This is a genomic window from Neotamlana sargassicola, assembly GCF_020523965.1.
Classification (GTDB): domain Bacteria; phylum Bacteroidota; class Bacteroidia; order Flavobacteriales; family Flavobacteriaceae; genus Neotamlana; species Neotamlana sargassicola.
Genome location: NZ_JAJAPX010000001.1, coordinates 749730 through 807400, shown reverse-complemented (window position 1 = coordinate 807400; position 57671 = coordinate 749730). Strand labels below are relative to the sequence as shown.

At 33.4% G+C, this 57671-nt stretch carries 47 protein-coding genes and 1 tRNA gene (2 of these 48 cut by a window edge); 9 read left to right on the top strand and 39 right to left on the bottom strand.

Features of this window, described 5'->3' with window-relative positions; all coding sequences use genetic code 11:
• From LG651_RS03470 to LG651_RS03415, 12 genes are all read right to left on the bottom strand, one after another.
• Positions 1-349, bottom strand: partial view of a DUF2061 domain-containing protein gene (locus LG651_RS03470; RefSeq protein ID WP_226694759.1) — the 5' portion only. Its footprint begins 110 nt before the window's first position; the window shows 349 of its 459 coding nt (coding positions 1-349); it begins with the start codon at positions 347-349; the stop codon falls past the left edge of the window.
• Positions 342-1145, bottom strand: a complete 804-nt coding sequence (gene cysQ / locus LG651_RS03465; protein WP_226694758.1) for a 3'(2'),5'-bisphosphate nucleotidase CysQ — start codon at positions 1143-1145, stop codon at positions 342-344. The genes LG651_RS03470 and cysQ overlap by 8 nt, the downstream gene beginning before the upstream one ends.
• Before the next feature lie 104 nt (positions 1146-1249).
• A complete protein-coding gene (locus LG651_RS03460; protein ID WP_226694757.1) occupies positions 1250-2233 on the bottom strand; it encodes an SDR family oxidoreductase in 984 nt (327 codons plus the stop codon).
• A gap of 2 nt (positions 2234-2235) precedes the next feature.
• Complete coding sequence (locus LG651_RS03455; RefSeq protein WP_394371649.1) at positions 2236-3507, bottom strand: nucleotide sugar dehydrogenase; 1272 nt, start codon at positions 3505-3507, stop codon at positions 2236-2238.
• A complete protein-coding gene (gene rfbD, locus LG651_RS03450) occupies positions 3508-4359 on the bottom strand; it encodes a dTDP-4-dehydrorhamnose reductase (RefSeq protein WP_226694756.1) in 852 nt (283 codons plus the stop codon).
• Positions 4356-4901 (bottom strand): dTDP-4-dehydrorhamnose 3,5-epimerase, encoded by a 546-nt coding sequence (gene rfbC, locus LG651_RS03445; protein ID WP_226694755.1) that lies wholly within the window; start codon positions 4899-4901, stop codon positions 4356-4358. Before rfbC ends, rfbD begins: the two co-directional genes overlap by 4 nt.
• On the bottom strand, positions 4898-5767 hold the full coding sequence (rfbA, locus tag LG651_RS03440) for a glucose-1-phosphate thymidylyltransferase RfbA (protein WP_226694754.1): 870 nt from the start codon (positions 5765-5767) through the stop codon (positions 4898-4900). Before rfbA ends, rfbC begins: the two co-directional genes overlap by 4 nt.
• A gap of 6 nt (positions 5768-5773) precedes the next feature.
• A complete protein-coding gene (rfbB, locus tag LG651_RS03435) occupies positions 5774-6817 on the bottom strand; it encodes a dTDP-glucose 4,6-dehydratase (protein ID WP_226694753.1) in 1044 nt (347 codons plus the stop codon).
• A gap of 1 nt (position 6818) precedes the next feature.
• The gene (locus LG651_RS03430; RefSeq protein ID WP_226694752.1) at positions 6819-7901 is read right to left on the bottom strand and encodes a hypothetical protein; all 1083 of its coding nucleotides are present in this window, start codon (positions 7899-7901) and stop codon (positions 6819-6821) included.
• Between the two features lie 12 nt (positions 7902-7913).
• Complete coding sequence (locus LG651_RS03425; RefSeq protein WP_226694751.1) at positions 7914-9602, bottom strand: DUF6909 family protein; 1689 nt, start codon at positions 9600-9602, stop codon at positions 7914-7916.
• A gap of 39 nt (positions 9603-9641) precedes the next feature.
• Complete coding sequence (locus LG651_RS03420) at positions 9642-11135, bottom strand: GH3 auxin-responsive promoter family protein (RefSeq protein ID WP_226694750.1); 1494 nt, start codon at positions 11133-11135, stop codon at positions 9642-9644.
• Positions 11136-12005: a M23 family metallopeptidase gene (locus tag LG651_RS03415; protein ID WP_226694749.1), complete on the bottom strand. Its 870-nt coding sequence runs from the start codon at positions 12003-12005 to the stop codon at positions 11136-11138.
• A gap of 158 nt (positions 12006-12163) precedes the next feature.
• Between LG651_RS03415 and tatA the strand changes: the two genes are divergently transcribed.
• Complete coding sequence (tatA, locus tag LG651_RS03410) at positions 12164-12346, top strand: twin-arginine translocase TatA/TatE family subunit (RefSeq protein ID WP_226694748.1); 183 nt, start codon at positions 12164-12166, stop codon at positions 12344-12346.
• Positions 12347-12414: 68 nt separating this feature from the next.
• Here the strand turns inward: tatA and LG651_RS03405 are convergent, their stop codons facing one another.
• The 4 genes from LG651_RS03405 to LG651_RS03390 all read right to left on the bottom strand — a co-directional run bounded on the left by LG651_RS03405 (position 12415) and on the right by LG651_RS03390 (position 17121).
• On the bottom strand, positions 12415-13401 hold the full coding sequence (locus LG651_RS03405; RefSeq protein ID WP_226694747.1) for a DUF4837 family protein: 987 nt from the start codon (positions 13399-13401) through the stop codon (positions 12415-12417).
• A gap of 23 nt (positions 13402-13424) precedes the next feature.
• Positions 13425-14951: a lytic transglycosylase domain-containing protein gene (locus tag LG651_RS03400; protein WP_226695005.1), complete on the bottom strand. Its 1527-nt coding sequence runs from the start codon at positions 14949-14951 to the stop codon at positions 13425-13427.
• A 161-nt stretch (positions 14952-15112) separates the two neighbouring features.
• Positions 15113-16300: a phosphoglycerate kinase gene (locus LG651_RS03395; protein ID WP_226694746.1), complete on the bottom strand. Its 1188-nt coding sequence runs from the start codon at positions 16298-16300 to the stop codon at positions 15113-15115.
• A gap of 110 nt (positions 16301-16410) precedes the next feature.
• Positions 16411-17121 (bottom strand): hypothetical protein, encoded by a 711-nt coding sequence (locus tag LG651_RS03390; RefSeq protein WP_226694745.1) that lies wholly within the window; start codon positions 17119-17121, stop codon positions 16411-16413.
• Between the two features lie 269 nt (positions 17122-17390).
• Here LG651_RS03390 and LG651_RS03385 point away from each other — a divergent pair, with 269 nt between their 5' ends.
• Complete coding sequence (locus LG651_RS03385; protein WP_226694744.1) at positions 17391-18545, top strand: DNA polymerase III subunit; 1155 nt, start codon at positions 17391-17393, stop codon at positions 18543-18545.
• Between the two features lie 257 nt (positions 18546-18802).
• Here LG651_RS03385 and LG651_RS03380 read toward each other — a convergent pair whose 3' ends face one another.
• From LG651_RS03380 to LG651_RS03350, 7 genes are all read right to left on the bottom strand, one after another.
• Positions 18803-19642, bottom strand: coding sequence for a DUF4249 domain-containing protein (locus tag LG651_RS03380; protein ID WP_226694743.1), 840 nt, complete (start codon positions 19640-19642; stop codon positions 18803-18805).
• A gap of 12 nt (positions 19643-19654) precedes the next feature.
• Complete coding sequence (locus tag LG651_RS03375; protein ID WP_226694742.1) at positions 19655-22030, bottom strand: TonB-dependent receptor; 2376 nt, start codon at positions 22028-22030, stop codon at positions 19655-19657.
• 229 nt (positions 22031-22259) lie between these two features.
• On the bottom strand, positions 22260-22781 hold the full coding sequence (locus LG651_RS03370; RefSeq protein ID WP_226694741.1) for an OmpH family outer membrane protein: 522 nt from the start codon (positions 22779-22781) through the stop codon (positions 22260-22262).
• Positions 22782-23147: 366 nt separating this feature from the next.
• A complete protein-coding gene (locus tag LG651_RS03365) occupies positions 23148-24005 on the bottom strand; it encodes a class I SAM-dependent methyltransferase (RefSeq protein WP_226694740.1) in 858 nt (285 codons plus the stop codon).
• A gap of 84 nt (positions 24006-24089) precedes the next feature.
• The gene (mnmG, locus tag LG651_RS03360; RefSeq protein WP_226694739.1) at positions 24090-25961 is read right to left on the bottom strand and encodes a tRNA uridine-5-carboxymethylaminomethyl(34) synthesis enzyme MnmG; all 1872 of its coding nucleotides are present in this window, start codon (positions 25959-25961) and stop codon (positions 24090-24092) included.
• A gap of 56 nt (positions 25962-26017) precedes the next feature.
• Positions 26018-26440 (bottom strand): rRNA maturation RNase YbeY, encoded by a 423-nt coding sequence (ybeY, locus tag LG651_RS03355; RefSeq protein WP_226694738.1) that lies wholly within the window; start codon positions 26438-26440, stop codon positions 26018-26020.
• Positions 26433-29864: a DUF4175 family protein gene (locus tag LG651_RS03350; protein WP_226694737.1), complete on the bottom strand. Its 3432-nt coding sequence runs from the start codon at positions 29862-29864 to the stop codon at positions 26433-26435. Before LG651_RS03350 ends, ybeY begins: the two co-directional genes overlap by 8 nt.
• Before the next feature lie 112 nt (positions 29865-29976).
• Between LG651_RS03350 and gltX the strand changes: the two genes are divergently transcribed.
• Together gltX and LG651_RS03340 are read left to right on the top strand one after the other, a co-directional pair.
• Positions 29977-31485, top strand: a complete 1509-nt coding sequence (gltX, locus tag LG651_RS03345) for a glutamate--tRNA ligase (RefSeq protein ID WP_226694736.1) — start codon at positions 29977-29979, stop codon at positions 31483-31485.
• A 52-nt stretch (positions 31486-31537) separates the two neighbouring features.
• Positions 31538-32539, top strand: coding sequence for an alpha/beta fold hydrolase (locus tag LG651_RS03340; protein WP_226694735.1), 1002 nt, complete (start codon positions 31538-31540; stop codon positions 32537-32539).
• Positions 32540-32565: 26 nt separating this feature from the next.
• On the opposite strand, the gene LG651_RS03335 is transcribed toward LG651_RS03340, so the two are convergent.
• Positions 32566-33681, bottom strand: a complete 1116-nt coding sequence (locus LG651_RS03335) for a glycoside hydrolase family protein (protein WP_226694734.1) — start codon at positions 33679-33681, stop codon at positions 32566-32568.
• A gap of 9 nt (positions 33682-33690) precedes the next feature.
• The gene (locus tag LG651_RS03330; protein ID WP_226694733.1) at positions 33691-34374 is read right to left on the bottom strand and encodes a hypothetical protein; all 684 of its coding nucleotides are present in this window, start codon (positions 34372-34374) and stop codon (positions 33691-33693) included.
• A gap of 79 nt (positions 34375-34453) precedes the next feature.
• Between LG651_RS03330 and LG651_RS03325 the strand changes: the two genes are divergently transcribed.
• Positions 34454-35386 carry an SPFH domain-containing protein gene (locus LG651_RS03325; protein WP_226694732.1) on the top strand — a complete coding sequence of 311 codons (933 nt, stop codon included), beginning with the start codon at positions 34454-34456 and terminating at the stop codon, positions 35384-35386.
• A 26-nt stretch (positions 35387-35412) separates the two neighbouring features.
• Here LG651_RS03325 and LG651_RS03320 read toward each other — a convergent pair whose 3' ends face one another.
• The 6 genes from LG651_RS03320 to LG651_RS03295 all read right to left on the bottom strand — a co-directional run bounded on the left by LG651_RS03320 (position 35413) and on the right by LG651_RS03295 (position 41841).
• Positions 35413-35640, bottom strand: a complete 228-nt coding sequence (locus LG651_RS03320; protein ID WP_226694731.1) for a hypothetical protein — start codon at positions 35638-35640, stop codon at positions 35413-35415.
• A 72-nt stretch (positions 35641-35712) separates the two neighbouring features.
• Entirely contained in the window at positions 35713-36030 is a 318-nt protein-coding gene (locus LG651_RS03315; protein WP_226694730.1) for a hypothetical protein, read from the bottom strand.
• A 175-nt stretch (positions 36031-36205) separates the two neighbouring features.
• On the bottom strand, positions 36206-36838 hold the full coding sequence (locus LG651_RS03310; RefSeq protein WP_226694729.1) for a response regulator: 633 nt from the start codon (positions 36836-36838) through the stop codon (positions 36206-36208).
• Positions 36825-38483: a sensor histidine kinase gene (locus LG651_RS03305; protein WP_226694728.1), complete on the bottom strand. Its 1659-nt coding sequence runs from the start codon at positions 38481-38483 to the stop codon at positions 36825-36827. The genes LG651_RS03310 and LG651_RS03305 overlap by 14 nt, the downstream gene beginning before the upstream one ends.
• Before the next feature lie 122 nt (positions 38484-38605).
• The gene (locus tag LG651_RS03300; protein WP_226694727.1) at positions 38606-39760 is read right to left on the bottom strand and encodes a GNAT family N-acetyltransferase; all 1155 of its coding nucleotides are present in this window, start codon (positions 39758-39760) and stop codon (positions 38606-38608) included.
• A 71-nt stretch (positions 39761-39831) separates the two neighbouring features.
• Positions 39832-41841, bottom strand: a complete 2010-nt coding sequence (locus tag LG651_RS03295) for a glutamine--tRNA ligase/YqeY domain fusion protein (protein WP_226694726.1) — start codon at positions 41839-41841, stop codon at positions 39832-39834.
• 104 nt (positions 41842-41945) lie between these two features.
• Here LG651_RS03295 and LG651_RS03290 point away from each other — a divergent pair, with 104 nt between their 5' ends.
• From LG651_RS03290 to LG651_RS03275, 4 genes are all read left to right on the top strand, one after another.
• Complete coding sequence (locus tag LG651_RS03290; protein WP_226694725.1) at positions 41946-42146, top strand: zinc ribbon domain-containing protein; 201 nt, start codon at positions 41946-41948, stop codon at positions 42144-42146.
• A 44-nt stretch (positions 42147-42190) separates the two neighbouring features.
• Positions 42191-42553 carry a dihydroneopterin aldolase gene (gene folB, locus LG651_RS03285; protein WP_226694724.1) on the top strand — a complete coding sequence of 121 codons (363 nt, stop codon included), beginning with the start codon at positions 42191-42193 and terminating at the stop codon, positions 42551-42553.
• Between the two features lie 51 nt (positions 42554-42604).
• Positions 42605-42675: transfer RNA gene (locus tag LG651_RS03280), tRNA-Cys, on the top strand.
• Positions 42676-42823: 148 nt separating this feature from the next.
• On the top strand, positions 42824-43198 hold the full coding sequence (locus tag LG651_RS03275; protein WP_226694723.1) for a cupin domain-containing protein: 375 nt from the start codon (positions 42824-42826) through the stop codon (positions 43196-43198).
• A gap of 66 nt (positions 43199-43264) precedes the next feature.
• On the opposite strand, the gene LG651_RS03270 is transcribed toward LG651_RS03275, so the two are convergent.
• The 8 genes from LG651_RS03270 to LG651_RS03235 all read right to left on the bottom strand — a co-directional run.
• Complete coding sequence (locus tag LG651_RS03270; RefSeq protein ID WP_226694722.1) at positions 43265-43948, bottom strand: LysE family translocator; 684 nt, start codon at positions 43946-43948, stop codon at positions 43265-43267.
• Between the two features lie 168 nt (positions 43949-44116).
• Positions 44117-44887, bottom strand: a complete 771-nt coding sequence (locus tag LG651_RS03265; RefSeq protein ID WP_226694721.1) for a glycoside hydrolase family 16 protein — start codon at positions 44885-44887, stop codon at positions 44117-44119.
• Between the two features lie 3 nt (positions 44888-44890).
• Entirely contained in the window at positions 44891-47173 is a 2283-nt protein-coding gene (gene bglX / locus LG651_RS03260; RefSeq protein WP_226694720.1) for a beta-glucosidase BglX, read from the bottom strand.
• A gap of 3 nt (positions 47174-47176) precedes the next feature.
• Positions 47177-48835, bottom strand: coding sequence for a family 16 glycosylhydrolase (locus LG651_RS03255; protein WP_226694719.1), 1659 nt, complete (start codon positions 48833-48835; stop codon positions 47177-47179).
• Positions 48836-48847: 12 nt separating this feature from the next.
• Positions 48848-50953, bottom strand: coding sequence for a PKD domain-containing protein (locus LG651_RS03250; protein WP_226694718.1), 2106 nt, complete (start codon positions 50951-50953; stop codon positions 48848-48850).
• A 12-nt stretch (positions 50954-50965) separates the two neighbouring features.
• A complete protein-coding gene (locus LG651_RS03245; RefSeq protein ID WP_226694717.1) occupies positions 50966-52444 on the bottom strand; it encodes a RagB/SusD family nutrient uptake outer membrane protein in 1479 nt (492 codons plus the stop codon).
• Positions 52445-52454: 10 nt separating this feature from the next.
• Positions 52455-55466, bottom strand: a complete 3012-nt coding sequence (locus tag LG651_RS03240; protein WP_226694716.1) for a SusC/RagA family TonB-linked outer membrane protein — start codon at positions 55464-55466, stop codon at positions 52455-52457.
• A 227-nt stretch (positions 55467-55693) separates the two neighbouring features.
• On the bottom strand, positions 55694-57671 hold the 3' portion of the coding sequence (locus LG651_RS03235; RefSeq protein ID WP_226694715.1) for a helix-turn-helix and ligand-binding sensor domain-containing protein. The gene runs 830 nt beyond the window's last position; 1978 of the gene's 2808 nt are visible here — the last part of the coding sequence; the start codon falls outside the window, past its right edge; the stop codon is at positions 55694-55696.

Below are 57671 nucleotides of genomic sequence, written 5' to 3'. Positions count from 1 at the left end.
AATACAGTCCCATTTTTGTTAAAACCTCGGCTAAACCAATACTTAATCCAGTTAACGGATTGCCAGAAACTATCCAAGCTATCGTCATCGTATCAATGGTTCCTATAACACGCCAAGTTATTGTTTTAAACAGATGGCGCTTTTTACTTTCCTCAATTTTTATTTTAAACCAAACTTGCTCGTGGCAGTAATACAAAATCATTTTTGTTACTACTTCAAACGCTCCTATTTTTAAACCTGTAAGTGGGTTTCCAGAAATAATCCAAGAAAGTACTATAGTATCTATAGTGCCAACTAAACGCCAGGTAATAGCCTTTGCAATATGCCTTTTGTAAACACTTTTAGCCATTGCTTGTAACTAAAAAGTAATTGTTTAATAAATTTTCTCGGTTGTAAACCATGGACTTTTTGGTCTCTTGGTCTATTACCGTTAAACCAACGGCTTCGCAAATGGCTTGTCCTGCGGCAGTGTCCCATTCCATTGTAGGTGCAAATCTTGGATACACATGAGCTTTACCTTCAGCCACCAAACAAAATTTTAACGAACTCCCTTTCGACACTATTTCTACGTCTTTTCCGTTTGTTTTTAAGCTTTCTACAAATTGTAAAGTATCGTCATTCATATGCGAGCGACTACCAACCACTTTTATTTCTGACGTATTTGATTCTGCTTTATTAATTTCATCTTCTGCTTTAAAAAGTAAAGATTCAATAGCCGAATCTTGGGCTGAAATTATGGTTTTATAGGCTTTTGTTTGATCTACATTTGTGTAATACAATTCCTGTGAAACTGGCACATAAATAACACCTAGCTTAGTACTTCCATTTTCAACTAAAGCAATATTTACTGTAAACTCTCCATTTTTTTTAATGAATTCTTTCGTACCGTCAATAGGATCGACAATCCAGCATTGCGACCAGGTTTTTCTGGTTTCGAAATCGATGGTTTTATTCTCTTCGCTAATTATTGGAATATTAGTTTCCTGAAGCTTTTTTACTATTATTTCGTTTGAAGCTAAATCGGCTTCTGTTAATGGCGACTTATCATCTTTAATTTCTATACTAAAATCTTTATTGTAAATTTTTAAGATTTCTTCTCCTGCTAATAAAGCAGCTTCAATGGCTAGAACTAAATTTTGTAACATAAAAATTTGCTTTAATATGTAATTTCTATTTTTCCTACCAATTTAATAGGGTTTAATTTTTTACAAAAATAGAATAATTGCGGTTTATTCCAATTTTTTCTAGATTAATTATTTGCTAAATACCATTTTAAGGCTTGTTGTAGGCCTTCTTGTAAGTTAAATAAAGGATTGTATTGCAATTGATTTTTTGCCTTTTCGATATTAGCTAAAGAGTTTTTTACATCACCTACTCTAGTTGGTCCATACTCTGTACTAGCTTGCGAATTAGTAAACGCTTTAATAGTTTCCCATAGCTTGTTTATGCTTATTCTTTCACCAAAAGCTACATTATAAACTTCGTGTTTATCTACTTCGGCAAAAAGTGCTTTTATATTGGCCTGAACTACATTTTCGATATAAGTAAAATCTCTGGTTTGCTCGCCATCACCATTTATTTTTACTTCGGAATTATTTATTGCCCCTTTAAAAAATAAGGGAATTACAGCCGCATAAGCACCATTGGGCTGTTGTTTTGGCCCAAAAACATTAAAATAGCGCAAACCTGCAATTTGTAGGTCGTAGGTTTTATTAAAAACGTCGGCATACAACTCGTTAACGTATTTTGTAACAGCATAAGGCGATAAAGGGTTACCAATTTTATCTTCTACTTTAGGTAAATCTGGATGATCGCCATAAGTACTAGAAGAGGCCGCATAAACCATTTTAATTAATGTAGGCGATGCTATTGCCGCCATTAACATATTTAGAAAACCTGTTACGTTTACATCATTTGTTTTTATGGGGTTTTTTATTGAACGTGGCACCGAACCTAATGCCGCTTGATGTAAAATAAAATCGACACCTTCTACAGCTTTTTGGCAGGTTTCTAAATCACAAATATCGCCTTCAATAAACGTACAATTATCCTGTTTAATAAAATGCTGAATATTACTTAGTAATCCTGTTTCAAGATTATCTAAAATAACCACTTGTTTTGCATTATACTTTAACAAATATTCTACAAGATTAGAACCAATAAACCCGGCACCACCTGTTACCAAAAAGGAATATTGACTTAAATCTTGGTCGTGATATTTGTTTTCGTACATGCTTAAAGTCGTTTATCAATTAAATTAACATCTAAAGTGCCTTTTACGTCGTAAAACACCGAATTTTCGGTTCTTATTTCTGAAAAATTCAGATTTAAAAAATCACTATGCGATACGCAATGCACAATAACATCGTATGTTTTATTGATAGTATTTATTAAATCAATTCCGTATTCTGCCTTAACTTCCTCGAATGATGCTCTTGGGTCGTAAACATCTACATTCATATTAAAATCGCTTAATGCGCGATACACATCAATAGCTTTAGTGTTTCTAATATCTGGGCAATTCTCTTTAAATGTTATGCCCAACATAAGCACTTTAGCTGTATTTATTTCAATATTACGCTTTACGGCTAGCTTTAATACTTCTGTGGCTACAAATTCGCCCATACTATCGTTTAATCGGCGACCAGCCAAAATAATTTCTGGGTGATAACCTACTTCAAGTGCTTTTTGTGCCAAATAAAACGGATCGACGCCAATGCAATGGCCGCCTACCAAACCAGGTTTGTAATGTAAAAAGTTCCATTTTGTAGCAGCAGCATCTAAAACCGCATGGGTATCAATATTTAAAAGATTAAATATTTTGGCCAGCTCGTTAACAAAGGCTATGTTAATATCGCGCTGTGCATTTTCTATAACTTTAGCAGCTTCGGCAACTTTTATACTTGGAGCCAAATGTGTACCAGCTTCTATAATTGACTTATAAAGTGCATCAACCGTTTTACCAATTTCGGGCGTAGACCCAGACGTTACTTTAGTAATTTTCGTAACCGTTCGTGTTTTATCTCCCGGATTAATGCGCTCTGGAGAATAACCACAGAAAAAATCTTTATTAAAGGTTAATCCGCTTACTTTTTCTAACACAGGAACACAAACCTCCTCTGTTGCTCCAGGATAAACCGTAGATTCGTAAATTACAATGTCGTCGTGTTTTAAAACGCTTCCAACAAGTTCCGACGATTTTAATAAAGGCGCAAAATCTGGTTTATTATTTTTATCGACCGGCGTTGGTACCGTTACAATATAAATATTGCAATCGGCAATGTCTGCAGCTGTTGTTGTTAGGGTTAATCCGTTTTCCTGAGTGTTTAAAACTTGCTTTAAACTACTTTCTTCAACCTCTAAAGTGCTATCATTAGCATTTTTAAGTTCGTTTATTCGGTTTTCGCTAATATCAAAGCCAATAACCTTGTATTTTTTAGCAAATTCAACTGCCAGTGGTAACCCCACATATCCTAAACCTATAATTGCTATGTTATAATTCATCATTTAAACGTTTTGTAAACACTTTTCTAAACTTGTTCTCCAATGCGGAATAGAAACGTTAAAGGTATGCTTTACTTTTTGCTTATCAAAAACACTAAAACTTGGTCGTTTTGCTGGCGTTGGATATTGTATTGAGCGAATTGGCAACACTTTTGTGTTTAAATTTTTTAAATTAAAAATTGCCACTGCAAAATCGTACCAACTTGCCACACCTTCGTTACTGTAATGATACACACCAAAAGCATCGTTATCTTTTTGAATAATTGAAATAATTAATGCTGCTAAATCTACAGCATAAGTTGGTGTTCCAACCTGATCGAAAACCACACCAATTTCTGGTCTTGTTTCTGCCAAACGTAACATGGTTTTTAAAAAATTGTTTCCAAACTCCGAGTACAACCACGATGTACGCAAAATATAATGCGCTTTAAGGGTATTTTGTATCGCTTTTTCACCTAATAATTTGGAGTTTCCGTAAACGCCTAAAGGGTTTGTTTTATCGGTTTCTTGATACGGTAAAGATTGATTGCCGTCGAATACAAAATCGGTTGAAACATGTATTAATTTTACATTGTTTTGTGTACACGCAACAGCTAAATTATAAACCGCTTTATGATTTATTAAATCTGATGTTTCTTTATTGGATTCGCTAGTGTCAACATTTGTAAAAGCGGCGCAATTTATACAAAATGAAAAGTTTTTGGTTTTAAATATAGCCTCAACTTTAGCTTTATCTGAAATATCGAAATCGTTACGAGAATAAAAATAAAATTGATACCCTTCAAGGTTTGTAGTCAACGTTTTTAAGCATTGGGCTAACTGCCCATTGGCGCCAGTAACCAAAATTTGTATCATATCTTAGCCATTTCGAGCGTTGGAAGCACCAAATCTTTCTCTGAAATTATAAATTCAGATTCGTTTAGTTTCCAATCGATATTTAAGTTTTTATCGTTGTAAATAATACCTCCTTCAGAAGCTTTATTATAAAAATTATCGCATTTATATGAAAACAAAGCTGTTTCGCTTAATACCACAAATCCATGAGCGAAACCACGAGGTACAAATAATTGTTTTTTATTTTCTTCGGATAATTCTACTGCAACATGTTCACCAAAAGTTAAGGAATCTTTTCTTATATCTACCACTATATCTAAAACACTTCCTTTAACAGCTCTTACTAATTTTGCTTGAGCAAAATCTCCCTTTTGAAAATGCAAGCCGCGTAATACGCCTCTTGAAGAAAGCGATTCGTTATCTTGAACGAAATTTATAGTAACACCTGTTTTTTCTTTAAACGTTTTTTGATTAAAACTTTCAAGAAAATAACCTCTACTATCGTTAAAAACTTTAGGCTCTAAAATAAAACAACCTTTTAGTTTGGTTTCTGATACTATCATTTTTTACTATTAAGTAATCCTAATAAATTTTTACCGTAGCCACTTTTAAGTAGTGGATTTGCTAATGCAATAAAGTCGTCTTCATTTATAAAACCCATTTCGAAAGCTGCTGCTTCTGGAGAGCCAATTTTTAAACCTTGACGCTCCTCAATAACTTCGACAAACTGTGAGGCTTGCATAAGTGATTGAAATGTACCCGTATCTAACCAAGCGGTTCCTCTATCGAGTACACTTACGTTAAGTTTTCCTTGTTTTAAATAAGTTTTATTTACATCGGTTATTTCAAGTTCACCTCGTTTACTTGGTTTTATGTTTTTTGCAATTTCTACCACCGAGTTATCGTAAAAATAAATACCTGGTACAGCATAATTGGATTTTGGGTTTTCTGGCTTTTCTTCAATAGAAACCGCTTGTCCTTCGTTATTAAACTCAACAACGCCATAACGCTCGGGATCATGAACACGATAGGCGTAAATAATACCACCATCTGGATTATTATTAGCTTGTAACAAATTGCTTAAACCCGAACCGTAAAAAATATTATCGCCCAAAATAAGAGCAACTTTATTGTTACCAATAAAATCAGCCCCAATTATAAAAGCTTCAGCTAATCCGTTTGGTGCCTCTTGAACAGCATATTCAAAACGACATCCGTATTTTTTGCCATCGCCTAATAAATCTTTAAACAAAGGTAAATCTTTAGGTGTTGAAATAATTAAAATTTCATTTATACCAGAATAAATTAACGTTGAAAGCGGATAATAAATCATAGGTTTATCGTATACCGGCATAAGCTGCTTACTAACACTAAGTGTTAATGGATGCAACCTAGTTCCCGATCCGCCTGCTAGAATAATCCCTTTCATAAATGATTAGCTATACTGTTTTTCGTAATAATTTTGATAAGCACCAGAGGTAACACTTTTTAACCAATTGGCATTCGACAAATACCAATCGATTGTAATTTTTAAACCTTCTTGAAACGTAACCGAAGGACTCCAACCTAATTCTTTATTAATTTTTGATGCATCAATAGCGTAACGTAAATCGTGCCCTGGACGATCTTTTACAAACGTAATTAATTGCTCTGATGTGCCTTCTGGGTTCCCCAATTTAGCATCCATTTGTTTACATAATTCTTTAACCAAATCGATATTTTTCCATTCGTTAAATCCACCAATATTATAAGTTTCGGCGTTCTTTCCTTTATGAAAAACCAAATCTATAGCTATGGCATGATCTACAACGTACAGCCAATCTCTAGTATAATTTCCATCACCATAAACAGGCAATGGTGTTTTATTTATAATGTTATTTATAAATAACGGAATTAATTTTTCTGGAAACTGATTTTGCCCGTAATTATTGGAACAATTGGATATTACAAAAGGTAATCCATAAGTTTCGCCATAAGCACGAACAAAATGGTCGGAACTTGCTTTTGAAGCAGAATACGGCGAATTTGGATCGTAAGATGTCGTTTCAGTAAACAAACCCGTTTCTCCGAGAGTTCCATAAACCTCATCTGTACTTATATGATAAAAGCGCTTGCCTTCAAAATCACCTTTCCAGAGCTCCTTAAACGCATTAAGTAAATTTAAAGTACCTATTACATTCGTTTTTACAAATGACAGCGGATCTGTGATGGAGCGATCTACATGTGATTCTGCCGCAAGATGAATTACGTTATCAAATTTATAAGTTTTAAAAAGCTCACTAATGGCATGTTCATCTGTTATATCAACTTTTATAAACGCATAATTTGGTTCTTTTTCAATGTCTTTTAAGTTTTCTAAATTTCCAGCGTAGGTTAAGGCATCAAGGTTATAAATTTGGTAATCAGGGTATTTTTTCACAAATAACCTAACCACATGCGAACCTATAAAACCTGCACCGCCAGTTATTAGAATTTTCATGTTAATTTAATTGTAAATTTTTGCTTTCTGAATCTAGATATTTTTTTAAACCGAAAAGTAAGAAAAATATAAATGTTGCTCCAAAAAATATTATTGGTAGTGTAAATTTCTTCTTCTGATTCCAAACACTAATATCGTAACCAGATTTTGGAAAACCAGCAAGAATATTAACAACCTTTTGTTGTTCTACCTTATTTCGCATGATGTCTCTTTTTCTACTTTCAAGTAAAAGCCTCTTTTCTAATAATTTAGACTCATCAACGATTAAACTTGTTGACTCCTGATTGCCCATATATAAATTTGTACCAGAACCTGGGATAGGTTCTTTTCTAGATTCAGAAATCCTAATTTTTAAATATTCAGCCGCTAGAGAATCTGTTTTATTTATTTGCTCGTTTAAAGTTTCATATTCGGTATTAAAATTATCAATATTTACGTCTAAAATATCTTCTAAATACTGATTTTCAGCTAGTTCATCTCCAAAAGCTTTTTCTATTTTTTTGTACAAATATTTATCAGTAGAGGCAACCCCTATTCTATGAATGGAAAAATTATATGGTGTTAAAGACTCTTTGTACAATTGATAATTCATTTCAACTTTCGAAATAGAATCTAACTTCGTGTAAAACTCTGAATACATTTGGGCCATATTATTTTCATCCAAATCTGGTTCAATATAAAATCCTTTTAATTTGGCAGCTTCAGTTACAGAAATATTGAGAGCTTTTGCTAATTCTAAAGAATCCTTATCTACATTTGCTAGCTGATGAAATTGCTTTATGTTTTCGTAAACCTGTCTAGCAGATTGAAAATTTGTCTCAATATACATATTAGCACCATATAAATTATCTGATTTTGAATCAATTACAAAACCTAAAATTAACCCTAAAACTATTGCTCCAGCATACCAAACAAAACGTTTATATATATGAATTAATAATAAAAGTATAACCTTATATATACCTTTAAAAATACCAGCAATAAAATTTAAAAATTTATTGAAAGCATTGCCTATAATTTTAAACAACTGACCTAAATCTACTTCTTCAGATTTTTGCGATGATGGTTGTAAATCTTTACTCATTTTTGTTTTATATTAATTCAATATTTGTTTTAAAATTGTTCTTGTTATTAAATAAGTTGGTCTTACTCCAGAGGTTCCTAAACCTCCCGACGCTAATGTTGCTCCTGTTTCTAACGGATTATCGCTAGCATAATAAGCATAACGTACTTTAACATCTGGACCAATACTACCACGTACTTTTGCAGCGGCTTGAATCGCTTTTTGATAGTGTGCCCCTTCCATTTCTAGCCCAATAACTTGCCAAGTGGAGTTATAAAAAAACTTTAAAATATCTTTGTTTTGTAACGAGGTTCCTAAAACGGTAATCATAGAGCCTTCGTAAACATCGACGCCTTGACCTTCTAAATCTTCTTTTTTAAGTTCGTTTTCAAAAGGATAATTATCTGCTGTTCCTTCAAAAATATGTGCAAAAGGAATCATAATATCACCTTTACCACCTTCTAAAATACCTGCTTTTCCCATAATTGAAACGGAATCAACATTTAAATGTACCTTTTTCCCTTTGGCCTGGTATGGTTTTAAAAGCTCATCGATAGTTTCATAAGCCTGCTCACCAAACGCATAATCCATTACTAAAATTACAGGTTTGGTTTCTTTCAATACCTTTTCTGAAATATCTAAATCTATTTTTGAGGCATCGAGTTTTTCTGTGTCAAAAATTTGAACATCAATATTTGCTCCCGATTTATCATCAATATAAATCATGCCTTTTTGCAAGGCTTCTTTTGTTATTTTATTGCGTAAAGTGGCATTTTCACCTTTACTTAAAGCTTCATAAACTTGAAACGCATCTTTTTTATTAAACTCTGTTTTTAAAGCGCTGAATGCGAAAAGTGTATTCATTACGCTATGCATATTTGCACTAATTATATGTATTGGCCTATTTAATAACCCGTTTTTATAAAGTGTTTCTTTTACTGTATCTGCCCAAATTTCTCCATGAATATGATGCCCAATACGTTCTCTAAGCACTGGAGTAAAAGTAACGGTGCGCTTTTTATTATTTACTTGTTCTTCAATAGCTAATTTACCCAGCCAATAAACAATATGTAATAATCTTTCTGGTTGTTTTTGTGTAGCAAAACTATTATAAACTGTTGTAATCTCTCTAAAAGTTCTACCTAAAATATTAGCCGTGTGTGTTATTGCTATTTCTCGCTCTTCTTGACTTAATTTCTTTTTACTTAAAACAGCATTTTCAAGCTTTTCCCAATCTCTTGTGGTTAATCCTTCTTCGTTAATTAAAACGCGATTACTTATTTTATGAGATTCAATAAATAAAAAAGTAAGGTGCGTTAAAATGTCATAAATTTCTGAACGCCCTCGAGTAATCTCAATATTCATTTGCTCATTATCGATGCGATAACAATTTCGGCGTCGTTTTTCGGGAATTATAGCTTTAAAATGTGAGTTCGAGTAACCCTCATCGCTAGTTAGATTTATAAACGAACATTCTTCAATGCCAGAGGGAAGCCTATCAATTACATATAGCAATCCTTCTAATTCGGCTTTTTCATCTGCTACAGACCCATAAATTTCTGGGCGTAAAGACAATAATGCTTGCCTTAAAGTTTCACCAGAAATGCCCATTGGTTTATAAAAACCGCGATTAAACAGGTGACGCATGGTAATATACATACGTTCTATAGCGTTAGAGCTTTCCTGTGCTCTTGTTCTTCCTTGATGCTTTTTACTATCCATATTAAGATTTAGTAGGATACAAATATAGTACTATTTAACTTAATTGATTTGAGTAAATTGGTCTACAATTTTTCTGTCGTTTGCCAGTCGTGGTATCTTGTTTTGCCCACCTAATTTGCCTATAGATTTCATATACTCTTGAAAACCGTTCTTTTTTACCGTAGTAATTTTTAATGTTTGTAATACTTTACCTTGAATTAAATCGAAATAATAAGTATTTTGTTTTTGCAGCGATTCGTCTATTTTTTTTGCTAACTCTATTAAATTATCGGGTCCATTCTCAAACTCTACAAACCATTCGTGGTAAGGCAAGCCTTGATCGGGATTAATTTGAGGAGCTACGGTAAACTCTGAAACTTGAATGCTTGTTCCGGCAATAGCATCTTGCATAGCTTGCTCTACTTCTTTGCCAATAACATGCTCGCCAAAGGCCGAAATAAAATGTTTTATTCTACCTGAAACAATTACACGATATGGTTTTATAGAAGTAAATTGTACTGTATCTCCAATATTATAGGCCCACAAACCTGCATTGGTTGAAATTAACATAACATAATTTACACCAATAACTACGTCTTTAATTGTAATTCGTTTTGGGCTTTCTGTAAAAAATTCATCGGCTTTAATAAACTCGTAAAATATGCCCGAATTTAATTGAAGCAACATGCCTTTTTCGTTTTGTTTATCTTGAAAAGCAAAAAAGCCTTCGCTTGCGGGATACAGCTCAATACTATCAACTTTTCTGCCTATAAGCTTTTCGAATTTGGCTCGATACGGTTCGTAATTTACACCACCAAAAATAAACAGGTTAAAGTTTTTAAACACATCACCAACTGGTTTACCTGTTTTGGCTTTAATTTTTTCGAAATACATTTGTACCCACGACGGAATTCCAGAAATTACAGTCATGTTTTCTGGTAACGTTTCTTCAACAATAGCATCTACCTTTGTTTCCCAATCGTCTATACAATTTGTTTCCCACGATGGCAATCTGTTTTTTTGCAGATATTTAGGCACATAATGCGCTACAATACCAGATAAACGCCCTAACTGAATGCCGTTTTGTTCTTTTAAAATGGGACTACCTTGTAAAAAAATCATTTTACCATTTACAAACTTGGTATTACCCGTTTCTTTAATATACATTAAAATAGCATTTCTCGCTGCTTCAACATGTGTTGGCATGCTTTCTTTGGTAATTGGAATAAACTTCGATCCTGAGGTAGTTCCTGAAGTTTTTGCAAAATAAATAGGTTTTCCTTCCCACAAAACATTGGGTTCGCCAGCTACCATGCGTTCTACATAAGATTTTAACCCTTCGTAGTCTCGAACTGGAACACGCTTTACAAAATCGGCATGATTATTTATGCTTACAAAATCGTGATCTTGCCCAAATACAGTTTTAGTTGCCGTGGCAATAAGTTCTTGAAACACTTTTTCTTGTGTTTCAATGGGTTTATTTGCCCATTTTTGAATGTTTTTATATACACGTTTTGCAAAAGGTTTTGCTAACGCCGATTTTAATGAAATCATTTATTTAAAATCTATAAAGTTTGTTGGGTTAATTGGGTAGCCATCGTTCCATAACTCGAAATGCAAATGCGGACCAGTGCTTAATTCGCCAGTATTTCCTGCGGTTGCTATTACTTCTCCTGCTTTTACTAAATCGCCTTGAGATTTCGTTAAAGAACCATTGTGTTTATAAATTGATATTAAACCATGGCTATGCTCTAAAATTATAACGTGCCCCGTATTGGCTGTCCATTCTGCAAAAATTACAATGCCATCGGCAGTGGCTTTTACAGGTGTGTCTTTTGCAACTACAATATCTACGGCATAATGTTTTTCTTTAGCATTGTAGGCTGAACTAATTGTGCCATTTACCGGTGGAAATAATACAAAGTTTGTTGCTGATATAGCTGATTCGAACAAGTTATACTTATCTTCTTTATCTACTTTTTCGCGTAATAAGGAATCTTCGGCATTTGGGTTTAAATCCACTTCGCTTGCTTCAATTTTTATGGCTTCAACAATGGAATCTTTATTAAAATCTTCGGCACTTATATCGCCTTTTAATACTTTTTTTATTGATGCATAATACGTTTCGTTCATAGCAATAACTTGCTGTAACGAATCTGTTTTATAGTTTAATTCTGTAGCTTTCTTTTTTAAAGCCGTAGAAGAATACCCAGGAATATATTCGCGCAATGGCGTAAAGGCAATTATTAAATACGTTAATGAAATTAAAAAAAATGCAATTAACGACCCCAAAACAAACACATTTAAGCGCGTAATTTTAAATGATAAACGTTCTTCGAAAGTTACTTCGTTAAGTATTAGCAAGCGATACTTATCGACTAATTTCTTTTTAATTTTTTTTGGTTTCTTTTTTTTAGTTGCCATAATCAAACAAAAATAAATAGAATTTATTTAATCTGTTACTCTTTTTGCTAAACTATAACGTTAGAAAATGGTTTTGAATATAACGTAATGCTAAAATTAGGTTTAAACCAACTTTATTAAAGTTTAATTAGTAACTTTGTGGTTTAAAATTTAATATTATGAGCTTATATATTTTACCCTTAGCAATTGGTCCTTGGCAAATTGCTTTAATTGTGGTAGTTGTTTTATTATTATTTGGAGGTAAAAAAATACCTGAATTAATGCGAGGACTTGGTAGCGGCATAAAGGAATTTAAAGATGCTAGCAAAGAAGATGAAGCTGATACTTCGAAAAAAGAATAAATTTATTTTATACCAATAACAAAAAACCAGCAAATTTGCTGGTTTTTTTGTTTGTGTTTTTTAGAAACTTATCGTTTTATTTTAACCGATTTAATAATAGATTCGAGTTCTAAAACGTAATTTCGTTTTTCTACCGATGGAGCGAAGGCAAAACCTTCAATAACCACCCAACGATTATTTACTTTATCTTCTATAGCATAATTAATAAATGGTCCTCCCATAAACGCATTTTTTACATCCCAAATACCTTTGGTTTCTAAAGTTGGTTTATTGTCTAGAATAGTTTCTCCGTGAAATGGTGTGTATGCATCTTCTGTGGCTAAATACGAACCTTCTACGGGACCTTCTATATATTGCTTTCCAATAGAATCTCTAATGGCAATTATTTGGTTAACTACACTATCGGTTTGTTTAATCGCATCGTATGGCAACTCGTAAAGCAACAAATTTGTTGTTCCTGTAGTGATATCTTTTCTAATCCAGAAAAAATTATCAGCTTCTTTTGCAATTCTATAAATAGACGAAAACTCTAAAGTTAAACCTAATTTTTCCTCAATCGACTTATAACTATGTGGCGATTTTGCCATTTGTCTGGCGCGTTCGGCAAGCTCCATATTATGAAAAACATCAACAATTTTCACTTCATTTTCTAAAATTAAATCAATAATTTCTTGTTTTGTTTTTCCAGATACAACAATTACTTTTTGTGGTTTAGCATATACATCTTCTAAAACTTTTAGGCCAGCATCTTTACCTGTTTCTATTTTTAAAACTGTTCTGTTTTTGGTTACGAATCCCGAAAAAACAGCGGGTGGAATTTGGCTAATAGTAAACGTTGGTTCGTCTTGTGGCAAACCGTAAATTGGTTTTGTAAGCACGCTTTTTATGGCTTCACCAACGCTTCCAGCCCACAAATCGTTTTCTATAACCACCGAAACATTATTAATAGCTCCCGTGGCATCGGCGATATAAATATCATTATCTGATTTCTTTTTATTTCCGCATGACACTAAAAAAAGTAATGTAAATGCTGATAAAATAATGTAACGTATCATTGTTTTTTAATTTTTAAAAGAAGTTAGCTCTTAGCAATTTTAAGCTTCATTCCTGGTTTTAGTTTACTACCACTAATACCGTTCCAATCTTTTATATTTTGAATAGAAACTCCAGGAAATTTTTGTGAAATACTCCAAAGCGAATCACCAGATTGCACGGTATAAATGGTTACTTCACCCGAAATAGGTTTTGGTTTTATAGTTTGTGTTGTATTTGAAGCTGTTTTTTGCTGCGTTGAAACATGTGGTTTTCTAGGATAAATAGTTAAACGCTGCCCAATACTTAAATCGTTATTTCGTAAACCATTCCAGCGCTTAATATCGCTTACACGAACACCATACATTCTTGATATTTTACCTAAATAATCGCCTGATTTTACACGATACCTAATTTTCTCATCGGCATTAAAAAATTGAGGTAAAGGCTTTTCGCGTTTATTAAACTCGGCTCTAGCAAATGCATAAATAGAATCTTCGTTGTTTACAAAAGCACCAACAACATCGCGAGGTAATCGTAAGGTATAGTTTTCCTCTTTAATAAATGGAATAATATCTAATTTATAAGACGGATTTAAAAATTGAAGTTCTTCGATTGGAGTTCCAGTGACTTCTGAAACCTGATCGAGCGTTATCATTTCTTTTACTCGAACGGTATCGGTTTCAAAATAGGCTAATTCTGGTTTTATTTTTTTAAAACCGTGCTCTTCGGCATATTCAAAAATATACATATTAGCTAAAAATGCTGGTAAATAACCTGCTGTTTCTCTTGGTAAATTATGCCTAATATTCCAATAATTTTGATAACCTCCAGAACGGCGAATGGCTTTCGATACATTTCCTGGTCCAGAATTATAAGCTGCCAATGCCAAATCCCAATCGCCAAAAATACCGTACAATTTTGCTAAATATTTTGCTGCTGCTTCGGTAGATTTTATGGGATCGCTACGCTCATCGACATAACTGCTTACGTCGAGTCCGTACATTTTACCAGTGCTAAACATAAACTGCCATAAACCAGTTGCTCCTACTCTAGATCTTGCTCTTGGTTTTAAAGCAGACTCTACTATTGCTAGATATTTAACCTCTAACGGAATGTCGTACAAATCAAGCTCGCGCTCGAACATTGGGAAATAATACGCGCTTAAACTAATAAGTTTTTGAATGGAGTTTCTTCGATATTTTAAATAAGATTTAATTACACTTTCTAACGATGGGTTGTACTCCACATTAAACGGTGTTCTAGCATCGAGTTTTTTTAATCGTGCTTTTAAAGTATCGGTAGATAACTCTGGGAAATCAATCCCTTTAAAATCCAGTTCGGTAACCGATTTGTAAATGGTATCGAACAAGGCATTACTATACAATTCTTCGAGCCACTTTTCGTCTATTTGTGCTGCAAATTCATTATCAACAAACCCTTTTAATTGAGTGGAATCGGGTTGCACTTCTATCGTTTTTATGGTGTTATTACTTCCATCAATAATAGAATCGGTAGTTTGAGAAAACCCTAAACCACACACAAACAACGCAATATAAAAACGAATAGCCATAAAATCGAGTAACATGTTAATCAACGACATTATGGCTAAATTCGTATTTTTTAAGGGAATTAAAAAACTAAAGTTTAGTTTTTTGTGTTTGATTGGTAACTAATTGAATTATAACGTTTCTAAAAACACTTATACCCTTTATGCTTTTTTTGAATGGAATTTTATTCTAAAATTGCTGCAATTCCTGGTAATGTTTTTCCTTCTAAGCTTTCAAGCATAGCGCCACCACCGGTACTTACATAACTCACTTTATCATCGAAACCAAATTGCTTAACCGCAGCCACAGAATCGCCACCGCCAACAAGTGAGAACGCCCCATTTTTAGTGGCTTCGGCAATAGAATTTCCTAACTCGATGGTACCACCTGCAAAACTTTCCATTTCAAAAACACCAAGAGGGCCATTCCATAAAATTGTTTTACATTGCATAACTACATCGTGGAAAATCTCTCTCGATTTTGGTCCAGCATCAACACCTTCCCATCCATCTGGAATAGCATTAATATCAACCGTTTGTGTATTCGCGTCGTTGCTAAAATCGTCGGCAGCAATAGTATCAACAGGAATGTGTACTTTTACGTTCTTAGCTTCTGCTTGCTTTAAAATTTCTAAAGCCAACTCCATTTTATCGTCTTCACAAATAGAATTTCCTATTTTTCCTCCTTGAGCTTTAACAAAAGTAAAGGCCATACCACCACCAATTATTAAATGATCTACGGCATCTAAAATATTCTCGATAATGGTGATTTTAGACGATACTTTGGCACCTCCTAAAATACCTAAAACTGGTTTTTCGCCTGTTTCTAATACTTTTTTAATACTTTCAATTTCTTGAGCTAATAAACTACCGAAACATTTTTTATTTTCAAAAAACTGAGCCACAATAGTGGTTGATGCATGAGCACGGTGCGCGGTACCGAAAGCATCATTTACATAAATGTCTCCTAACTTAGCTAGTTGTTCTGCAAATGCTTTATCTCCAGCGGTTTCTTCTGCATGAAAACGTAAATTTTCTAACAATAAAATTTGTCCTGGTTGTAATTTTGCAGCAGCTTCTTCGGCAGTTTCACCAACACAAGCGTTAACAAAAGTAACTTCTACTCCTATAATATCTTTAACCGTATCGACTATGTGGCCTAACGAAAACTCATCTTGAACACCTTTTGGTCTTCCTAAATGCGACATTAAAATACAGCTACCACCATCTTCTAAAATTTTAATAATTGTAGGTTTTGCCGAAACAATTCTTGTAGAATCTGTTACCTCAAATTTATCGTTTAGTGGCACGTTAAAATCTACACGAATAAGTGCTTTTTTATTTTCGAAATTAAAATCGTTAATCGTTTTCATTGTTATGTATTTACTTTTTAGTCCTACAAATGTAACTAATAAATACCCTAATTAAAATGCGATTTTGTACGAAAACGATATAGCTAATAATTTAATTTGGTTTTTTTAAATTAAGAAGCCTTTTTTAATGTAACCTTAGCCGCTTTTTTTCTTTTTGACTTTGGTTGCTTTTTAGATATGGGTTGCTTTGGCTTTGATGCTTTTTTAATCAGTCTTTTTGATTTCTTTTTTATTGTTTTTTTCTTTTTAACATTTGATTTTGCAGTTTGCTTTTGTTTTTTAGCTAATGTTTTAGCCTTTTTGGCTTTTAACTTAGCCTTCTCTTTTTGCTTTTTTACCTTTAGCTTTGCCAGTTTCTTGGCTTTCTCCTTTGCCGCTTGTTTTTGCTTTTTAGCTAATGCTTTAGCCTTTTTGGCTTTTAACTTAGCCTTCTCTTTTTGCTTTTTTGCCTTTAGCTTGGCTAGTTTCTTGGCTTTCTCCTTTGCCGCTTGCTTTTGCTTTTTAGCTAATGCTTTAGCTTTTTTGGCTTTTAACTTGGCCTTCTCTTTTTGCTTTTTTGCCTTTAGCTTGGCTAGTTTCTTAGCTTTCTCCTTTGCCGCTTGTTTCTGTTTTTTAGCTAATGCTTTAGCCTTTTTGGCTTTTAACTTGGCCTGTTCTTTCTGCTTTTTTGCCTTTAGCTTGGCTAGTTTCTTGGCTTTCTCCTTTGCCGCTTGCTTTTGCTTTTTAGTTAATGCTTTAGCTTTTTTAACCTTTAATTTAGTTAGTTTCTTTTCTTCATCTTTTTTTAATTTCTTTTTTGAAACTTTAATTTTTATAGCCATGTCTTATTGTTTTTGTTTGTTAATTTAATGTAAAATTAATGTTAATAAAATTAAGTAAAATTTCATATTAAAAAGGCTAAGGAACTAAATCTAGCGATAAATTATTAACAATACACATATAAAACCCTTATTACTAGTGAAATAACAATGTTAATAAATTGTTACCAAAAATTAAACAAAAACTATTGACACTGAACTAATTAGGCTTTTTAACTAAAAAAATCTCTTAATTCATTTTTTAAAAGCTTAACAAAAATGTAGGTTTGCCTATGCTATTTAATGACGTTATAGGACAAGAACACATAAAAAAGCACTTGACACAAAGTGCCGATAATGGCCGTATACCACATGCGCAACTTTTTGTTGGTAACGAAGGTTGTGGCACTTTACCCATAGCTTTAGCTTATGCTCAATATATACTTTGCAATAATAGCAATGGCGAAAATAGTGGAGGAAATGACGCTTGTAACCTAAAATTTAAGAATTTTTCGCATCCCGATTTGCACTTTGCATTTCCTGTAACTACCAGCGATAAAGTAAAAAAACACCCTGTTTCTAGTCATTATTTAGAAGAATGGCGCCAACTTTTAACCGAACAACCTTACGGAAATTTATTCGACTGGTATAAACTACTTGGTGTTGATAATAAACAAGGCCAAATTGGTGTTGATGAAGCTCAAGATATAGTAAAATCGTTGTCGTTAAAAGCCTACGAAGGTGGTTATAAAATTCTTTTAGTTTGGATGGCTGAAAAAATGAATACTGCCGCGGCAAACAAACTTTTAAAACTAATTGAAGAACCGCCTGCAAAAACAATATTTTTATTAATTGCAGAAGACGAAGAACAGATTATTAATACTATTCGTTCACGCTGTCAAGTATTACACTTTCCGCCGTTAGCCGAAAACGACGTAAAAGAGGCTTTAATTAAACAATTTAATATCGCTGAAGCTGATGCCACCAAAATTGCACATCAAGCTAATGGCAACTATAATAAAGCTTGCGATTTAGTATATAGTGATAGTGAAGATTTGCAATTTGAAAAATGGTTTGTGTTTTGGGTACGAACAGCCTTTAAAGCAAAAGGAAACAAAGCAGCCATACATGATTTAATTTCTTGGAGCGAAGAGGTCGCTAAAACTGGCAGAGAAACCCAAAAACAGTTTTTAAACTTTTGTTTAGACTTTTTTAGGCAAGCCTTACTACTAAACTATAACGCCAACGATTTGGTGTTTTTTGAACCTAAAAGCGAAGCTTTTAATTTGGCTAAATTTGCCCCGTTTATTCATGGCAATAACATTATGGATATAAGCAACGAACTCCAAGATGCTATTTACCATATTGAACGCAACGGTAACTCGAAAATTATTCTTACCGATTTGAGTATAAAACTCACGCGTTTATTGCATAAAAAGGAAAATTAGAGGTTGATTGCCAAGAATTTATGAGTACATTTTTTTCAAAACACTTCGCTTAAAAATATCGATATCAATACATTATTTGTTTTACTTTATTTGAGTCAAATAAGTTAACATCTTTCTACTGCGCTCAATATGAGGATGCCTGTTCTCTTGAAATTTTGGATCAAACCTAACGCTAAGCAGGCTCTTAATTGATTTATAAAAAAAGACCTGTTGGGTTTTTGAAACCTAACAGGTCTAGATATTTTAAAGCTTATATTTTACTCAAACGTATACGATACCACATCAACTTCGGTGACTCTAAAATACCCAAAAGCATAATTTTCAGGGTTTGTTGGGTTTATACAATTGCCCTTTATTAATGCAGCATTCGATGCAAAAGGATTGCCTGAATTATAATATTGCTCGATTAAAAGCCTCATAAAACTATAGTATTGCTCCGAAATACCGTATAATTTAACTTCAACCGTATCACCAGCTTCAAATGGCGACATATTAGTGTCTTCATCTTCTTCTTTTTCAAAAAAATAATATACTTCATTCCCATTAACAAACTCATCCGATACATCAGCGAAAAATGGAAACATATCCCCTATTTCGTAAAAACTGATTAAATAATAGTTTTCTTCATCGATTGGATCATCAAAATAAATATTTACTTCAGGTAATTCATCATCAAAACCACCTTCAATACTTTCATTTATTTCCTTAATACTTGTCGATGCTATTAAGGTTTCTGTAGCTTGGTATGTTTCACCATTATAAACCACTGTTAATTGGTAGGTGTCTCCAATAATTGGTTCGAAATTATTTATAGAATACGTGCCGTTATTTTCATCTGTAAACGAAAAAATAGTATTATTATTCATATTCGTAACCGTTACTAATGCACCTGTTACACTGGTGTCTGTATCGGTACTAAAATAAGGAGAAGACATACTTAATTTTATGGTTTGTTCACTTCCAGTTGTACCTTTTTCCCAATCTAGAGAAGCTTCAATTACCAATCGCGGTTCTGCCGTATTTACATCAACATCAATAACATCTTCACAAGAAGAAAATATTAAGCTTAAAGCGATAAAAATGAGTGATCTATACATCTTTTTCATGATTTAAAATTTGAAGTTGTAGGTTACTGAAGGGATTCGGCCGAAAATAGAAATTCTAGAAGCCTCGTTAAGTCCTGTTTGGTTGTTTTGACTAAAGCTAACCGAAGCGGCATTGCGCCTATCGTACAAGTTGTAAATACCAAACACCCACTCACCTTTCCAACGTTTATCGGCTTTTCTTTTTGGTGTTAAAGTAGCCGAAATATCGAGCCTGTGATAAGTTGGTAATCGGTTTTCGTTACGATTAGCATATGTAGCAATAGACAGACCTTCGTAATTATATTGTCCGTTAGGATAGGTTACTGGACGGCCGGTTTGAAATACAAAATTACTACTAAATCGCCATTTATCGTTTAATTTATATGAGCCGGTTAACGATATATCGTGAGTTCTATCATAATACGTATTATACCAATTACCGTTATTAATCCCTGGTCCTCCAGCATTTCCTCCAAGCGCTCGCTGTTCGGATTTTGATAAGGTGTACGCCAACCAACCGGTAAAAGCACCTTTATTTTTACGGAAAAGCAACTCTAAACCATACGATCTGGCTTCACCACTTAATATTTCGGTTTCAATATTATTATTTCCTATTAAATCTGATCCATCAATGTAATCAATTCTATTATCAACCTCTTTAAAGTAGGTTTCTAACTCAAGAGTAAAGGTGTTTTCATTAAAATTTTTGTAATAACCTAAAGCGTATTGATTAGATAATTGCGGCTTAATATACTGCCCGCTTGGTGTCCAAACATCTAAAGGCGTAACAGAAGATGTGTTGGAAAGCAGATGTAAATACTGTGCAGATCTGGTATAACTGGCTTTTAAAGAAGATAATTTATTTAATTGATAAGATATACCAAAACGAGGCTCTAAATTAGCAAAAGATTTTATGGTTTCACTCTTACTATATGTAGTTTCGCTTTCGGCTTCACCGCGCTCGTAAATGCCTAATTCGCTATTATAAACAACTGGCTGATTGTTTAGGTAATTAGTCATGGTTTGCCCGCCAAGTCTGGAAAAAGAACTCAATCGTAACCCGTAATTTAAAGCTAATTTTTCGGTAATTTTATGTTCTGCACTCGCGTAAATAGCACCTTCAAATGCCCGTTTTTCATCTAATTTTAAAGCGTTTATCGAGGATGTCTCGGTAGATGGCCGAATTTCTCCTGGATTTACATTATAAGTTAGTGCACTTACACCAAAATCGAATGTTAAATCATTATTTACAAAATAACCTAAATCGTATTTAATGTTGTAGTTAACTATATCTGCTTCCCAATCGAGCTCAATAAAATCGAGCACAATATTGTAGTCGTATTTACTGTAAATAAAAGATAAATTTGAGAATAATTTATCGCTTATAACGTGGTTCCAACGTAAGTTTCCCGTGGCATTGCCATAGGTGTTTTCAATTAAACTCGATAAGTTAAACACATCGCGACCAAAATAACCAGACAAATACAGTTTGTTTTTTTCATTAAGTTCGAAATTGGTTTTTAAATTTAAATCGTAAAACGAAATTTTATCATCTTTAACCTCTTCAATAAAAGGCATAAATAAATGTGCATAAGACGCTCTTCCAGATATTAAAAATGAACCTTTATCCTTAAAAATTGGCGATTCTGCGGTTAAACGGCTAGATATTAAACCAACACCACCGTTAAGCTCAAACTCTTTATTATTTCCATCTTTTTGCCGAACATCGAGAACAGAAGACACACGACCTCCAAATTTAGCAGGAATATCGCCTTTATAAAGCTTTATATTTTTTATAGCATCGGTGTTAAACACAGAAAAGAATCCAAAAAAATGCGAGGTATTATAAATTATAGCTTCATCTAACAGTACTAAGTTTTGGTCTGCCGCTCCACCTCGAACATGAAATCCTGCCGAACCTTCGCCGTTACTCGTTACACCAGGTAGCATTTGTATAGATTTTATAACATCTACTTCGCCTAAAACGGCTGGCATTTCCTTAATAGTTTGAGCGTTTAATTTAGACACACTCATTTGTGGCTTTTTAATGTTTACCACCTCGCTTTCTTCTGCAATTATTACAACTTCATCTAAAGAAGTGGCCGATTCTTGTAGTTCGAAATCCAGTTTTTTATCTGCATATAGTTGTATATTTTGAGAAAATGTTTGGTAACCCACATACGAAATTACTAACGCATAATCTCCTTCTGGGGCCGTTAACGAGAAAAAGCCATACTCGTTAGTTGTAGCGCCAAAATTGGTGTTTTTTAAGTAAACTGTTGCTCCCAAAAGGGTTTCCCCGTTATTCGCATCGGTTATGGTCCCGCTGATACTAAATTTTTCTTGTGACAAGCACGTAAAACTCGTAAACAAGACAATAATTAAAGTTAAATGTTTCATTAATAACTGTTCTTATTTTGATTTGATAAAGTTAGGCTATGTTTAATAAATAAAACAACATTTACATTTATGTATTTATTAACGATAAAACATAAAAAACATTGGTAAACATTTAATAAAGACGACCGAAACCTCAATTTTGTTACATCTAATCTTAAAAAAAAGCGCATAAAAAAAGCCAAAAGCTATTAACTTTTGGCTCGATATTTAAAAACATTAAATCTTAAAATTACTCTTCCGATTTATAAGAATCGTTAAGTGCATTTAAAATTGTTTCGGTTAAATCGTTTTCTTCTGAACCATACATAACTGTTGCTGCAGCATCGCTAGTTCCTAAAATATAAGTGTAACCATTTGCTTTACCATAATCTTTAACAAAGTCTTTTACTTTTCCAATAACAGAATCAATTTCTGCTTGAAATTCTTGTGTTAACTGTTGCTGCTCTATTTGCATTTGTTGCTGTAAAACTTGTTGCTTTTGTTGCAAACCTGCCATTAATTCTTGTGCCTTGCGTTGCGACGATTTTTGAGCTGTTGCTTGTGTAGATTGTACTTCGGCTTGAAATGCTTGCCCAATACTATCTGCTTTTTTTCTAAAAGCCTCATCTTTTAATTGAAACTTAGCTTCAACATCTTTTTTCTCTTGATATTCGTTAATAACTTCTCCGTTATCAACAAAAGCGATTTTCTTTTCCTCCTGGCAAGACGTTAAAGCCAAAACTGTAAAAGCAGTAAAAATTAATTTTTTCATGGTTTTATGAAAATTAGTTAGATCTATTTTTTAATTGAAACAAATGTAATAAAGTAAGTTTTAGAATAACCGAAATTTATTTTGTTTTTAACAAATAAAGAAAACTTATAACACAAATCACTAAAAATAAGATTCCTTTATAAAAAACAACTCATTTTAAAGCGTTTTAAGCAACTTTTACAAAAAAGACATATAACCAACTACCGACCCTAAAATTGATTTAAAATTTATTCTTAAAATAAATATTTTGGTTTTTTTCACTCAAAAAACACCTAAAAATTCCTAAAAAAAGGATTATTGAAAAAATAAATAAAAGATTGCGTGTTTTTAAATATTGTAAAATTTCAAAAACCCAATTATCGCTATTTATTTTTTTACGACATAAATTAAAGAAGATGTTTCTTTTGAAGCTAATGCTTTTACATTTGAAAGTAAGCCAATAAAAAATCCTTTTATAAAATTCATTTTACCTGTTTTATATTTTTCTGAAAGCAGACTTACATAAAACGCATCGAACCACATGGGTTTAATTTTATTTAAACTAAAACCATAACCTTCCACTAAATTTTTAATTGAAGATTTATTAAAATGCCAAAGATGTCTTGGGACATCGTAGGCAGCCCAAAAACTTTTGTAATGTTTAGCATCGTAACTTTTATAATTTGGCACTGCAATTATTAAAACACCATTGGGTTTTAATAGTTTTTTAAACAATTCTATATGTTCTTCGAGGTTTGGTAAATGTTCTAGAACATGCCAAAGCGTAATTACATTAAACGAAGCTTCTTGAAATTCTTTAAGTTTTTCAATATTAAAAACCGCGTTGTTTGTTTTTTTATTAGCAATATTTCTTGCTTGTGCGTTCGGCTCTACTCCATTTACCTGCCAACCGTTTTTTATTGCAGCGTTTAAAAAATCTCCCGTACCACAGCCAACATCTAATAAATTTTTATCTGCAGACACATGGTTATTTATTAAACTCAACTTTTTGTTTAAAGCATAAACACGAACTAAATGATATACTTTTTCAAAAAGATTTCGTTTAGCATCGGTATGCGAAATATAATCTTCGCTTTTATAATATTCCGGAAGTTTTTCTTTTGAAGGTTGCGGATGTGTTTCTAAAAAACCATAGGTTTCGTTTTCTAACAATTCGAAATCTTCGCCAGAAACTGAATAATCTTTTACTTTTAAAATGATATTTTTCGACTGTTTTAGTGCCACGAATTCATGAATATTATTAAAAAATTGATTGTTTTTAGATATTTTAACCCTGTTCCACGTGGAACACTTTTACTAATTTTTAAATTATCTACCCATATAAACCAATAAAACAGAAATATCGTTCGGTGAAACACCACTAATTCTTGATGCTTGAGAAACCGTAGTTGGCTGAATTTTTTTCAACTTTTCACGCGCTTCAAAACTCATCGATTTAATTTTAGAATAATCGAAATCAGCCGGAATTTTTACATATTCCAATCGACTTAACTTATCGGCATTAGTTTTTTCTTTCGCGATATAGCCAGAATACTTAACTTGAATTTCCGTTTGCTCAATTACTTCACGATCTAGGTTATTTTCTTGAATATAATCTTCAACACTTTTCACTTTTCTAACATCATCCATATCAATATTAGGACGAGCAAATATTTTAAATAATTTACCCGATTGATTAACAGGAGAAGAATTTTTAGACTCTAAAATCGGATTAATTTCTTCGGGTTTTACACTTGTGCTTTCGAAAAATGAAACAAATTCTTTAGCCGATTCATGCTTTTGCTCCATGCGTTTTAATCGCTTTTCAGAAGCCAAACCTAACTCATACCCTTTAGGTGTTAAACGCAAATCTGCATTATCTTGACGCAGTAACGTTCTATATTCTGCACGCGACGTAAACATTCTATATGGCTCTTCGGTGCCTTTTGTAATTAAGTCATCAATTAGAACTCCAATATAAGCTTCATCCCTTTTCAACATAAAAGGATCTTTTTCTTGAACTTTTAAGCTCGCATTTATACCAGCCATCAAACCTTGAGAAGCCGCCTCTTCGTAACCCGTTGTTCCATTTATTTGACCAGCAAAATACAATCCACTAACCAATTTAGTTTCTAGAGTATGCTTTAATTGTGTTGGCGGAAAATAATCGTATTCAATTGCATAACCAGGACGGAAAAACTTAACATTTTCGAATCCAACAACAGAACGCAAAGCCTTAAACTGAACATCTTCTGGCAACGACGTAGAGAAACCATTTATATAATATTCCACGGTATTCCAACCTTCTGGTTCAACAAAAAGCTGATGACGATCTTTATCTGCAAAACGATTAATTTTATCTTCAATAGATGGACAATAACGCGGCCCTAAGCTTTTAATTCTACCATTAAACATTGGCGATCTATCAAAACCCTCGCGAAGCAAATCGTGCACCAAAGCACTTGTATACGACATGTGACAAGAACGTTGTTCTTTCAATGGTTTTGTAGTATCTAAATATGAAAATTTTTCAGGGTTTTCATCACCAGGCTGCTCAATCATTTTAGAAAAATCTAAACTTCTACCATCAACCCTTGGCGGTGTTCCTGTTTTCATTCTACCAGAATCGAAACCTAAATCAACCAGTTGTTCTGTAATTCCAGTTGCCGCTTTTTCACCAGCTCTACCTCCACCAAAATTTTTGTCTCCAATATGAATTAGGCCATTTAAAAAAGTACCGTTTGTTAATACTACAGATTTACCACGAACCTCAACACCTAAAGATGTTTTTACCCCAACCACTTTGTCGCCTTCAATAAGTAAACCAGAAACCATTTCCTGATAGAAATCTAAGTTCTTGGTTTGCTCTAAAAGCATTCTCCAATCTTCAGCAAAACGCATTCTGTCACTCTGCACTCTCGGACTCCACATTGCTGGTCCTTTAGACTTATTAAGCATTTTAAATTGGATAGCAGACGTATCTGAAACAATACCACTATAACCTCCAAGCGCATCAATTTCACGGACAATTTGCCCTTTAGCAATACCACCCATAGCAGGATTGCAAGACATTTGAGCGATGTTTTGAAGATTCATAGTAACCAGCAACGTTTTACTTCCCATGTTGGCAGCAGCAGCAGCAGCTTCGCTACCAGCATGTCCTGCACCTACAACAATAACATCATATACTTCGTTAAACATATCGTGGAAATTTGAAGTGTTCCACGTGGAACACTAGTTTGAATTCAATATTTATTTTAATTAAACTTCTGATTATAAAGCGCTAAGTATTCGTCTTCTTTGCTTCTCATTAACTTAGCGTCATCATCCGTCTTATCTTTGTATCCGCAATAATGCAGGATACCATGAATAATTACACGCTTTAATTCAACATCAAAAGAAACATTAAAATCCTTAGCATTATCAGCAACTCTTTCAATGGAAATAAAAACATCTCCAGAGATTTGTTTACCTACAGAATAATCAAAACTAATAACATCCGTTAAGGTGTCATGATTAAGAAACTCTACATTTAATTTGTGTAAATATTCGTCATCACAAAATACATAATTCACCTCTTCTAAACTGTGGTTTTCTAATGTTATGGTTTCTAAAATCCACTTAGAAATATCTTCTTCAGAAGACAATTTAAAATCGGTTTCGTAATTAAAATTAATCATTAGTTTGATTGAAATATTCTTGTACTTTAACTTTATAAACAAGCTGCAAAGGTAATGCTTGTTTATTTAATATTTCAGTAGTATTAAAATATTGTTTGGCAGTAGGAATTTGATTTGAAGTTGTGTTTTTAAACTGATTAGAATTAGCTTTAGATTGCCTTTTATTCTCTTCTTCCTGCTGATGCGTCGCATTCTCCAATTTTAATAATTGATGCCTTAATTGCATCATTTTTTGAAGCGTTTGTTGCGTGAATCCTTTATTCAACAATTCCATTTCAACAGCCTCCATTTGGCGCACTAAATTCTTTGCGTTTCCTTTTAAACCTTCTTTAGCAATACGTTCTTCAAGTTCATTTCTAAGCTTCTGTTGTTCTTGGTAAATTTGATAAAGCAGTCCGTTTAAATCTTCATTTGTGCCTTCACCTTCACCTGATTGCTTCTGTCCATTCTTTCCGTTTTTACCTTCTCCATTCTTATCGCCACCATCGTTTTCTCCACTAGAACCCTGAGAACCTTCTCCAGGTTTTTGTCCTTGTCCTGGCTTTTTTCCCTCACCGTCTTTAGGTTTTCCTTCTCCTTTTTTCATACCTTCTTCCATCATTTTATTGAGCTGTTCTTGGCTCATAATAATGTCTGGTAATTGCATGTCGCCACTTCCGCCTTGACCAGCAGACATACTTAAACTTTCTTGCATATTATCTAAAACATCACTTAAAAAATCTGCTAAATTATTTGTTGCTGTAATAGCGAACTGCTGATTGGAAACACCTTGATACACCCGATTATCAGCAAAGTTTTCTAAGCTCTTTTCCATGTTATAATACACTTCCGAAATTTCTTTATTAACCTGTTCGGATAACTTAGGATTACGAAGTGACAGCGCAAACAAACTATCGTCTACATGCTCGAAATGTTCTAATAAATTATTCTGCTTTTTTAAGTTTGAAGCAAACCCGTTATCATTAGTTTCTGAAGATTTAAATTGATTCATTAAGTCTTCTTGATCGAAAGAAAACAAAACTAAATTATCTAAAATTTGACGGAGCGCATCAACATCTTCTTGCAATTGTTCCCCACCAGATGCTTGCATTGCTTGTTGCATACTTTGGCTCATTTGCATCATTTTTTTAGCAGCCTTCTTTTGGCTTTCTCGTGCTTTTTTTAAATTTTGATCTGCGCTATTTTCTTGCTGCTTTTTATTGTCTGAAGCATTTTCTTGTTCTTTCTTTTCTAATTCTTCCGATGCCGTTTTTTGATCTTCATCAATCGCCTTTTCCTCAAGTGCATCTCTTGGGATATCAATAGGCTTTTTTAAGGATTTACTTTCTTCTTCTAAATCTGAAATTTGCTTTTTATAGGCTTCAAATTTCTCGTTTAAAGCCTTCTGTTTTTCAACAGTATTTTCTTCTTTGTTTTCGTTAGAAAGTTTCTCCTGATCAATAGCAAGCTTCATTAAATCTTCTTTTAGTTGATCTAATTTCTTCTCAACATAATACCTTTTTGTTAACTCTAATAATTGCTCTAAACTTCGTTTTTTGTTTTTGTTTTGTTTTGCTAATTCTTCTAGTTTTTCTGTTAGTTGTTCCTTGTTAATTTTCTCTTGTAAACGTTCTAACTCTTTTAGCAATCGCTCGTCCTTTTTTAACCTTTCTTCATTTTCATCAAGACGCTTTTTTAATGCTTCTTTAAACGGATCATCTTTATCTTCTTTTTGAAACTCATCAATATTATTTTTTAATTTATTATTGAAATGTTTCATCATTTGGTCCTGCTCCTTTTGACGTTCTATAAACGATTCTAATTTCTTTTTATCATTAAAATTAAGATCATTTTTTTCCTTTTGAAGTCGTGTGATTTCTTGTAGACTTTTCTCCTGTGAATTAAACTTATCGAAAGATTTTTGTAAATCATTTATGGTCTTACCTTGTTCCTCCAAATTACGTTGCTCCTCTTCTTCTTGTGTTCTTTTTCTAAATGTAAAAACTGCACTTTTAACACTCTTATAGTTGTGAACAGCATCATTATCTAAGACCTCAAAATAAATACTATAAGCTACGCCTTCATCAATATTTAAATTATTTGGAAACGCTGTAACAAACTCTGCAAAATTGGTGTTAGAAATCCCTAAATCCAACTCTTGCTTATCTGTGATTTTATTAGTTGGATAATAAATCATTTTTACATTACGTAAGCCATAATCATCATTAATTTTTCCATGAAAATATAAGGACTGATTATCTAAACTATCTTGTTTTACTTCCACTTTAATTTCTGGATATTGATCTTTGATTACATTGATATTAAAGTTTAAGTTTTCGTAATTTTTTAAATTATTATTACTGGTGCTTAATGTGTAGTTTAAATTACTGAACAACCTTTTTGAAGCTTGAAATGCATTAGTATCTTCACTTTTAAATTGTATTGTATCTTTTGAAAAAAGAGAAATAGAATGCGTTGATTCTGCAGTTATTCTCCATGTTACTTTTGTGCCTTCTGGAACCAATGCATTACCCGAACTTTTTAAAATTTCGTTTGTCTTCTTTAAATAACTCGGATAATCTAGATGCATTTGAAAATCGACAATGCTTGGTGTTTTTACTACTTCAATTTTATATGGTTTTGATGTTACATTATTAGCTTGCAACTCAAATTCAAATGAGGTTTTAGGCTTATTAAAAACATACTCGAACTCACCGTTACCCTTTTGTTTTAGAAAATACGTTTCGTTATTATAATAAACTTCTACTGTTTCTGGAATTACATCTCCAGCTGTACGAACTAGTAGAATAAAATCTTTGTTTTCAACAGCTGTTAAATCTTCATTAATAACAAAAAACTCAAAAGGCGCTGGTGGTGTATAAGCGGTTTTATAATTTACAACACGTTTATAACTTTCGTTAAACCAATTACCTTTTCCAAATAATAAAGAAAGTAAAATGATAACCACTGGTATAGCAGCATATTTTAAATACTTAAAATTAGCTTTTAAATTTACCGCTACTTTAAACGGAATAGGTTTTAGCTCAATAGATTTTTGCTCTATACTTGCTAGTAATAATTCAGAATTACTTTCTGTATTTTTAAGTTGAAATACATTTAACAACTTATCATTAACCTCAGGAAAATGTTTGCCTATAATTTTTGATGCATCAACATAATTAATACCTTTTTGCAGCTTAAATAATTTAGCCAAAGGCAACATAATAAATTTTATTAGTAGCGCTAATTCAACCAAAATAAAAGTCCAAAATAAAATACTTCTAGCTGTTGTATTTAACCACAAAACGTACTCAATAAACATTACAACTAAAAAGTAAAATAGGCCAATAGCAAAAAATAAAATGGCACCTTTTAGTAACTCGTTTACGTAATACTTCTTAATAAAAGCTTCAACCTTTGCTTCTATATAATTGAAATTGTTCATAATAAATTAATCCTTAATACTAAACTACAATTTTATTTATAACAACTGCCTTAATTAGCTGTTAATTGTATCTTTGCAAAAAAAACTGAAGTTTAAAAAATCGTAATAAAACATGACAAAAAATGTTCGTGTGCGTTTTGCACCAAGCCCAACCGGACCACTTCACATTGGTGGCGTTCGTACAGCATTATTCAATTATTTATTTGCTAAAAAACATAACGGAACTTTTGTTTTACGTATTGAAGATACCGACCAAAACCGTTACGTAGAAGGTGCCGAACAATACATTATTGATGCTTTAAACTGGTGCGGATTTCCTTTTGATGAAGGCCCAAACATAAACGAAAAATTTGGACCTTACAGACAAAGCGAACGCAAACATTTGTACAAACAATATGCCGATGAATTAATTGCATCGGGTAATGCATACTATGCTTTTGATACTGCCGATGAATTAGACAAACACCGAAAAGACCACGAAGCTAACGGTAAAACTTTTATTTACAATTGGCATAACCGTTTAAAACTAAATAATTCATTATCGCTTAGCGCGGAAGAAGTGCAAAACAAAATTGAAACTGGCGAAGATTATGTTATCCGATTTAAAAGTCCGCAAGACGAAACTCTACATTTAAAAGATATTATTCGTGGCGATATAAAAATTGACACTAATATTTTAGATGATAAAGTTTTGTTTAAAAGCGATGGTATGCCAACCTACCATTTAGCAAATATTGTTGATGACCATTTAATGGAAATCTCGCACGTTATTCGTGGTGAAGAATGGTTACCAAGTTTAGCATTACACGTTTTGCTTTATCGTGCTTTTAATTGGGAAGCTCCAGAATTTGCACATTTACCATTAATTTTAAAACCAACTGGAAAAGGAAAATTAAGTAAACGCGATGGCGATAAATTAGGTTTTCCTGTTTTTCCTTTAGAATGGAAATCTCCAGAAGGTGACATTTCTAGAGGTTATAAAGAAGATGGTTATTTCCCTGAAGCCGTTGTAAACTTTTTAGCCTTCTTAGGATGGAATCCAGGAACCGAACAAGAACTATTTAATTTACAAGAGTTAGTTGAAGCTTTTAACTTAAACAAAGTAAATAAAGCTGGCGCTCGTTTCGATCCTGATAAAACAAAATGGTTTAACCACCATTACATGCAAGAGCAAGACAATTTAAAACTTGCAGAAGCGTTTAAAAACCATCAAGAAGAATTAAAAACTATTGATGTAAACTATATTGAAATGGTTGTAAGTTTAGTAAAAGAACGAGCAACGTTTATAAACGATTTCTGGGGCTTATCGCACTTTTTCTTTACATCACCTTCAAACTACGATGAAAAGGCTTTTAAAAAGGCTATAAAAGACGATACAGTTGAAATATTAACCAAAGTAAAAAGCATTATAACACATATAGACGATTTTACCGTTAATGCTTTACAAACCGATATTAAAGGCTGGATTACAGACAACAATATTGGTTTCGGAAAAATTATGATGCCTTTACGTTTAGCTTTAGTTGGCGCCTTACAAGGTCCAGATGTTTTTGAAATCATGTTTTTAATAGGCAAAAACGAAACCGTAAAACGCATTGACAACCTCATTGAAAAAATATAATATAAACAAAAGCCTTGAAAATTTCAAGGCTTTTTTTAAACCCTCAAAATTTATGAAAACATTATTTTTAAACCTATGTCTAGTTATTCTTACCATTACTAACATTAAAGCACAAACCAATCAATTGGAATGGTTAGATATTGAATTATCAAATTACGAGTATCCATATGCTGTAAAGGTTTTAGATTTAAACATCCAAAACCAAAACTTAAAAATGGCTTATATGGATGTAAAACCAGAAAATTACAACGGTAAAAACATCGTTCTTTTTCATGGTAAAAACTTTAATGGCGCTTACTGGAAAACAACAATTGAAAATTTAACAAAAGAAGGTTATCGTGTAATTGTTCCAGACCAAATAGGTTTTGGTAAATCATCAAAACCAAATCATTTTCATTATACATTTCAGCAATTAGCTCAAAACACAAAAACATTATTAGATAGTTTAAATGTGAAAAAAACAGCCATTTTAGGTCACTCTATGGGTGGCATGCTTGCTACTAGATTTGCTTTAATGTATCCAGAAACTACAGAGAAATTTATTTTAGAAAACCCTATTGGATTAGAAGATTGGAAACTAAAAGTACCTTACAAACCTGTTGAGTGGTGGTATAACAACGAATTAAAAAAGAGTTACGAAGGCATTAAAAAATATCAGTTAGTTAATTATTACGATAACAAATGGAAACCAGAATACGACCAATGGGTAAATTTATTAGCCGGTTGGACATTAAACTCTAGTTACCAAACTATTGCGTGGAACAATGCGCTTACCTACGATATGATTTTTACACAACCTGTAGTGTATGAATTTAAAAACATTACCGCTCCTACTCTATTAATAATTGGAACTAGAGACAGAACCGCTTTAGGAAAACCATTAGTTACAGAAGCTGTTAGAAAAACCATGGGACTTTATGCAGAATTAGGTAAAAAAACGCAAAAAGCAATTCCAAATGCGAAATTAGTTGAAATAGAAAACGTGGGACATTTACCACATATTGAAAAGTTTGATAGTTTTATAAAACCACTAAAAACTTTCTTAGCAGAATAATATTAAAAAGAAAATTCCTTTAAAGCTTAATGCTTTAAAGGAATTACCATATTCCAAGTATTTTCAAAACTCCAAGCTTTTGGACCGCTACCAACAGCAGCAAATAAATGTGTTGGTTTTCCATCTTCAACTAAAACAAACGGACGCTCAAAATGATTTTGATGCGTAGTTGTACCATCTTCCCAAAGTATATTTCTGCTATAAGCTTTTACTTTATCGAATAAATTCCAGGTTACACCATCTTTAGACCAAATGTGAACACCGCCACCTTCTTCTCCACAAATTAATCCGGAACGATCTTTTATAACGCCTTCATATTTATCGCCTGCCCACCAAATAAATGGGTCTTCAACATCAATATGATTGTTATCTGGTGTTTCAAATCTAAATACAGGTTCTTCGCTTAAACGCTTGTATTCACCTGTAGGGCTATCTGCCATAGCTACACCCAATAATAAAGGTGGTTTTGGTGTCGCTGAGGACTTATACATTAATAAAATTTTTCCCGTTTCAGGATCTACCGCTGGAGATGGATTGGATGTTATTGTAGCATCCCAATGGCCTTCTCTAGGCTCAATAACTGGTTTATCAACACGTTCCCATGGCCCAAAAACCGAATCGCTAATTGCCAAACCTACGCGCTTATTTAACCATGCTGCGTTCCAATTATAACCTTCTGGTTTGGGGTTTTCTTTGGTAGGCATATCAAAATCGTAAGTTGTACCAAAGTGATATAATAAATATTTGTCTTTATATTTTACTATTCTTGGGTTATGCGTACACATACCATCGAAAAACTCTTTACCTCTTGGAGGTAAAACTACTTCTTGAAATTTATAAGGACCAACAGGTGTATCGGCAACAGCACGAACAATTTCTGAGTTTGTAACCCAATTACCAAAACCAACATCTTTAGACCATCTTGAGGCAAACATATGGTATTTTCCGTCTTCACCTTTTATAACAGACGATCCCCAAATCCAGTAATTATCATCACGAAAACCACCGTTTTTTGGAGCTGGTAAAATTTTATCAATAAATGCTTCTTCTTTTTTTGGTGCATCAACACAGTTTAATAAAGGAAGTGATGCTAATGCTGCTGTGGCTTTTAAACCTGTTTCTAAAAATGTTCTTCTTTTCATAAATAAATTTTAAAACATAATGGCGGCACCTAAAAATATTTGGCTTTGGTTTCCCTTAAAACGGGAATCGCCTCCAGAAGTTTCTAAATTTTGTTTTTCTAGTTTGTTAAAAATATTTGTAAACCCATAAATGTATTGGGCTTTAAGCTTAAAATTTCTAATTCCGAGCGAAGCACCAACAATACCATTAATGTTAAACTGAGAGATATTTACAATATCTTCTGCCGTTAAATTATTATAGTTATTTATGTAATATCCTTCTTGTGAATCATCAACAAGTTCAAGTTTACTGTTATATTGAAACATTGGACCTACATCAATATTAAAATACTGAGAAAAAACCTTAACGTGCATTAATAACGGAATTTGTACGGCAAAAACCTTATAATCAATATACTCGCTTTCTGTACTTGTGCTAGTCGGTCGACCTAAAATATTAACATGATTTTCAGAGAGTTGCATACCAAAACCAACGTTATACCATTTAAAAGGAATATCCACAGTTGCTGCAGTTCCTCCTAAAAACCCATTACCTTGTTGAGTTTCAAAATTATTGGTTACAATATCAAATTTTGTAATTCCTCCCATTAAACCAATTCCATTTTGAATACGCTGATTTCCTCTTTGAGAAAAACTTTTTGTAACAAAACATATACAAATAGCTACTAATATTATAAATTGGTTATGTTTCATGTTTCGAGAGAATTTCAAACCAAATATAACATTTATTTTGTACCTTAATTTTTTAACCACCTTTTAAACCTTAATTATTATGGACTTCGTATTTATTCCCGTTCTTTTTATTGGAATCGTAATTTTAATCTCATCAATTTTTATTGTAAAACAACAAACCGCTGCAGTAATTGAACGCTTTGGTAAGTTTCATAGTATACGACAATCGGGATTAAAATTTAAAATTCCATTAGTAGATAAAATAGCTGGCAAGCTAAGTTTAAAAATTCAGCAATTAGATGTTATTGTTGAAACTAAAACTTTAGATGATGTATTTGTGCGCTTAAAAGTATCTGTACAATATCGAGTGCTTAGTCAAAAAGTATACGATGCCTTTTATAAACTTGATTATCCGCATGAGCAAATTACAAGCTATGTATTTGATGTAGTTCGTGCCGAAGTACCTAAAATGAAACTTGATGATGTATTTGTTAAAAAAGATGATATTGCTTTAGCTGTTAAAGCTGAATTAAACGATGCTATGTTAGAATATGGTTTCGATATTATCAAAACTCTTGTTACAGATATTGATCCAGACGCACAAGTAAAAGCTGCAATGAACCGCATTAACGCCGCTGAACGTGAAAAAACAGCTGCTCAATACGAAGGTGATGCTCAACGTATTTTAATTGTAGAAAAAGCCAAAGCTGAAGCTGAAAGCAAGCGTTTACAAGGGCAAGGTATTGCAGACCAACGTCGTGAGATTGCTCGTGGTTTAGAAGAGTCGGTTGAAGTTTTAAATCGAGTTGGTATTAACTCTCAAGAAGCTTCTGCGCTTATTGTAGTAACTCAACATTACGATACCTTACAGTCTATTGGAGAAGAAACAAACAGTAACTTAATATTATTGCCAAATTCTCCACAAGCAGGTAGCGATATGCTAAATAACATGGTTGCAAGTTTTACGGCTAGTAACCAAATTGGTGAAGCTATGAAAAATGCCAAGAAAAAGAAGGATGATAATTTAGAATAAAAATTAACATACTAAAAAAAGCCTGTTCAATTAAAACAGGCTTTTTTTTTATTCTTAAAACTTTCTATTAAATTCTTTAAACTATTTCGGTAATTTTCTAATTCTTCCGCATCAAGTTCTCCTTTATCGAAGTTTCCTTTTGGTAAAGTGCTTCTACTCTCATCTAAATATTTTTGAAGTTCGGGATAATCGTCTTCAATAGTTCTTGTTAAAGAGGCTATTTCTGTAAGTATCTCGCTATTTGCAGTTTTCATAAATTATATTTTTTGTTTTTGTATAACTTATAAAAAATATAACACACTTTGTCTTAAAGAGTTGCTAAAGTTTTAAGAATCTCGGTCCTCTTCTTTATGCAACCAAGGCTTGTAATTTTTATAAGCAGGTCCTTTTAATTTTGATCGCTTAGTGCCTACAGTAATTTTTTTATAAGCCTCTGTATTACTACTCTCCCAAACCTTTTGGTTTTTATATTCTGGACCTGTTAAATTTTCCTTTTCTACAACGGTATAAACAACTGTAGGCACAATATCGTGTTGCCAAGGTTTGTAATTTTTATAGGCAGGTCCTTTAAATTCGTTTCGTTTTTGTGCGTAAGCTCCAAACGAAATTATAATTGTTAATGCGGTAAATACTATTTTTTTCATAACTAATTCTGTTTTAAATTCTTTTATAAAATTAATAACAGATTAGCCCATTTACAGGTCTATGAAACTACCGAAATAACATCCGTATTTATACTGATTGAAATATCATGGTGGAATGTGAGGTCAGATTTAGCGCAGTCAAAACCAAATTTTCTTTTAAAAATAGAATCAACAGTTATATCAAATTAATTTCTGTAGCCTTTTTAATAAGTTCTGCTGTGTTTTTTACCTCCAGTTTTTTAATAATATTGGCACGATGGGTTTCAATAGTTCGGCTACTAACAAACAACTGTTTTGCTATTTCTTTAGTTGTTAGTCCTTTTGAAATTAAACCTAAAACTTCCTTTTCTTTGTTTGATAATATATTTTCACTAACCGATTGTTCCGACATATAATTAATCATTTTCTCAGCGATTTGCGGTTGGAAATACTTCTTTCCGCCATTTACAATTCTAATAGTTTTTATAAGCTTATCTTGGTCGGTATTTTTTAACAAATAACTATATGCTCCGTTTTTGGCACAACTTGCAATATAATTACCTTCGTCGTGCATAGAAATAACAATTGGTTTTACATTAGTATTTTGGCTTTTTAACGCATTTAAAACCTGAAATCCGTCCATATTTGGCATGGTTATATCTAGTAAAACAATGGCAATATCTTTATGTTTTTCTAATTCTTGAAACAATTCGTTCCCATCTTCAACAAGAGCAACCACTTGTACATCGTCGTACTTTTTTAAAAGCTCGTTTAAGCCGTTTCTAAAAAGTTCGTGGTCGTCTGCTATAATTAGTTTAATTGGTTTCATAATCAATAGGTAATTCAATTTCAAAAGTGGTATTTCCGGCTTTAGAATTTATGTTTACTTCGCCGTTACAAATATCTACACGTTCTTTAATGTTTGTTATGCCAGAACCCAACGTTACATGGTTTAAATTAAAACCTATGCCGTCATCAAAATAAAATAGCGATATGAAATCGTCAAATTCCGATAAGGTAATTCTAATATGTTTTGCTTGAGCGTGTTTTATGGTATTATTAATAAGTTCTTGAGTGATTCTAAAAATATTAATTTGCTGGTTTTTAGTTATTTTACTATCATTTTGTTTAGTTAAATCTTCAAAAATTATTTGAGTTTTAGTGGAGTTTTTTATGCTTTCAATAAAATTTAAAATAGCTGTTGATACTCCAAAATCGTCAATACTTGAAGGCATAAGCGCATTAGACATAACACGGATTTCTGTTATAGTTTCATCTAAAATCGTTTTCATTTCAAAACGTTGCGCATCATTTTCTATTTTATTGTCAATATAGAATTTTAAAGAGGTTAGCAACGGGCCTAAACCATCGTGTAACTCTCTTGCTAAACGGCGCCGTTCTTTTTCTAAACCATCAACCAATTGGCGTTTGGTATTTAATCTGTTTTTGTTTTCGTTATTTCGAAATTCAACTAATTTATCCCGCATTTTTACCAAACTTTTACCTAAAACATCGTTCGCACTTTTTGGTGTGTATTGTGCATTTAAATTCATTTTTCCAATGTTTTCTGAAAAACTAACAGCACCTTGCAACGATTTTTTTAACTGCCCAAGGGCATTAAACATTTCGGTAATTTCGGTAGAGTTTTTATTAAATTGATGATTCTCGGAATAATCGCCATTTGCCATAATTTTTAAACTCTTTTTCATATTCTCTATTGGATTTGTAATAATCCTCGTTAAAAACAACGACAGAACAATAGCCAAAACCGTTATTAAAACAATTAACCCGAATAGGCGCAATCGTAAATCTTTAAGTGGTGCATTAACTTCACTTTCGTCAATCTCTGAAACTATAGCAAGATTTAAGTTCTCAACTTCAATTACATCGTAAACACCATAAACCTTAATGCCGCGATAATCTGGATAAATTCCCCTACCCGATTGCCCTAAAAATGCTTGAGTAACTCCAACTGTTTTTGCTAAAATAGTGGCAGGTATTTTTTGAGTTAAAAAACGCGATTGCGAACGCAAATAAAAATCTTGACCAACCAAATACGATTCTCCAGATTCGCCCATTCCCGTGCGCTCTAAAAGAATATTTTTAATTTTATTATAATCGATTACTTTAATTTTAGTTTGATTACTATCACGTAAAACTAAAGCAATTGATGTTTTTTTATTAAGATGAAACTCGGTTAAATCGTAAATTCCAGATGATGAAAATAACTGTTCAGCATTTATAATTTTTAAGCTGTCGCTGAAGGATGCCGTTTGCGGATTATTTTTAAATGCTTCCCATTCTGAAGTAATTAATCGCTCAATTTGAATTTGTTTTAAGGTTTTAATGGAGTTAAGCTGAAGCAGAATTCTATCGTCTAAAACCTTAGAAAATTGATTGTAAAACGTTACTGAAAGCAATACAATAACTAAAAACACAAGACTGTTTATAATTATTAATATTAACGATCGCAAGCTCATGGTTTAGTTGTTGGTTGTAATTGTAAATATCGTGATTTTTTGATTGTTGTTAAGTTATTCTCGATACAATTTCTCGTCCCTCAGAATTACTCGAATTGACGTTAAAAACTAAAAAATTATGTTTTAAACGGGTGGCGTTTTTCCCAATCTTGCTTCGGGTTCATGAACCTAAAAATAGGTTTTAAAATAGCATTTATCAAAACATTTGTATGCTTCATATAAACAAACATCTCTTTTGCTTCTGCCCCAACCGAACTTTTAATAGCCATAGCTGTTCGTGCGTAAACTATAGTTTTAAACTTATTTTCAATGCCAAACTTTAGCATATCGTAAAGCATATTTAAATACAACTGGTTTTTGTATTGATGCATTTGGTGATAACCTAAAAAATACGTTTCTAAATTATCCTCATTTAAAATTAAGGTGTAAAAACCAACCAACTCTTCATTTAAAAAATAACCGAATACTTTAAAATTGTCTTGAAGATTTTCTTTTAAACTATAAAAATGATTTTTGGGTAAAATAAAGGTATTAAACTTTGCATTGTTTGAAACATTTAAGTAAAATTCATGCATTATGTTTTGGAGCTTTTCAATTTCAACAAGCGTTAATTCCTTTACTTGAATGCCGTTTAGTTTCTTTTTAGCGCGTTTATATCGGTCGCGATACTTCTTTGTTAAACTTGCTGTATAATCATCAAATTTAAGCCAATTTGAAGCTACATAAAGCAACATATTTGGTTGTGCTTTTACTTGATGTAATTTTTGGTGTTTAAAAAAAGATTTTTGATTATGAATTGTATTACTTTCAAAAAAATCTTTGAGCATTATAACTCTAATTTTCTTGTTTTGGGTGCGTTTAACTAGTGTTTTTATTTCATTAATGGCTTTAAAAACACCTTGCAAAAATTCAGGATACGATATTAAAGCTTCATTAAAATAAAATGCATGTTGCCCTGTGTGCATTAAATTACCAACAACTAAAATGTTTCCTTTTAAAACTTTAGCAACAGTATCTTGCAAAAATGTTTTGATGCATTTTTCTCTTTCGTCCCTAAAAATATCTTTTAAATATAAGGCCACACGCTGAATAACAGCAACGCCAACTAAGTTTTCATTTTTAAAAATGCCAACAAAAAACCAGCTAATATTGTCTGGCGACGCTTGTTTAATTGCTTTAAAATATGGCGTTTGTAAAAATACATCGTGACTAACAAAACCATCCCAGTTTTCTGGAAGCTCGTTTACCGATGTATAAATTTTAAATTGCATAGCTTGAAATAAAAAAGACTGAAAATACAATTCTCAGTCTTTTGTTATATGAAATAATTACATGTCTTTATTTAAGAAAGTAGTTGAGCTTCGGCAACCAATAATTCATTTTTATCATTTAAAGCTTTTTCAATAAAACTATTAATTGCTTCGTTTTTTTCTTGGCCTTCATTTAATTTTACTTGTAAAACTAACATCGCTGCAATACGCGTTCCTACTTTTTTAACTGCGGTGTTAAATAGCGGTTCTAACTCGTCGTAGCTAACGTCTTTTGCTAATTCTAAAATTTCGGCTTTAACTTTTTCTTGTTTTTCTGGCGGATAATTGGTGTATTTTTTACCCAATTGTTGTACCACATTAATCGCCTTACGTTGCTGTTGTGGCTTATTTTGTTGTGGTTTTTGCTCGGTGTTTTGTTTTGGTGCTTGTTTTGCCCAACTATCGCGTAAACCAACAGTTTTATTAAAAACTAAAGCGTTTGGTTTAGAATCGTCGTCTACATTAAAATAACCTAAACGTTGAAACTGGAACTGCTCGCCTACTTTAGCATCGGCTAAACTTGGCTCTACAAATGCTTCAATTACTTTTAAAGAATTTAGGTTTAAAAACTCCATAAAATCTTTTCCGTCGTGGCTATCAGGAGCTTCATCCATAAACAAACGATCGTATTCTCTAACTTCTGCTTTTATGGCGTGTTTTATAGATACCCAATGCAAGGTCCCTTTTACTTTTTTAGAAGTATCGGTATCGTAAGTACAATGCACTTCAGTAATGTTACCGTTTGCATCTTTTACAACGCTTTCTGCTTTTATAATATAGGCATTCTTCAACCTAACTTCGCCACCTAATTTTAATCTGAAATATTTGCTACTTGCTTCTTCTTTAAAATCGGTTTGTTCGATGTAAATTTCTTTTGAAAACGGTACTTTTCTAGAACCTGCGCTTTCATCTTCCGGATTATTTTCGGCATCTAACCATTCTTCTTTTCCATCGGGATAATTGGTAATAACTACTTTTAACGGATTTAAAACCGACATAACTCGTGGCGCAATTTTGTTTAAATCTTCACGAATACAAAACTCTAAAAGCGCTACATCAATTACATTTTCGCGTTTAGCAACCCCAACAGTATCTACAAATTTACGTAATGATGCTGGCGTATATCCACGACGACGTAATCCAGAAATGGTTGGCATTCTTGGGTCGTCCCAACCAGAAACCACTTTATCTTCAACCAACTTAAGCAACTTACGTTTACTCATTATGGTGTAACTTAGGTTTAAACGTGCAAATTCGCGTTGCTTAGGCAACATAGGGTATTCTGCTTTAGAGTATGGATAAACTTGGTCTTTAAACCAATCGTAAAGCTCACGGTGTGGTTTAAATTCTAACGAACATAAACTGTGCGAAATTTGCTCGATATAATCACTTTCGCCATGCGTCCAATCGTACATTGGGTAAATACACCAATCGCTTCCTGTTCTATGATGATCTTTTTTAATAACACGATACATAATAGGGTCGCGCATTAACATATTGGTATGTTGCATGTTAATTTTAGCACGTAAAATATGTTCGCCTTCTTCAAACTCGCCGTTTTTCATGCGTGTAAAAAGGTCTAAATTTTCTTCAACAGTTCTATTTCTGTAAGGTCCATCTACTCCTGGTTGTGTTGGTGTTCCTTTTTGTTCTGCCATAGCTTCACTAGATTGCGAATCTACATAAGCTTTACCATCTTTTATTAATTGAACAGCCCAATCGTACAACTGCTGGAAATAATCTGAAGAGTATAATTCGTTTTCCCATTGGTAACCCAACCAAGCGACATCTTTTTTAATTGCATCAACATATTCCTGTTCTTCTTTTGCTGGGTTTGTATCGTCGAACCTTAAATTTACTGGTGCGTTATACTTTAATCCTAAACCAAAACTAATACCAATAGCTTTAGTATGCCCAATGTGTAAATAGCCATTTGGCTCTGGCGGAAAACGAAAACGTAGTTTATCTTTAGCTAATCCGTTAGCTAAATCTTCTTCAATAATATGCTCTATAAAGTTGAGCGATTTTGTTTCTTCAGACATATATAAACTGTACTTAATATAAAGCGTAAAATTAATGAAATTCGTAACAAAATAGAGAAAGATTGCACTAATACTATGTAAATATTAATTAAAACCTTTTTAAAATGAATTATAGTTGTCCTAAATGTGGAAATACCTCTTATGAAATTGACGAAATGCGCGCTACTGGAGGAAGGTTTGCTAAAATTTTTGATGTGCAAAACAAAAAATTCTCATCGGTTACTTGTAAAAAATGTACGTTTACCGAATTTTACAAAACAAAAACCAGTGCGTTAGGTAATATTTTCGACTTTTTTACAAACTAAAAATTCCTGGCTTCGCAGGAATGAAAAAGTATTATTTTTGCAGTATGGGAATTATAAAAGTTGAAAACATTCGTGTGTTTGCCTATCATGGGTGTTTAAAAGAAGAAACTAAAATTGGCAGCGATTACCGCGTAGATTTAGAAGTTGAGGCGAATTTACAACCTTCGGCAAAAACCGATCAATTAAGCGATACGGTAGATTATGTTTTTTTAAACCGTATTATAAAAGAAGAAATGGCTAAACCTTCACATTTACTTGAAACGGTGGCAAGACGCATTTTAGATCGTATTTTTAACGAAGACAAATTAGTTAAAAAAGCAACAGTTTGGGTAAGTAAATTAAACCCGCCAATTGGTGGCGATGTGGCTAAAGTGACCATAAAAATGACAGATAAAAGGAAAAAATAAAACTTAGGTATAAAATAGTCTTATTTTTTTTTACATTTGCACTCCAATTACGGCGTCTTGACCGAGTGGCTAGGTAGAGGTCTGCAAAACCTTGTACAGCGGTTCGAATCCGCTAGACGCCTCAAAATAAAAAGCTTTCAGTATTTCTGGAAGCTTTTTTTATTTAAAAACTTTTTTAAACTATGTAGAATTTAAAATTCTAACTTTTGACATTTTAACTTCCGTAGAAATAAATTATCTTGCAAAAGAAATAACTAAAAATATAAAAACATGCAAAGATTTAGCGACAAGTACATCATTACTAAAGACATGGAATGGGAAGACCTTGGCGGTGGTGTATCTAGAAAATTCTTAGGATACGACAACCAAATAATGATGGTTCAAGTAAATTTTGAAAAAGGAGCTTTAGGTTCTCCTCATAAACATTTTCATACACAAGCAACGTACTGCGCTTCTGGTAAATTTGAATTTGAAATTGATGGCGTAAAACAAATTGTTGAAGCTGGAGACGGTGTTTATATCGAGCCAAACTTATTACACAGCGCTGTTTGTTTAGAAGCTGGAATTTTAATTGATACTTTTAGCCCAGTAAGAGAAGATTTCTTAACTGGTGATGGCGTTTCTTATTTTGGAGACAAAAAATAATTACTAAAATACTGGTTTACAAGAGAAAATTCGAAAGGGTTTTCTCTTGGTAAAACCAACTTTACGCTATCCGTTAATAGGGTTAATTTGTTCGAACTTTTCTTTTATTAATTCCTTTTCCTTAGGAAAAAACCCTTGAACCAGTAGTAAAATACCAAAACCTAAAATAACTAGAGCTATTATTTTTTTAGTTTTAAAAATGGCTCTTGGCGTGAGCTTATTCTTCAATTTTTTAGCAATAATTATTTTAATAATATCTACCAACAAATACACTATTAAAATAGTTGACAAAAAAACAATTACTCCATTTTTAGAGCTTGTTAAGCTATTTGCTAATACAATAAAAGCAACCCAACCTAATAACACCCCAATATTTATAAAATTGAGCAGGAAACCTTTTAAAAATAGCTTACCGTAGCCTTTTTTAATCTCTACTTTATGATATTCTCTTACAATTTCCCTAAACGATTTTGAAGTTTTTATAAAAGTAATAACACCATAAGCCGTTAATAACACACCTCCAAAAATTAAAAAATTAGGATCGTCTTTAATTTTATCTAAAAGTTTATTGGTACTAAAAAAAGCAACTAAAATAAACAGTATATCGGCAAGAATAACTCCAGAATCAAATATTAAAGCACTTTTTATTCCTTTTGTAGCACTGGTTTCCAGTAAAACAAAAAATACAGGCCCTATTGTAAAAGATAAAATAATACCAAAAGGAATAGCTGCTAAAATATCGTCGAACATAAATGCTGTGGTGGTTTAATTACAAAATAAAGCTTTTTTTTAATTTAAGAGAAAGTATTTAAACTTTCATTTAACAAAAACAAAGCGAGATTGTAAAAACAACCTCGCTTATCAAACTACAAACAAACTAAAAACTAAACGTTTTAAGTGCTATTAATCAGAAACTATTCAATTTTTATGTCTATACACTTTTATATAATCTATTACAAATTCTTGCGGAAAAATAGAATCATCAACCTCTGGACCACCAAAATTACCACCAATTGCCAAGTTTAGAATAACGTAAAAAGACTGCTTAAAAGGCCAAATATTATCATTCTCTAATTCATCTGGCGCAAACGTGTATAACAACTTATTGTCTACAAAAAACTCAATTTTAGTTTCGGTCCAATTGGCTGCATAAACATGGAATCCTTCCTCTATATTATCAATTTTTGTCTTTTTAGTGTTTATGGTATTACCATGGCTGTTTTTTGTGTGCAACGAATTAAAAATTTTATGCGGTTCTTTACCCACATATTCCAAAATGTCTATTTCACCACATTTCGGCCAGCCCACTTCATCAATATTACTACCTAACATCCAAAAAGCTGGCCACAAGCCTTTACCAACAGGTAATTTAGCTCTAGCTTCAATTTTGCCATATTTAAATTGAAATTTATTTTTGGTTGTTATTCGTGTTGAAGAATACACCGAATCTTTATGTTTTGCAGTAATAGTAAGTAAACCATTTTCTACCTTATGATTGGTTTTTGTATACTCTTGAAGCTCGTTGTTTCCCCAACCACATAAGTTTGGGCACCCATTACCTAGCTCGAAATTCCAAAAGGATTCATTTAAAGTGTTTCCATCAAAATTTTCTTCCCATAGTAATTCTGTATCCTGACCTTTACAAGAAAAAAAACTTAGAAAAAAAACAATAACTAAACTTGATTTCATCTTTTATAGTGTAAAATTGCTTTCTAAAGCCGTGTTAGAACTACCACCAACAAACACTGTAAAATCTCCAGGTTCTACAACATAATCACCAGAATTATTATAAAAACCAAGTTCTTTTTCGGTTAATGTTACAGTAATTTGCTTTGCTTCACCAGGCTCTAGTTCAACTAACTCAAAACCTTTTAATTCTTTTACAGGACGTGTTACACTTGCAAATAAATCGCGAATGTAAACCTGAGCTACTTCCTTACCTTTTATACTTCCTGTGTTTTTTAAATTGAAAGATACCTCAACTTCATTTCCACTTTTAACAGTTACATTTAAGTTAGCATATTGAAACGTTGTATAACTTAAACCATGACCAAACGGATACAGCGGCGTGTTACTCACGTCGGTGTAATGCGACCAAAACACACTATTTGGTTCGTTTGCGGTTGGCCTTCCTGTGTTTTTATAGTTGTAATATATAGGCACTTGCCCTACGCTTCTTGGAAACGTCATTGGTAATTTACCGCTTGGGTTATAATCGCCATAAAGAACTTGAGCAATAGCATTACCACTTTGTGTACCTAAATGCCACGCCTCTACAATAGCTGGAATATGGGCATCTGCCCACGGAATAGTTAGTGGACGACCATTATTTAACACCAAAACTATGTTTTTATTAACAGCATAAACCGCTTCTAACAATTCTTGTTGAACACCTGGTAAACCTAATTCTGATCTGCTTCGAGCCTCACCACTTTGAAAAGCGTGTTCTCCTAAAACCATAACAACCACATCTGCCTTTTTAGCTGTTGAAACTGCTTTACTAAACTCACTTTTATCAGTAGTATTAATATTTAATTCAAAAGGAAAAGAAGCGTCTCCAGTAATTACATTAGCTCCTTTTGCGTAACTAATTTTGTTATTAGGATAGTGTTGCATGCCTTCTAAAAAAGATACCGCTGTACCATCCTCTGCTCCTATTCTCCAGCTTCCTAACGGACTTGTTTTATCGTTAGCTAAAGCACCAATTACAACTATATTTTGACCTTCTTTTTTTAATGGAAGTATATTATTTTCATTTTTTAGAAGCACTATAGATTTTTTAGCCATATCTAGAACAGCATCGTGAATTTGTTGGCTTCCTGTGACTTCTTTTTCACGCTCCAAATCGCAGTATTTATAAGGATCGTCGAATAAACCTAACTCAAATTTTACGCGTAAAATACGTTTAACAGCATCATTTATTAAATCTTCTGAAACTTTACCTTCGTTAACCAAATTTGCTAATTCTGAAACATAAGCATACGATTCCATATCCATATCTGATCCTGCAATAGCGGATAGTTCAGCAGCTTGTTTTTTATCTTTCGCAAAACCATGATTTACCATTTCTATCATAGAGCCCCAATCGGAAATAACAAAACCATCAAAATTCCATTTTCCTTTTAAAATATCGCGTTGTAAATAACTATTCCCTGTTGCCGGAATGCCGTTTAACTCGTTAAAAGAATTCATAAAGGTTCTTACATTAGCATTTACAGCAGCTTCAAACGGTGGAAAAATAATATTGTTTAAAGTAGATGTACCCACATCAACTGTATTGTAATCTCTACCAGCCTCTGCAAAACCATAGCCTGCCCAATGTTTTGCACAAGCGGCAACGGTATTGTTTTTACTTAAATCGGATCCTTGAAAACCTTCTATTCTAGCTACTCCAATTTTAGAACCTAAAAACGGATCTTCGCCAGCGCCTTCCATAACACGACCCCAACGCGCATCGCGAGAAATATCGACCATTGGCGCAAAAGTCCAATTTATACCTGCAGCAGAAGCTTCAAGTGCTGCAACTTCAGCCGATTTTTTTATGGCCTCTAAATCCCAACTAGCAGATTCTGCCAACGGAATTGGGCTCAAAGTTTTAAACCCATGAATAACATCGAAACCAATTATAAGCGGAATGCCTAATCGGGTTTCTTCAACCGCTATTTTTTGTACCGCACGCACATTTTCAACTCCTGTTACATTAAGCATAGAACCTACATAACCTTTGCGCAAATGCTCGTATTTTTTTCCTGCATCACCATTATCCGGAGTTGGCCCTGTAACATCCCAAAACCCATTGTACTGGTTCATTTGTCCTATTTTTTCTTCTAAAGTCATTTTAGAAAGTAACGAGTCAACTTTACTATCTATGTTTGAAGAAACAGAACTGTTTTCATCTTTTATGACCTCCTTATTTTTACCACAACTTAAAGCCGCAAATAAAACAACTAGAGCGTATATTTTTAACTGCTTCATATCTTATTGATAAACTCTTACATAATCGATTTCCATAGTATCTTGAGTAAATGCTGGATCGATAGTTCCTCCTAAGGTACCTCCCATTGCTACATTTAAAATCATAAAGAAGTCGGCATTAAAAGCAGAATCTGATGTATTTGCCCAACTTAAAAACACGGTATCATCAACTAGAACTTTAATGGCAGTTGAAGTCCATTCCACAGTATAATTATGAAATTCTGTTGTTGCAGTTTCGTTTGATGTTTCTTCGGTAATAGCATCGCCTGCAGAGTTTCCAGGAAAATGTAAAGCCGCAGAAGTATTAAATTTATCTTGACCGGTTTGCTCCATAATATCTATTTCTCCACACGCTGGCCATCCAACCGTATCGAAATTTGCTCCAAGCATCCAAATAGCTGGCCATGTACCTTGTGCCGCTGGTAATTTTGCTCTCACTTCTACTCTACCATAAGTAAACTCTTGTAAATCTTGAGATTTTAATCGAGCAGAAGTATAACCTCCAGAACCATCGGCTTTTGCTGTAATTTTAAGTAAACCATCTTCAACAATAACATTTTCCGCATTGTTGGTATAAGTTTGTACTTCGTTATTTCCCCAACCGCCTGCACCTAAATCGTAGGTCCATTTTGTAGCATCTGGAGCTCCAGGAGTATCAAATTCGTCTTGCCAAACAAGGTTGGTAAAAACAGTTTCAAACTCATTTTCGGCAGGACTAGTTTGAAATTTATGATACCAAGCTAAGCCAGAATCGTTTGCATCTAAAGTTCTCACATATAATTCGGTGTCGGATACAGAAATAACATCGTAAACAGAAGAACCAACATAGTAACCCATAAATCCGCCTTCAGCGATATTTATAGAAGTTCCACGTGCCACAAAATCGGGATCTGGAACGGTAGTCCAATCGGTTAAAGAAGGTGCAAGCGATACAATTTTAGATCCAGATGTGTCGTAAGCAAAACAGGCGTCTTCACCAGCATTTTCACCAACAACACCTTGATGCCCTGCATTAAAAAAAGTGAATCCGTTATTATCTAACTCGAAAGTTAATTGTCCGTTAGCATCTAAAGTAAAGGTAAATTCATCGTCACATAAACAGTCACTAATTTCCTCACTACACTTTTCGAATGGTTGTGCTGCATACCACTTTGGATACCAAAATCCTTCGGCATCTACACTAATATTTCCAGGGCCAACACCTAAATGTGCAACTTCGGAAGCAGCTAAATACCAAGTTCTAGATGAGCCGCCAGATAATAATTCTTTTAACTCCGGATCGTCAAAATCGCTTCGCACAGTTACTTCCATAGCCGTACTAGAGGATAAACCACCTGTTCCAACAGCATTAACCACAACAGTGTAAGTATTGGTTCCCACAGTAGTAAAACGATGTGTTATTATGCCCGAAGGGGCTACTTCACTTAAACCATCACCAAAATCGAACTTATAGCTAACCGCATTATTTGCCGTTGCAGTTAAATTTACAAATCCGCTACCATCACCGTCTGGATTATCGCTATCTGCACCAACAATTTCAGCTGTAATTTCAACAGTATTTGGCGCCATAATATCTCCAATTGTAGCATCATCTTCCTGACAATTAAAAGCTAGTAATGCCAATGAAAGTATAATTGCTATATTTATTTTAATATGTTTCATTTTCTTTTTAGTTTAAATTCTTACTAGTTTGTATTGCCAGAACACACCCGCACCGGCTTCAATATAAACCGACATGGTATTAGCATCGATAAACGTCATGTTATAAACCACAGAAGCTGGCGCATTTGATGGATTACTTAACTCGCTACCATTAACGGCTTTTGGAAGTCCTAAAAATGCACCTGTACCATTAAGTGTAATTGTTCCAGCCGTTTCATCGTATACGTAAGTTGCAGGATTAGAACCATCATGTGGAGCTATTGGTGTTCCACAAGAATCACTTCCACCTTGCCAACCTTCGGTCCAAGTTTCGCTACCTAAATTATTTGTAAAAGAGCCATCGGTTCCAAATACATAGGTATCGTCGTAATAACATGCTCTTGCGCTTACGCAATCGGTATCACAATTCCACCAACCTGTATCACCTACAGCAGGACCAACACCTAAAGCACCAGCCTCTTCGGCCAATTTCCAAGTGCCTGCAACTGGTGAAACCACTGCACCATCTCTAACCAATTTATATTGCCAGAATACACCTGCACCGGCTTCGATATAAACCGAAATGGTGTTAGCATCTATAAAATCAACATTATAAGTTACCGAAACTGGCGCATCGGCAGGATTACTTAATTCACCGGTATTAACAGCTTTTGCAAGCCCTATAAATGCGCCTGTACCATTAAGTGTAACTGTACCTGCAGTTTCATTATAAACATAAGTTGCAGGGTTAGAGCCATCGTGTGGTGCTATTGGTGCTCCACAAGAATCGCTGCCACCTTGCCAACCTTCGGTCCAGGTTTCGCTACCTAAATTATTTGTAAAAGAGCCATCGGTTCCAAATACATAAGTATCGTCGTAGTAACACGCTCTTAAATCAACACAATCGGCATCACAATTCCACCAGCCAATATCTCCAACCGCAGGACCAACACCTAAAGCTCCAGCTTCTTGGGCTAGTTTCCATGTTCCAGCTAAACCAGTAGCAACCATTGAAGGAGCTTTGTAGAAATAAATATTATCAATAAACACTGTACCAGAAGCCCAAGGATCGCCTACGAATTTTAATTGGAAAATTTCGGTAACGGTAAGTCCTTGGTCGGTATAATCTGAAATTGGAATTTCAATACTAGTCCACTCGCCTGCTGTTAAGGCAGAAACTACAGGAGCTTCGGTTACTGTTCCTCCTGCATTATTAATAAGTGAGGTTTCGATAGTGTTAATACCTTCGGCTGTCCAAACATCAAGATGCAGATATTCCATACCTGATACATCCACCGAAGTACCATCTGCTAAAGCAATACCTTGGTAACTTAAATTAATGTATTGCAACATGGTATCGCCATTTAAATCGAATTCTGCCCAACCGCTACCTTGTCCTGCTTGTCCCCAATCTGGGAAATAATTTGTACCTTCTACATTGGTATAGGCACCACTATAAATAGAAATAACATCTTCTGCGTTACGCGACATTGGCGTTGGCGCCGCATTTAAAGGCTGAAGAATTGCCGTAACTTCAAATTCTTCAGTATATTCGGTAGTTGCTATTGCAGCACTTTTTGATACCACACGAATGGTATATGTTCCTGCTTCTTGATACACATACGACACACTTTCGCCATTATTAGCAGAAACCGGATCGTCATTTCCTGCTTCTCCAAAATACACATCGTACATGGTTGCAAAATCGGCAGTCGCTGTAACATTTACCTGTTTTGAAATAGCAGCGTCGTTCTCGATAGTAACGACCAAGTTTTCTGGAGCTCTAAATGAAACCACCACTTGTTGAGTTACGGTAGTAGTTAAACCATTTATACCTGTACCTGTAATTACAGCTTCGTAAGTGCCCTCGGTATAAGTATGTTCTACACTATCTCCTGGTTCAATTTCGTTTGATGTACCCGAACCATCTCCATAATCAATTACAAAACTAATGGCACCTTCGCCAAGCGGCGTTAAGGTTACTAAACCTGTATTATCTTGCGTTACAGTAACTGCTGCCGAAACGTTTGATGGTGCAGCTATTTTATCTACAAAATCGGTATTATCGTCTTCTTGAACACAACTCGCTAGGAATAATGTTACCAGACAGAATTTAAATATATGTTTTAATGCATTCATAGTCTTATTTTTTTAGTAGTTTGGATTTTGTTCCCAGTTGCCATTAGAAAATTGAATTTCTTCAAAAGGAATAGGAAAAACTTCGTGCTTACCAGCGGTAAATCCATCAATTTCTTGTGCCGCTTTTTCGGTTCTTACCAAATCGAAAAAACGATGTCCCTCACCTACCAATTCTACACGACGTTCGTGAGCAATAGCATCGGTTAAAGCTGCTCCTGTTGAAGTAACCTCATGATTGTTATCTCCAAAAGCTCTGGCACGAACACGATTTAAAAACTGTTGTGCTTTGGTATCGTCTATATCCCCGCGATTATAAGCTTCGGCCGCCATTAGCAATACATCGGCAAAACGAATGGCTCTGTAGTTATTAGGGTTTGTAAGGTTTTGATCGCCTGTATTTAAATCGCCTTTACGGGCAATATATTTACGGTTGTAATATCCTGTATGCTCGTAACCCGTACCAAATGTAGCGGCATTTAAAGCTGCCCAATTTTCAATATCTAAAATAGCTACATCTTTACGTAAATCGTCGGCTTCAAAAGCATCAACCACTTCTTGAGTTGGTACATTAAAACTAAAACCAGAATCGAAAAACGGACCAGAATAATTACGAATACCGTTAAAACCAACGGCAACATTACCTTCACTACATTGTAAACAATCGAAACCAGCACCTTCTGCATCGGAATATTGTACTTCGAAAACAGATTCTATATTATTTTCACCTTCATTTTCGAAAATAGTATCGTAATCGGTAACCAAATCATAAGGTCCGTTTTCAATTAAATTATTTAAAACAGTGGCCGCTTCAGAAAATTTATCTTGATACAAATAGGCTTTTCCTAAAAGTGCTTGAGCCGATCCTTTTGTTGCTCTTCCAATTTGAGGTGCCGTATAATCTAAATTATCGATAGCATATTTTAAATCGTCTTCAATTAAAGCATAAACATCGCTCACCGCTGATCTAGGTAAACTGGTTTCATCACCAATTTGAAAACGTGTTTCTTTTAACGGAATTGGACCAAACCATTTTACTAATTCGAAATAATAATAAGCTCTTAAAAATCGCGCTTCACCAATAATGATTTCTCTACCATCAAAATCGGTTTTATCTTGAAATTCTAGAATAAAATTAGCGCGATTAACACCGGCATACATCCAATCCCAAAGGTTTTTAAGTTGGCTATTTACAGGCGTATGAATCATATCATCAATTTGTTGCCAACCAATAACATCGGTAGCACTTTCGCCACCACATAAAGTATTATCGGAGGCTATTTCGCCTAAAATAACATTGAGATATGTAGATTGTAACAGATCGTAAGCACCAACAAGGGCTTGATAATAATCGTCTTCGGAATTAAAATAATTCTCGGAATCTATACTGTAACGATCTACCTCTTCAAGATAAGAATCGCCGCAAGAATTAGCACCAAAAAGTACTAAAACAAGCAGTATACTTTTAACTGTTTTATTTATATATTTTTTCATGATGCCTGTATTAAATTGATAAGTTTAAACCAATGATAAATTGTCTTGAAATAGGGTAAAATCCATAATCGATACCACCACCAATAGCGTCACCATTGGTTGCAGCAGGGTCGTAACCGTTGTATTTAGTAAATGTAAAAGCGTTATTTACAGAAGCATATAAACGGAATTTACTCATGCCTAACTTTTCGATTACGCCATTAGGTAAAGAATACCCTAATTGTATATTTTGAATTCTTAAAAATGAAGAATCTTCAACATAAAAATCGGAAAACAATTTATTGGTAGTTCCGGCAGTTGTAGCACGAGGAACTGTGTTGCTTGTACCTTCGCCTGTCCATCGATTTAAATACAGATTTAAACGATTTACATTAGGCTGATCGCGTTCGTAGTTTCGTACAGTTTCTTTACCTAACTCGGCATACATGTAAGCTCCAAAATCGAAATTTTTATAATTGAAGCTTAAATTAAGTCCCATAATATAATCGGCCACTGGTTTACCTAAATACGTTCTGTCGTCGATAGTAATTTCGCCATCGCCATTAACATCAACAAAACGAATATCTCCAGGAGCAGCCTCGGCACCTAAACCAGATTGCGAAGGATGCGCATCGACCTCGGCTTGATTTTGAAAAATACCATCGGTTTTTAAGCCATAGAAATAGCCAATAGGCTGCCCAACTTCCATTCTAGCAATGGCAGGTTGCCCAACACTAAACGAACCACCTTCGGACACAATATTGTTGTTAACCGCTGTAACTTCACCATCAATTTTAGTAACATTATAGCTTAAGCCAAACGAAACATCGTCACTAATAAATTGTTTATAATTTAAAAATAACTCCACCCCTTTATTTCTAGTTGTACCAGCATTAACAGTTGGTAAACCAGCACCAGGTGCACTAGCGCCAATAATTCCTGAAATTGGAAATGCGCCAATTAATAAGTCGTTTCTATCTTCAACAAAATAGTCGGCAACAATTTCAAGTTTGTTATCAAATAAATTTAAATCTAAACCAATATCTAATTTTTCGGCAGTTTCCCAACTGGCTTCCGGATTTGGAATTCTACCATTTGCGGTTCCCGTAACCAAAGCACCATCGAAAACATAAGTAGCTTCACCACTTAATAAAGCACGATATAAATCTTGACCTACATTATTACCAAGCGTACCGTAACTGGCACGAAGTTTTAAAAAGTTGATAACGTTGGAATCTTTTAAGAAGTTTTCGTCTGAAATTTTCCAACCTGCGGTAGCAGAATAAAAATAATCGATTCTATTTTCTGGTGCGAAATCTGAAGAACCATCGCGACGAATCATTGCCGATAATAAATATTTACTATTGTAATCGTACTGTAATCTTCCGAAGTAAGACGATAAACGCGTATCGTAAATGTATGAGCTTGTAGATTTTGCTTCGCTTAAACCATTGGCTAGAGAAATATCGGCAAATTCCCAAGAATTGTTAGGCACATCGAAACCAGTAGCTTGTAAATTATCGCCCCAAGCACGTTGGGCACTTGTACCTAAAGTAAAACTTGTATTATGGTTATCGCCAAATACTTTATTGTACGTAGCAAAAGTATCCCAAGTATAAGAATTATTGGTATTTTTGGTTTGTGTTACACTACTACGATCGTTATTAAACACTTTACCAGAACCGTAATTTACAATAGGTGCAAAGGTTTTACCTGTATCGTTGTAGGCTTTTAATCCAATACGCGATGTAATGGTTAAACCTTCAATAGGTTTATAATCGGCTTGAAAAGTCCCTTCTATTGAGCTTCCTTTATAATCGTTAAAAGTATTCGCAATTTGCGATAATGGGTTTACCACTTCGTTACCTAAGAAACCACTCGTATCTTCTTGATTTAAAGTATAGGTTGGTGCATAATTTAAGGCATTAAACAAGGGCGTTCCCAAAGCATTTTCGCCAATAGTGCCACGGTTATTAGCAAAGTAGTTTGCAGAGGTTGTGAATTTTAATTTATCGGAAACATCGAAACTTAATTTAATTTTGGCATTGGCACGCTGAAAATTAGATTTCTCGCTTGCAATAATTCCATCTTGTTCTAAAATAGAACCACCAAAATAATAAGTACTTTTTTCGCCACCACCGGTTAAGGATAAACTATGGCTTGTAATAGGTGCACTTTCGAATAATTGATCTTGCCAATCTACACCAGTACCTAAACCACTTACATTTGCGTACGGTAAGGCTTGCCCATTGGCTGCGTAACTTTCGTTTAAAATTAAAGCGTATTCTGTAGCATTTAAATATGGTAATTTTCTGGTGGTTTCTTGTATACCTGTATAACCTGTGTAGTTAATTTTAGTTTTAGCGTTTTTCTTACCAGATTTTGTGGTAACTAACACCACACCGTTAGCACCTTGAATACCATAAATTGCCGCTTGCGCATCTTTTAAAATGGTAAATGTTTCAATGTCGCTTGGGTTAATGGAATTTAAATCACCTTTGTAACCATCGATAATAACTAAAGGTCCATTACTTAGGTTGGAACTAACGCCACGAATTAAAATATTAAAATTACCACCAGGAGAACCTGAAGGCGCTGTAACCGAAACCCCGGCAGATGTACCTTGAAGGGCTTGAGCCGCATCGATAGGTTTTAAATCTTCTAGTGTTTCGGCAGATACTGTAGAAACAGCTCCCGTAACATCTTTTTTCTTTTGCGTACCATAACCAACAACAACAACTTCATCAAGTTGCGATACATCTTCTTGTAATGTAATGGTTAGGTTTTTACTTTCTGTAATAACTATTTGTTTAGTTACATAACCTATGTAACTCACTGTAATAGTTTCACCAATTTTAGCCTTAAGTGTAAAATTACCATCAAAATCGGTAGTTGTTCCTGTTGCAGTCCCTTTAACGATAACATTGGCTCCTGGAACAGGAAAACCAGTTTCATCTTGAACAATACCACTTACACTTGTAGATTGTGCATAGGATAGTACACATAAGAATAAGGCTAAACATTTAATTAGCGTGTGTCTCATAAAATTTAGTTTTAGTTTGAAATAAAATTACAAAAGACATTTTAAGTATTATTAAAAAACACCTCAACAAAAAACATACATCGTAAAAAAACTATAAAAATATTATTAATTACATAATTAAGTCTTGTTATTAGCTTTAAATAAAGGGATTTAACGAAACCTTCAAAAAGCTTAAAAAAGCCACTTGTTGTGGTGTTGTATAGGTAGAAATTAACAATGTATAGTAACTATACACTTAAAATATAATCGGTTAAACTAGCTTCATGCTTTAAATTCATCTTTTTTCGCAATCGGTAACGTTTAACTTCAACACTTCGAGGAGAGATATTAAGTAATGGTGCAATTTCTTTTGAAGCCAAATTTAAACGTAAATAGGCGCATAAACGTAAATCGTTCGAGGTGAGTTCTGGATGCAGTTGTTTTATTTTTTTAAGGAAATCTTTATCGGCGTTATTAAAAGCTTCTTCAAACACATGCCAATCGTCTGTATTATTAATATTCTTATCAATAATATTAATTACACGTTTTATAGACTTAACATCGTTTACATTTTGTAGTTCCTTTTTAAGATTATTTAAAAACTCGTTTTTCTTAATTAAGTTCATAGTAGAAATACCAAGTTCTCTGTTCTTATTTTCTATATCTTGCTGCAGTTTATCGTTTTTAAAACGGGTTAACTGTTCTTTATTTTCAAGTTCCTTTAATTCTAGTTCACGTTGTTTTTTAATAATTAATTTTTTCTGTTGTTTTTTAAAACTTCGCTTATACTGGTTATGCATAAACCAAGAAAATAACAGCACCATTACGCCATAACAAACAATCATGGTATTAGAAATATACCAAGGTCGTAGTATAGAAAAACTATAGCTTTCGGTGTTTGTAGATAGTGTACCATCAATTTTTGCACGGACCTTAAAAGTGTAATTTCCGTGAGGCAAATTTTCAAAAAACTCTTCCGGTTTTTTAGTCCAATTGCTCCACATATTTCGCATGCCTTCTAATTGATATTGATACTCCGCAAAGGCATATTTTTGATACTCTGGAACACTAAAAGTAAACCTAATATTATTATTTGCGTATTTAAATTTTTGAGCTTTATTGGTATTTACAAAAATTAATGAATCGTTTCTATTTTTAAACGCACTATTAACTACTTGATTTAAATAAACTTTAAATGGCTTTTGCTTTACCTGTTCTAAATTAAAAATTATGTAGCCTGTTGAATTTCCATAAAGGAATTTATTTTCTTCTAAATGTGTAATATTTTCGTAACCAGTAACGTCGTTTCGAGAATGACTTGGTATGGCTATATGATTAATTTTTGGAGTATCACTAAGTTTACTACTCGAGAGATAACTTAAACCCGACAAGGAAGTTGCCCAAAGTTTATTGGTTCGTTTGTCAACTATAAGTTTACCAGAAATATATTCATTTTTATTAAAAAGTTGGCTAAAAATAGAATCACGCTTAAAAGATTTATTGGATTTATTATACTTATAAACGCCACTAATTTGTGAATAATAAATGTTGTTTTTGTACTTGATTAAACTGGTTTTTAATCCCGTTTCAATAGCTTCTTGTGAAATTTTAACTGCTTTGGTAAATGTGTTATTAAGTGTAATATTAAACACACCTTTATATTCATGGCTTACAAAAACTTGTTTACCATTTAGTACTTCGAAATAACGACTAGAAATATTAAAGTCTTCAATTTTATTGCGAAGTTTCCAAGTATTTTTACCTTTTTCTAAAAGATATAACCCCGTATAATTACCTTGAATTAATATACTATCGTTAAGCTTTTTTATATCCCAAGTACCTTGTACACTAGAAATTAAACTAGCCTGATTATTACTAACCAAAAATGTACCTGAATTATGACCACAAAATAACTGGTTATCTATTACATTTAAACACCAAACAGCACCTTGTGTTCCGTTTATAAACTTAAAATTTTCGTTACTTTTATATCGTTTATAAAACAACCCTTGGTTAGTACCAATGTATAAATAATTTTCATGTAAAACTGAAGCATTAACAGCACCAATATGTCCTTCGGTGTCGTTATAAATACTAAATGGCGATTTAATATTAACACAGTTAATACCATTTTCTAAACCTAACCAAATGTTATTTTCTACATCTTCAAAAACCGATAAAACCGTATTATTACTTAAACCAGATTTCTGATTAATTTTATGAAGA

Excerpts from the sequence above, each read along its gene's own strand:
- cysQ (WP_226694758.1), bottom strand. The coding sequence starts at position 1,145 with ATGTTACAAAATTTAGTTCTAGCCATTGAAGCTGCTTTATTAGCAGGA.
- LG651_RS03460 (WP_226694757.1), bottom strand. The coding sequence starts at position 2,233 with ATGTACGAAAACAAATATCACGACCAAGATTTAAGTCAATATTCCTTT.
- LG651_RS03455 (WP_394371649.1), bottom strand. The coding sequence starts at position 3,507 with ATGATGAATTATAACATAGCAATTATAGGTTTAGGATATGTGGGGTTA.
- rfbD (WP_226694756.1), bottom strand. The coding sequence starts at position 4,359 with ATGATACAAATTTTGGTTACTGGCGCCAATGGGCAGTTAGCCCAATGC.
- rfbC (WP_226694755.1), bottom strand. The coding sequence starts at position 4,901 with ATGATAGTATCAGAAACCAAACTAAAAGGTTGTTTTATTTTAGAGCCT.
- rfbA (WP_226694754.1), bottom strand. The coding sequence starts at position 5,767 with ATGAAAGGGATTATTCTAGCAGGCGGATCGGGAACTAGGTTGCATCCA.
- rfbB (WP_226694753.1), bottom strand. The coding sequence starts at position 6,817 with ATGAAAATTCTAATAACTGGCGGTGCAGGTTTTATAGGTTCGCATGTG.
- LG651_RS03430 (WP_226694752.1), bottom strand. The coding sequence starts at position 7,901 with ATGAGTAAAGATTTACAACCATCATCGCAAAAATCTGAAGAAGTAGAT.
- LG651_RS03425 (WP_226694751.1), bottom strand. The coding sequence starts at position 9,602 with ATGGATAGTAAAAAGCATCAAGGAAGAACAAGAGCACAGGAAAGCTCT.
- LG651_RS03420 (WP_226694750.1), bottom strand. The coding sequence starts at position 11,135 with ATGATTTCATTAAAATCGGCGTTAGCAAAACCTTTTGCAAAACGTGTA.
- LG651_RS03415 (WP_226694749.1), bottom strand. The coding sequence starts at position 12,005 with ATGGCAACTAAAAAAAAGAAACCAAAAAAAATTAAAAAGAAATTAGTC.
- tatA (WP_226694748.1), top strand. The coding sequence starts at position 12,164 with ATGAGCTTATATATTTTACCCTTAGCAATTGGTCCTTGGCAAATTGCT.
- LG651_RS03405 (WP_226694747.1), bottom strand. The coding sequence starts at position 13,401 with ATGATACGTTACATTATTTTATCAGCATTTACATTACTTTTTTTAGTG.
- LG651_RS03400 (WP_226695005.1), bottom strand. The coding sequence starts at position 14,951 with ATGGCTATTCGTTTTTATATTGCGTTGTTTGTGTGTGGTTTAGGGTTT.
- LG651_RS03395 (WP_226694746.1), bottom strand. The coding sequence starts at position 16,300 with ATGAAAACGATTAACGATTTTAATTTCGAAAATAAAAAAGCACTTATT.
- LG651_RS03390 (WP_226694745.1), bottom strand. The coding sequence starts at position 17,121 with ATGGCTATAAAAATTAAAGTTTCAAAAAAGAAATTAAAAAAAGATGAA.
- LG651_RS03385 (WP_226694744.1), top strand. The coding sequence starts at position 17,391 with ATGCTATTTAATGACGTTATAGGACAAGAACACATAAAAAAGCACTTG.
- LG651_RS03380 (WP_226694743.1), bottom strand. The coding sequence starts at position 19,642 with ATGTATAGATCACTCATTTTTATCGCTTTAAGCTTAATATTTTCTTCT.
- LG651_RS03375 (WP_226694742.1), bottom strand. The coding sequence starts at position 22,030 with ATGAAACATTTAACTTTAATTATTGTCTTGTTTACGAGTTTTACGTGC.
- LG651_RS03370 (WP_226694741.1), bottom strand. The coding sequence starts at position 22,781 with ATGAAAAAATTAATTTTTACTGCTTTTACAGTTTTGGCTTTAACGTCT.
- mnmG (WP_226694739.1), bottom strand. The coding sequence starts at position 25,961 with ATGTTTAACGAAGTATATGATGTTATTGTTGTAGGTGCAGGACATGCT.
- ybeY (WP_226694738.1), bottom strand. The coding sequence starts at position 26,440 with ATGATTAATTTTAATTACGAAACCGATTTTAAATTGTCTTCTGAAGAA.
- LG651_RS03350 (WP_226694737.1), bottom strand. The coding sequence starts at position 29,864 with ATGAACAATTTCAATTATATAGAAGCAAAGGTTGAAGCTTTTATTAAG.
- gltX (WP_226694736.1), top strand. The coding sequence starts at position 29,977 with ATGACAAAAAATGTTCGTGTGCGTTTTGCACCAAGCCCAACCGGACCA.
- LG651_RS03340 (WP_226694735.1), top strand. The coding sequence starts at position 31,538 with ATGAAAACATTATTTTTAAACCTATGTCTAGTTATTCTTACCATTACT.
- LG651_RS03335 (WP_226694734.1), bottom strand. The coding sequence starts at position 33,681 with ATGAAAAGAAGAACATTTTTAGAAACAGGTTTAAAAGCCACAGCAGCA.
- LG651_RS03330 (WP_226694733.1), bottom strand. The coding sequence starts at position 34,374 with ATGAAACATAACCAATTTATAATATTAGTAGCTATTTGTATATGTTTT.
- LG651_RS03325 (WP_226694732.1), top strand. The coding sequence starts at position 34,454 with ATGGACTTCGTATTTATTCCCGTTCTTTTTATTGGAATCGTAATTTTA.
- LG651_RS03320 (WP_226694731.1), bottom strand. The coding sequence starts at position 35,640 with ATGAAAACTGCAAATAGCGAGATACTTACAGAAATAGCCTCTTTAACA.
- LG651_RS03315 (WP_226694730.1), bottom strand. The coding sequence starts at position 36,030 with ATGAAAAAAATAGTATTTACCGCATTAACAATTATAATTTCGTTTGGA.
- LG651_RS03310 (WP_226694729.1), bottom strand. The coding sequence starts at position 36,838 with ATGAAACCAATTAAACTAATTATAGCAGACGACCACGAACTTTTTAGA.
- LG651_RS03300 (WP_226694727.1), bottom strand. The coding sequence starts at position 39,760 with ATGCAATTTAAAATTTATACATCGGTAAACGAGCTTCCAGAAAACTGG.
- LG651_RS03295 (WP_226694726.1), bottom strand. The coding sequence starts at position 41,841 with ATGTCTGAAGAAACAAAATCGCTCAACTTTATAGAGCATATTATTGAA.
- LG651_RS03290 (WP_226694725.1), top strand. The coding sequence starts at position 41,946 with ATGAATTATAGTTGTCCTAAATGTGGAAATACCTCTTATGAAATTGAC.
- folB (WP_226694724.1), top strand. The coding sequence starts at position 42,191 with ATGGGAATTATAAAAGTTGAAAACATTCGTGTGTTTGCCTATCATGGG.
- LG651_RS03275 (WP_226694723.1), top strand. The coding sequence starts at position 42,824 with ATGCAAAGATTTAGCGACAAGTACATCATTACTAAAGACATGGAATGG.
- LG651_RS03270 (WP_226694722.1), bottom strand. The coding sequence starts at position 43,948 with ATGTTCGACGATATTTTAGCAGCTATTCCTTTTGGTATTATTTTATCT.
- LG651_RS03265 (WP_226694721.1), bottom strand. The coding sequence starts at position 44,887 with ATGAAATCAAGTTTAGTTATTGTTTTTTTTCTAAGTTTTTTTTCTTGT.
- bglX (WP_226694720.1), bottom strand. The coding sequence starts at position 47,173 with ATGAAGCAGTTAAAAATATACGCTCTAGTTGTTTTATTTGCGGCTTTA.
- LG651_RS03255 (WP_226694719.1), bottom strand. The coding sequence starts at position 48,835 with ATGAAACATATTAAAATAAATATAGCAATTATACTTTCATTGGCATTA.
- LG651_RS03250 (WP_226694718.1), bottom strand. The coding sequence starts at position 50,953 with ATGAATGCATTAAAACATATATTTAAATTCTGTCTGGTAACATTATTC.
- LG651_RS03245 (WP_226694717.1), bottom strand. The coding sequence starts at position 52,444 with ATGAAAAAATATATAAATAAAACAGTTAAAAGTATACTGCTTGTTTTA.
- LG651_RS03240 (WP_226694716.1), bottom strand. The coding sequence starts at position 55,466 with ATGAGACACACGCTAATTAAATGTTTAGCCTTATTCTTATGTGTACTA.